This window comes from Solibacillus silvestris (assembly GCF_051967575.1).
GTDB lineage: Bacteria > Bacillota > Bacilli > Bacillales_A > Planococcaceae > Solibacillus > Solibacillus silvestris_B.
Genome location: NZ_JBQCJW010000008.1, coordinates 115,343 through 164,359, shown reverse-complemented (window position 1 = coordinate 164,359; position 49,017 = coordinate 115,343). Strand labels below are relative to the sequence as shown.

Genomic DNA, 49,017 nt, shown 5'->3' with positions numbered 1-49,017 from the left:
AAAAGCTGAAATCTATTGTTTGCTTCATTTAAGAAGCTTGTTTCATTAACGTTGCTTGTTCAGTTTTCAAGGTTCATAGCGTTGTCCAAGTGACAACTTTTATATCTTATCACCATTCGATATGCTTTGTCAACACTTTTACCGAAAAGTTTTTTGTAGTGAAGCACTTATTCGTGCGACAACTTTTAAAATTATAATACATCCTCTTAATAAAGTCAACTATTTTTAAACATGTTACTGTTTTAAATTGTTATCTCGTAAGGACTCTTAATATAATATCATCTATAATTAACAACGTCAACAGTTTATTTCAAAAATATCTCCGCTGAAAATTACCCATATTATAAAAACATTAAAAGAGAGCTGCATCATCATAATATGAATAACAGCTCCCTAGAAAATATTCAAACTAATAGTCCTTTGTAATAACACGTGAAATATAGAAGCTTCTTTTTGTTGAAAGATCAATTATCTCTTCTGTTCGTGTCAATTTTATAAAAGGACGTGTAGGTGAGTACTTATTAATAAACATTACTTCGCCTAACTCTAAATTCGATAGTTCAATTTTCGTGCCAATCGGTAAATCCGCTACAATATCAACTAAAGCTTGAACTACTTTAATATCGAATTTGCCAAACTCCTCTTCCTTGATCATTTCGATTACTTTAAAAGGCGATTGCTTAGAACGGTATAAGCGCTCACTTGTCATCGCATGGAAAACATCTGCTACTGCAATGATTTGAGCGAAATTCGAAATGGATCCAATACGATCGCCTTTTGGATAGCCGCTTCCGTCCAATCGCTCATGATGCTGATAAATGGCAACCTTCATAATATCTTTAATGGCAGGAACATTTTTGATTAACATATAGCTATAGTAAGGATGTTTGCGCACTTCCATAAACTCTGCTTCTGTTAATGCATTTTTCTTTTCGCGAATGCGTGTCGGGATGCGTGACATGCCACTATCCGCTAATGTACCTGCAATCGCTAATTGAATAGTATCACCACGTTCAAAGCCTAATTTTTTTGCCATTACCGCGGCGATTAATCCTGTTGCGATGCAGTGATGGTATAAATAATCTTTTGGATTGGAATAGCTGTTTAAATCAAATATATACGAACGATCCTCTAAAACCTTCTCCATTAACGGAATAATCATCCCGCGGACTTTTGTAAGGTCAATTTTCCCGCCGGCTTCCCAATTCACAAATTCCTTTTTCAATTGTGCGATGGCATCATTATAATATTTTTCAAAACCTGTATATTTAGGCAACAAAATCGGCGATGCAGGAGTTTCAGCATTTTCTTCATTTGTTTTTAATTCTTCCATTTCAACATCGTTGTATACTAATATTGTTTTTAAATTAAATAATTCAAATACGCGCAGATGCTCAGGCTTTACTTTTGTATTTTTGTAAATAATCGGATATTGTGTATTGGCATATATATCTTCTGCGATTATCTTGCCTAATCGCAATTCCTCGACTCTCATAAATATTGCTTCCAACTTCACAACCCCTTACACTCATTATTTCATACTTTTTTTAATAAGTTATTAGTGTATATAAATATAAAATTCAATTTTTCAACTTTGATCATACACAATTTATTATAACGAATGGAAAATAAATTACAAACAAAAAAAGTAATCTAGATAGTAAAAACTGTCTAGATTACTTTTAAAATTTTACTCTTCTGCAGCGGAACTTGACTCTTCTTCAGAATCGGACTCTATATCTTCCTCGTCTGGAGCATCATCATCTTTCTTCACACGAGCTACTGTCGCTACTAATTCATCTTCGGCAAGTCGTATTAAACGAACGCCTTGTGTGCTACGGCCGATTATAGAAATATCATTCACATCCATGCGAATTAACATACCGTTAATTGTGATCAACATAATGTCTTCTGTGCCATCCACCGCTTTTACTGCACACATTTTACCGTTCTTATCTGTAATTTGCATCGTTTTCAGACCAAGACCGCCGCGGCTTTGCAGACGGTATTCTGATTCAGGTGTGCGTTTGCCGTAACCTTTTTCTGTAACGACTAAAATTTCCTGACCCGGTTCGATAATTTCCATTCCTACTACATAATCGCTTTCGCGCAGTTTAATACCGCGCACACCGGCTGCGGAACGTCCCATTGAACGAATATCTTCTTCTTTGAAACGAACGAGCATCCCTTCACGTGTTCCAATAATAATTTCCTTCGTCCCATCTGTTAAATGCACCGAAATTAAATCATCGTCTTCACGTAATGTGATCGCAATCAAACCATTTGTACGAATGTTTGCAAACTGATCAACAGGGGTACGTTTCGTTACACCTGTTTTTGTTGTGAAAATGAAGTATGCATCTTCTTTGAATTCAGAAACCCGGATCATCGCTGTTACATGCTCGCCTTTATCGATATTTAATAGGTTCACGATCGGCAAACCCTTTGCTTGGCGGCCGAATTCAGGGATTTCGTACCCTTTCGCGCGGAATACTTTACCTTTTGATGTGAAGAAAAGGATTGTATCATGTGTTGACGTGAATAATAAATGCTCTACGAAGTCATCCTCATTTGTTCCCATACCTTGCACACCGCGGCCTCCGCGCTTTTGCGAGCGATATGTGTTCGCAGCTAAACGTTTAATATAGCCATTATGCGTTAATGTAAGAACTGAGTTTTCGCGAGGAATCAAATCTTCATCTTCAATCATTTCCAGACCGCCAGCTGTAATTTCTGTACGGCGTGTATCATTGAAGCGCTCTTTAATTTCTGTCATTTCATTACGGATAATTTCAATGACCTTTGCCTCATCTGCCAAAATCGCTTTCAATTCTTCGATAAGTCGCAGCAGCTCTTGATACTCGGCTTCAATTTTTTCGCGCTCCAATCCACTTAAACGAACAAGGCGCATATCTAAAATTGCCTGTGCTTGGCGTTCGGATAAATTAAAGCGCTCCATTAATTGGGGTCTTGCTTCTTCTCCGCTGCGAGACGCTCGGATAATAGAAATAATTTCATCAATATGATCAAGCGCTATACGTAAACCTTCTAAAATATGTGCACGTTCCTCAGCTTTTCGAAGTTCGAATGCAGTACGACGTTTAATAACTACTTTCTGATGTTCTAAGTAATGATATAGCACTTCTTTTAGACCTAAAACTTTCGGCTGTCCATCCACTAACGCTAGCATATTTACACCAAAGCTTGATTGCATCGCTGTTTGCTTAAATAAGTTGTTCAGCACGACGTTTGCATTTGCGTCACGTCGCACTTCTATAACGATACGCATACCATTGCGGTCCGATTCATCGCGTAAGTGTGTAATGCCATCAATTTTTTTGTCGCGCACCAATTCAGCAATTTTCTCGATTAATTTTGCTTTATTTACTTGGTAAGGTAATTCATGCACCAAAATCGTTTCTTTGCCGTTTGAAGCTTGCTCAATTTCTACTTTTGCGCGGATTGTTAAGGAACCTCGCCCTGTTTCATATGCGCGGCGAATACCTGAGCGGCCTAGAATAATTCCCCCTGTCGGGAAGTCCGGTCCAGGAATGATTTCCATTAGCTCTTCTGTCGTGATGCTTGGATTATCCGCTACTGCCAATACTCCATCAATCGTTTCACCGAGCTGATGCGGCGGAATATTTGTCGCCATACCTACCGCGATTCCTGATGCACCGTTCACTAAAAGGTTCGGATAGCGTGCCGGCAAAACTTTCGGCTCGTTTTCGCTGCCATCATAGTTTGGCTCATAATCAATCGTGTCTTTGTTAATATCACGCAACATTTCCATTGCGATTTTTGACATGCGCGATTCGGTATAACGCATTGCTGCGGCGCCATCGCCATCAATCGATCCAAAGTTGCCGTGCCCATCAACAAGCATGTAGCGATAGCTGAAATCCTGCGCCATACGCACCATTGCTTCATAAATGGAAGAGTCACCGTGCGGGTGGTATTTACCCATTACATCACCGACAATACGCGCACTCTTTTTATATGGTTTATCCGAAGTATTCCCAAGCTCCTGCATGCCATATAAAATACGGCGATGTACAGGTTTCAGCCCATCTCGCACGTCTGGCAAAGCACGCGATACGATAACGCTCATCGCATAACTTAAGAAAGATGATTTAATTTCGGTTGTAATATTTTTTGACTCTATATGTCCATGTTGAATGTCAGACAAAATAAGAACCTCCTTCCAATTGCACTAATTAAACATCCAAGTCCTGCACGTATACTGCGTTTTCTTCGATAAAGTCACGACGCGGACCTACTTCATCCCCCATTAATGCATCGAAAATTCTATCGGCTTCAATTGCATCATCCAATTCCACGCGGATTAACGTACGGTGCTCTGGATCCATTGTTGTATCCCATAATTGTGCTGCGTTCATTTCCCCTAAGCCTTTATAACGCTGTACGTTTGGCTTCGGCAATTTTGGCAGACGTTCCAATATTTCCTCTAATTCCTGGTCCGAGTAGCAATACTCCAAATGTTTGCCTTGTTTCACTTGATATAGTGGGGGCTTTGCCGCATATACATAACCAGCCTCGATCAATGGACGCATGAAACGGAAGAAGAATGTCAATAATAATACGCGAATATGCGCACCATCGACATCGGCATCCGTCATGATAATAATTTTATGATAGCGGGCTTTTTCCAAATTGAACTCTTCTCCAATACCCGTACCGAAAGCAGTAATCATCGCACGGATTTCGGCATTCGATAAAATGCGGTCCAAACGCGCTTTTTCCACATTCAAAATTTTACCGCGCAAAGGCAAAATGGCTTGGAAATGGCGGTCACGGCCTGATTTTGCCGATCCGCCGGCAGAGTCGCCCTCAACGATGTAAATTTCCGATTCAGCAGGATTCGTTGATGAACAATCCGCTAATTTACCAGGCAGGCTTGAAACTTCCAATGCGGATTTACGGCGTGTAAATTCACGCGCTTTCTTTGCGGCAACACGTGCACGGGCTGCCATCGTACCTTTTTCAACGATTTGACGTGCAACAGATGGATTTTCCAGCAGGAAACGTTCAAAGCCTTCTGAAAACAATGAGTTTGTAATTTGGCTTACTTCAGAGTTTCCGAGTTTTGTTTTTGTTTGCCCTTCAAATTGAGGGTCCGGGTGCTTAATCGATACGATCGCTGTTAAACCTTCGCGGACATCTTCACCTGTAAGATTAGCATCCGCTTCTTTAATCAAACTTCCCTTTCGCGCATAGTCATTAATAACACGCGTTAAAGCAGTTTTAAAACCTGATTCGTGTGTACCGCCTTCATACGTATTAATATTATTGGCAAATGACATAATTGTTGAGTTAAAGCCTGCATTATACTGCATGGCGATTTCAACAGAGATGCCTTCCTTTTCGCCAAATACATCAATCGGCATATGAATCGGTTCTTTGTTTTCATTAATATGCTCTACATATTCGCGAATACCGCCTTCAAAGTGGAATGTTTCCGAACGTTCTTGCCCTGTACGCTCATCAGCTATCGTTAAGCTGATTCCACGATTCAAATAAGCTAACTCACGGATGCGTGTCGCTAAAATATCGTATTCATATGATGTTGTTTCTTTGAAAATTTCGCTGTCCGCCTTAAAACGAGTCGTTGTGCCTGTATGGTCTGTTTCACCAATTACAGTTAATTTTTGCACAGTATGGCCGCGCTCAAAGATTATTTCATGGATTTTGCCATCGCGGTGTACTTGAACGATCGTCTGGCTCGATAAAGCGTTTACTACAGATGCGCCTACACCGTGAAGACCACCTGATACTTTGTAGCCCCCACCGCCGAATTTACCGCCGGCATGAAGCACTGTCATAATTACTTCAACAGCAGGCATACCCATTTTTTCTTGAATATCCACTGGGATACCACGGCCATTATCTTCCACGCGAATCCAATTTTCCTGTTCGATCGTTACCGTTATGCCTGTACAATAACCTGCCAATGCTTCATCAATACTATTATCAACAATTTCCCATACTAAATGGTGCAATCCTTTTGAACTTGTCGAACCAATATACATCCCTGGACGTTTTCGAACAGCCTCTAATCCTTCTAATACTTGTATTTGATCCGCATCATAAGATTGCTGGACTTTATTATCTTCTAAAGTCACTATTGTTCACCTACTCTTTCATAACTATCAGTATGCTTCTTTTTTATCTATTTTCATGCATTTCCCCATGTATTTATGATTGTTCAATTGTCCCTTGTTTTACATGGAACAATTTTGCGTGCTGTATTGTTTCATGATGAATGCCTTCCACACTTGTTGTAGTAACAAAGGTTTGGACCTCCCCTTGGATTGTGTTCAATAAATGGGATTGGCGATAATCGTCTAATTCGGACAATACATCATCCAGCAATAAAATCGGCGTTTCTTTCGTCTCTTGTTTAATGAGTTCGATTTCGGCAAGCTTTAATGATAGTGCCGTCGTACGCTGCTGTCCCTGTGAACCGTAAATTTGCACGTCATATTCATTGACGAAAAACTGCAAATCATCCCGGTGAGGACCTATTAGCGTAACCCCCCGCTCAATTTCGCGCTGTTTTACTTCTTCCAGCTTTCTTGTTAAGTAGTCCGCCATTTCTTCCGCCGACCAGCTTGCCTCCATCCCCGAGACCGGGCGGTATTTTATGACAAGCTTTTCCAGTCCCCGTGAAATGCCGAAATGAATTGGTTCTGCCCAGGCTTGCAGGAGTTCCATGAATTGGAATCTTTTACGGATAATTTGTATGGCTGCTTGCACATATTGCTCTGTATAAATATCAAACATCACATCTGCTGCGAGAGATGGTTTGCCTTGGTTCTTTTTTAATAAATGATTACGTTGTTTTAAAACTTTTTGAAATGTTAGTAAATCATGTAAGTAGACAGGCGAAATTTGCCCTATTTCCATATCGATGAATCGTCGGCGAATTTGTGGGCTGCCTTTTACGATATTCAAATCTTCCGGTGCAAACATAACAACATTCATCTGTCCGATATAATTGCTTAATTTAGTTTGTTCAAGATGATTGATTTTACCTTTTTTACCTTTTTTTGAAATCGTTAATTCGATAGGAACACCACCGTAACGCTTATTTACCACACCTTCTATTTTACCATAATCCGCATCCCAACGTATTAATTCTTTATCGTTCGCGGTACGATGAGATTTGGCCATCGCCAGTACATAGATTGATTCCATTACATTTGTTTTTCCTTGAGCATTTTCCCCAATAAAAACATTGATTTTATTTGAAAAATCCAGTGTCAGCGATTCATAGTTACGATAATCTGTTAGCTGCAAGCGCTCGATGTTCATGAATTAATTTTCTCCGTTTTCAATGAATGCATCGACAATTTTAAAGCGACCAACGCCTGGAATATTAATAACATCCCCATGGCGCAGTTTTTTCCCTCGGCGATCTTCTACTTCCCCATTCACAAACACTTCATGTTCACTTAAAAACCACTTTGCCATACCACCGGAGCTAATCGCATCCGTCATTTTCAAGGCCTGGCCAAGCGTAATAAATTCTGTATCAATTACTAATTCATTCAACGTAATTCATCCTCCACATAAATAAAGTCTTATCATTCTATCATACCTAAAAATCGCCCATAAGTAAAAAAGGAGTGTCAGAAAAAACAAATTTCCGGACACTCCTCAGCTATTTTATAAATTTTAATACGTACGTACTGGCAATATTAATTGCAAAATTGCATCATCTGCAACAGAGCGCAGAATGAATGGACGCATTGCACCTGTGAATTCAATGACTACATCTTGGCCATCAATCGCTTTTAAAGCTTCCATCATGTATTTCGCGCTAAATGAAATTTTTAGAGCTTCCCCATCAAGACCTTCCACTTGAATTTGCTCTTCAACTTTACCAATTTCAGGGGAGTTTGACGAAATTTCGACCATTTGATTTTCAAGTATTTCAAAACGAACGACATTATTGCGGTCTTCACGCGCCAAAAGTGATGCACGATCGATTGCTTGCAATAAAGATTTCCCGTTAATTGTAATCGTCGTTTTAAACTCCTCAGGAATTAAACGAGAAGTATCTGGGTAGTTCCCTTCCAGAAGACGTGAGAAAAATAGTACATCATCTGTTTTGAACAATACATGTTGGCTTGTTAAGACGATCTGGACAGGATTATTTGTATCTTCCAAAATTTTGTTTAATTCATTCAGGCTTTTCCCTGGAATTACGACAGAAGTAATATCTACTGGTAAATTTTCAAGATTCACTTTACGACGCGCTAAACGGTGGCTATCCGTTGCGACGCATATTAATTCATCCCCATCAACTTTCCAGTTTACACCTGTCAATACCGGACGGCTTTCAGATGTGGCAACAGCAAATACAGTTTCACGAATAATCGATTTTAATAAATCAGCCGGAATTGCAAATTGGCGATTTGCCGCAATTTCAGGTAATTGAGGATACTCTGTCGCATCGCTGCCAATAAGGTGGAATTCCGATTTGCCTGAGCGAATAATTGTCGCAAAGTTATTCGTAATTTCAATTTCGACTTCATTTGTAGGCAATTTACGGATGATTTCGTTGAACATGCGCGCTTGTAGGACAATAGAGCCTGTTTGCGTGATATTCATAATTTGTTCGCCATTTTCTTCCACTGGAATGAATGTTTGGATTGTAATATCCGCGTCACTGCCAGTTAATGTTATACCTTCATTTGTTACATCAATTTTAATCCCGGTTAAAATAGGAATCGTCGTTTTGGAGCTAACCGCTTTCATAACATCATTTAAGCCAGCTAAAAGACGATCACGTAAAATATCAAATTTCATAAGTTTACCTCTCTTATATAATTAATTATTTATAAAAAGATATTAATAGATATAGTAATAGGGCCTGTGGATTTGTGGATAACTACTGTTTTACACGATGATGAAAAGCTATCCACATGTTGATAAGCTGTGAATATAAGTGTGCAAAAAAGAAGAAGTTATACACAAGTATTACTTGCCTAGCATACTGCGAATTTGTTTAATATCTTGCTGTAGTTGCTGATCCGTTTTAATTAATGATGAGATTTTTTCGTGTGCATGGATAACTGTCGTATGATCACGCCCGCCAAATTCCTCGCCAATTTTAGGCAATGAAAAATCTGTTAGTTCGCGGGATAAATACATTGCAACTTGACGCGGGAAAGCGATTGATTTTGTACGTCGCTTTGCCGAAAAGTCTTCTAATCGAATATTGTAATGTTCTCCTGTCGCTGTTTGGATATCCAAAATCGAAATCATGCGCGGTTTTGAGTTTGGCATAATATCCTTTAAAGCCTCTGCAGCAAGCTCAGGTGAAATATCGGTGTTCACCAAAGAAGAATAGGCAACTACACGAATTAATGCCCCCTCCAATTCACGAATATTCGTATCTACTTGATTTGCAATATAAAGCATCACTTCATTCGGAATATCGAGCCCGTCCGCTTTTGCTTTTTTTCGTAAAATTGCAATACGCGTCTCTAAATCAGGCGGTGCAATATCAGTAATTAATCCCCATTCAAAGCGGGAACGTAAACGATCCTCCAATGTTGGAATTTCCTTTGGTGGCCGGTCACTTGAAATGACAATTTGTTTCGATTCTTCATGCAATGTATTGAATGTATGGAAAAATTCCTCTTGTGTTGATTCTTTACCAGCTAAAAATTGAATATCGTCAATTAATAAAACATCAACATTGCGGTATTTATTGCGGAAATCGATAGTTTTATTATCGCGGATGGAGTTGATGAACTCATTCGTGAATTTTTCGGACGACAAATATACGACATTCGCTGTTGGATTATGTTCCTTTACGTAGTGGCCAATTGCATGCATTAAGTGTGTTTTGCCTAAACCTACCCCCCCGTATATAAAGAATGGGTTATATGCTTTTGCCGGCGCCTCTGCTACAGCCAAGCTCGCTGCATGGGCAAAACGGTTGCCGGAACCGATGACGAACGTATCAAATGTATATTTTGGATTAAGCATACCTGGTGTTATGTCATGCTGGTCATTTGATTTTGCTTGGGTAATCGGCGGTGGTAGTTCAAAGTCGTCTGCAACTTGATCCTTCTGAACGACAAATTTTATAACGAGATCTTCTCCAGTTAACTCATTTAATATTCCTGTAATCATATGAATATAGTATTGTTCAAGCCAATCACGGGCAAAAGAGTTAGGAGCTGAAATTGTTACTTTCATGCCGCTATGGGCAAGGAGTTTTGTCGATTTCAGCCATGTATCAAAGCTCGGTTTTGAAATTTTTTGTTCAGCTTGGGCAAGTACTGCATTCCATAGGTTTTCTAAATGTTCCAAGCTCGTTCTCCCTTTCATTAAGTCATTTCACATTTTGTTTCGTATATTAGAAAGATGCATCTCATTCAAAATAAAAGAGATAATGGTCTTTTTTTATGTGAATTTTCTTAGAAACTTATACTTTCTATTTGTCGAAAAAAGAAAAACTCTGTTAAAGGAAATAGAAAAAACAGAGCTATTATATAGACATTTTACAAATAAAAAACGCTTCATACACATAACCACAAGTTGTGGATAAATGTTATTCAATTGCACGAGAAATCTTTGTCCACAGATTATCAACAATTGTGGATAATATATTTCCCAGAAAAGAATTCCACAAAGTAAAACACAATTATCGTATCAAATAAAGTAAGCTATTTCAATACTTAAACGATCTTATCCACATAATCATAAGATATACACGTGACAGTTGTCCACAGGGGTGTTGTATGTGAAAAAGCTGTAGATAACGGCTGTGGATAATTTTTAAAGCGCAAAAAGCTATTCACAGGCATATATTCAATTTATTTTAAGTATTGTGGATAACTCTGAAATCGCTTGAATGATAGGATTGTGTGGCTGGTAGACGGAAAATGAGAAAAAATTAATTGAAGGATTGACAAAGCGGTATTATTATTTATATAATATCATGGTCTGTATGTAGAAATAGATATAGTAACACTCGAATTCAGGAGGTGTATATAAATGAAACGCACGTATCAACCTAAAAAACGTAAGCATTCTAAAGTTCACGGCTTCCGCGCTCGCATGAGCACAAAAAACGGCCGTAACGTATTAGCTCGCCGTCGTAAAAAAGGAAGAAAAGTATTATCAGCATAAGTCCACTGAGCCACATCAGTGGTCTTTTTTTTCTTTTAATTGTTTCAATGAAGCAAAAAAAGTACCAATGATTAGATGGAGCAGGTGAATGGATCATGAATAAACGCCAACGTATAAAGAAAAATGAAGATTTTCAAAAGGTGTTTAAAAAAGGTAAGTCCTTTGCGAACCGCCAATTTGTTGTATATTGCTTGAAAAAGGAAGAGCAACAGGCGTTTCGTATTGGCTTATCGGTAAGCAAAAAAGTAGGAAATGCGGTCACTCGGGTTCAAGTGAAGCGCTATATTCGCCAAGCTTTTCTAGAATTGAAAGATGAAGTTAGACAAGATATGGATTATGTTATTATCGCCAGAACACAGGCGGCCACATTGGATTTTCACGAAACAAAAAAAAGCTTGCAGCATGTTTTAAAAGTTGCAAGAGTATATAAAGGGTAGTTTTACCCATAAAAGGTTTACTATAAAATTGTTCAAGAGTTTGAAATAAAATAGAAGTAAAATTGAAATTATCAGAACAATTAGTAGTGTACAAAGTATGCACATGGTAAACTGTTGTCATAAAAATTGAATAGGTTTGCTTTAGGAGGAAGAAGGTTGAAGAAAAATCTTTGGATAATGCTGTCGCTTGTATCGGTAGTGTTATTACTTTCAGGCTGTACAGAATTTGAACAACCCATTTCATCTGAAAGTGAAGGCTTTTGGAATGAATATATTGTTTGGCCATTAGTATCATTCATCAAGCTTTTTGCTGATATGTTCGAGGGCAATGCCGCGAATTATGCATTTGCAATCATTATTGTAACAATCATTATTCGTTTAATCATTTTACCTTTAACGATCAAGCAGGTTAAAAGCTCTAAGAAAATGCAGGAAATTCAACCGAAGCTAAAAGAGCTGCAAGCAAAATACAGCTCTAAAGATGCGGTTACCCAACAAAAATACCAGCAAGAAATGATGCAGTTAATGCAAGGCTCAGGTGTTAACCCATTGGCTGGCTGTTTACCGATCTTTATTCAAATGCCGATTTTAATCGGTTTCTATCATGCGATTAGCCGTATGAATAATACACCGGCATTTGAATTAGGCACATTTTTATCATTCCCATTGGCGGAACCAAGTATCGTATTTGCAGTTATAGCAGGTCTTATCCAATATGTTGTATTAATGACCGGGCCGGCAGTAGACAACCCGCAAATGAAAATCATGATGTACATCATGCCATTGATGATTGTAGGTTTCGGTATTATTTTACCGGCCGCATTATCATTATACTGGGTAGTCGGGAACATAGTTGCTGTATGTCAAAACCTTTTGATTTATAAACCTTGGAATAAAAATAAACCGGATGCTACCGATGCAGGAGGAGCGAAATAAGTGAAACAAACTACGCAAATAGGCGCAACAGTAGAAGAAGCGATCTCATTAGCGTTACAAAAGCTTGGCCATACCCGTGAACAAGTTGATGTGGAAGTTTTACAAGAAGGTAAAAAAGGATTTTTAGGTTTTGGTGCACGCGATGCTGAAGTCCGTGTAACCGTAAAAGAAATAGTTCAGCAGCAAGTGAATAAAGAAATTTCTTCACAACCTACACCTGTAGTAGAAGAAAAATCAGTTGTCGAAGAAACTTTCGGGGATGAATCGGCTATAGTTAATGAAGATCAACCAATTCATCATGAACAGCAAGCACAGGTTGACCCTATCGAAGAAGCAAAAAAATATTTGACGAATATCGCTTTAGGAATGGGAATTACAGATTTAGCAATCGAACATGAATCAGATGGCAAATATGTATCGTTTAAGCTATCAAGCGAGAAAGCTGCATTGTTGATTGGCAAGCGGGGGCTTACATTGAATGCGCTCCAGCATTTAACACAGCTTATTCTTAATAAAACAGCAAAAACGTTTATGGTTTTACAAATGGATGTGGAAGACTATCGCGAACGACGTCAAGTTGCGCTTGAACAGCTAGCTTCGCGCATGGCGGACAAGGCAATTCGTACACGAAAGCCTGTAGCATTCGAACCAATGGCTTCTTATGAGCGGAAAATCATTCATAATGCATTGGCAAATCGTTTGGATATTGAAACATATTCAGAAGGCATTGAGCCAAATCGCTATTTAGTTATAGAGCCAGTAAAATAATAGACAGATAAGGACGGCCTATTCGCGTGGATAGGCCGTTTTTTTGTTCATATACTAAGCTTGTAAAAACAACATTGCTTTAGATTTTATTTAAAATATGTTAGTCTAAATTGTTAGAAAGAATAGCACGGTTGTGATTTATCCACATGTGGATAACGCATAAATAGGAGGATCTTAATGGAATTCGATACAATTGCTGCGATTTCCACACCGATGGGAGAAGGCGCCATTGCCATTGTTCGTTTAAGTGGGGACGAGGCAATAGCGATTGCAGATAAAATATTCAAATCACCAAACGATAAACGTTTAGCCGAAGTAGCGACACATACGATTCATTATGGGCATTTATTCGATCCAAAGACAGGGGAAGTAGTAGAGGAAGTAATGGTGTCTTTAATGCGCGGACCGAAAACATTTACACGTGAGGATGTAATAGAAATTAACTGTCATGGAGGTATTGTGTCGGTTAATCGCGTATTGCAGCTCGTATTGCGCTATGGTGCTCGTTTGGCGGAGCCAGGCGAATTTACAAAGCGTGCGTTTTTAAATGGGCGTATTGACCTTTCACAGGCCGAGGCTGTCATGGATTTGATCCGTGCGAAGACAGATCGTGCGATGAATGTTGCGCTCGGTCAAATGGACGGAAAGCTTTCACGTCTTATTGCATCTTTACGCCAAGCATTATTGGAGACTTTGGCACAAGTAGAAGTTAATATTGATTACCCGGAGTACGATGATGTAGAAGAAATGACGATTCCTGTGCTCCTTGAAAAATGTGGCTGGGTTCGGGAGGAAATTATCAAATTGCTTCGAACATCTTCACAAGGGAAAATTTTGCGTGAAGGTTTGTCGACTGTTATTTTAGGGCGTCCAAACGTAGGGAAATCTTCACTTTTAAATAGTTTAGTTCAAGAAAATAAAGCAATTGTTACCGATATTGCAGGTACAACGCGTGATATTATCGAAGAATATGTAAATGTGCGAGGTGTTCCATTGCGTTTAGTCGATACTGCGGGCATTCGCGAAACGGAAGATATTGTGGAACGCATCGGTGTAGAACGTTCACGGGAAGCGTTGAAAGACGCGGATTTGATTTTGCTCGTATTAAATTATGGCGAAGAAATGACGTTGGAGGATGAGCGCTTATTTGAAACAATTAAGACGATGGATTATATCGTCGTTGTGAATAAAACAGATCTGGAACGTAAAGTCGATTTGAATCGTGTCCATGAACTGGCGGGAAATCATCGTGTTGTAACGACGTCGCTATTACAGGAAGAGGGCGTTATTGAACTGGAAGAAGCGATTGCCGCATTGTTTTTTGAAGGGCAAGTAGAGGCAAATGATTTAACATATGTTTCAAATGCACGCCATATTGCTTTATTGCATCAAGCGCAAAATGTTATTGAAGATGCATTGGATGCCGCTGAATCAGGTGTGCCTGTCGATATGATTCAAATCGATGTAACACGCACTTGGGAGATTCTTGGGGAAATTATTGGAGATACTGTGCAGGAAAGCTTGATCAATCAGCTATTCTCACAATTCTGTCTAGGGAAATAAATCGAAGTAAAAGAGAGGAAGAACAGCATGTCATTACAGTATGAAGCAGGTAATTTTGACGTAATCGTTGTCGGTGCAGGACATGCCGGTGTTGAATCTGCATATGCGGCCGCAAAAATGGGCGCCAAAACGCTTATGCTTACAATCAACTTGGATATGATTGCATTTATGCCATGTAATCCATCAATTGGCGGGCCCGCAAAAGGAATCGTTGTGCGTGAAATCGATGCGCTTGGTGGTTTAATGGGGCGTGTCATCGATAAAACACATATCCAAATGCGTATGTTAAACACGGGGAAAGGTCCAGCAGTTCGTGCATTACGCGCACAAGCGGATAAATTCCAATATCAGCATGAGATGAAACGCGTATTAGAAGAAGAGCCGAATTTGCAAATTCATCAGGCAATGGTTGACGAATTGATTATAGAAGATGAGGAAGTAAAAGGTGTTATTACCCAAGTTGGAGCGATTTACCGCGCCCCGGCTGTCATCATTACGACAGGCACGTTTTTACGCGGGGAAATCATTTTAGGAAACTTAAAGTATTCTTCGGGTCCAAACAACCAACAACCATCGATTAAGTTAGCGGATAATCTGAAAGAATTGGGCTTTGATTTAATCCGCTTTAAAACAGGGACACCACCGCGAGTGAACAACCGTACAATTGACTATTCAAAAACGGAAATCCAGCCGGGGGATGATGTACCGCGAGCATTCAGTTTTGAAACGACAGAATATATTATGGATCAGCTACCATGCTGGTTAACTTATACGACTGAAGAGACACATCGCACGATTGAGGAGAATCTGCATTTGTCCCCGATGTTTTCAGGGATGATTAAAGGGACTGGTCCACGTTACTGCCCATCGATTGAAGATAAAGTGACACGCTTTAGCGATAAGCCGCGTCACCAGATTTTCTTGGAACCTGAAGGACGCAATACACGCGAAGTATATGTACAAGGTTTGTCTACAAGCTTGCCTGAGCATGTGCAAAAGAAATTAATCGCCTCCGTTCCAGGTTTGGAAAATGCGGAGATGATGCGTGCTGGCTATGCGATTGAGTACGATTCAGTAATCCCTACCCAATTATGGCCAACACTTGAAACAAAAAAAATTAAAGGTCTTTATACGGCAGGCCAAATTAACGGTACTTCAGGCTATGAAGAAGCAGCAGGTCAAGGCTTAATTGCGGGCATGAATGCAGCAGCGAAAGTTTTGGGACGCGAAGAAATTATTTTAGACCGTTCTGATGCATATATCGGTGTATTAATCGATGACTTAGTAACAAAAGGCACAAATGAGCCATACCGTTTATTAACTTCCCGCGCAGAGTACCGTTTACTTTTACGCCATGACAATGCAGATTTGCGTCTGACGGCAGTTGGTTATAAAGCCGGATTAATTTCGGAGGAGCGTTATGCGAAGTTCCAAACGAAGAAAGCGCAGATTGAAGAAGAGATCGCCCGTCTTCGCGACATCATTATTAAACCGAATGCGACAACACAAGAGGTGATCCGTACAGCTGGCGGTGCGGAGCTAAAAGACGGTATACGCGGAGCAGACCTTTTAAAACGCACGGAAATGACGTATGATTTAGTTGCTTCATTGACACCATCGGAAATCGAGCTGTCAGACGATGTGAAGGAGCAAATTGAAATCCAGCTGAAATATGAAGGCTATATCCAAAAAGCGCTTCAGCAAGTGGAAAAAATGAAGAAGCTAGAGGATAAGAAAATCCCTGAAAATATCGATTACGATGCGATTCCGAGCTTGGCGACAGAAGCCCGTCTGAAGCTGAAAAGTGTTCAACCGCTTTCAATTGCGCAAGCATCGCGCATTTCAGGTGTAAACCCTGCAGATATTTCGATTTTACTTGTCTATATTGAACAAGGCAAAATTGCGAAAGTAAGTACGAACTAAATGATATGAGCGTCTTTTATTTGGAAAGGCGCTCGTTCTTTTGAATAAAAAGGAGTGTTTTTATGAACGAAAAGCAGTTTATTGAAGCATTGAAGGAAAAGGGCATCGAGCTTTCAGAGCAGCAAATTGCACAGTTTAAAAAGTATTTTGAGCTATTAGTTGAGTGGAATGAAAAAATGAACTTAACAGCCATTACTGATTTCGAAGGAGTTTATTTAAAACACTTCTATGATTCAATTAGTGCGTCGTTTTATTTTGATTTTACTAAAGTGACATCGGTATGTGATGTAGGTGCAGGTGCAGGCTTCCCAAGCATTCCGATTAAAATTTGTTTCCCGCATTTGCAAATTACGATTGTCGATTCACTCAATAAACGAATTACATTTTTAAATCATTTAACAAATGAGCTGAACTTGGAAAATATGTCATTTGTCCATGCCCGTGCAGAGGAGTTTGGTCAAAATGCGGCATACCGCGAAAAGTTTGATGTCGTGACAGCACGCGCGGTAGCACGTCTTTCTGTGCTATCTGAATTATGTATTCCATTGGCAAAAGAAGGCGGTTATTTTGTAGCATTAAAAGCCGCAGCTGGTGCAGAGGAATTAAAGGATGCAACAAAAGCGATATCTACGTTGGGAGCGAAGTTAAAAGAGGAGTTTTCATTCCATTTACCTGTGGAAGAAAGTGAACGTTCGCTCTATGTATTTGATAAAGTAAAGTCGACACCAAAAAAGTACCCGCGTAAGCCAGGTGTTCCGAACAAAACACCAATTAAATAAAATAAAAACATAAAATATGAAATGTTTTCGTCATTTGATGCATATATATTTATATTTATGTTTTTTTTATAAATAACTATACATTGAACACTGTACATTTTCGAATGAATCAGAAATAATATTGTATATGAGGTAGATAGTTTCTTAAAGGTGGTGCCACACGGATGAAAAGTACTTTTTCACGTTTTTTCGGAGGTGGGAGTAAAGAGCCAGAAGTAAAAAGTGAAGTAGAAGTAATGGAGAATATCTCGATGGCTTCAGAAGAAGTAGTTAAAATTCCAATAGATAAAATCATTCCGAACCGTTATCAGCCACGTACAGTTTTTGATGATGAGAAGATTGAAGAATTAGCAAGAACAATCCATACACATGGTGTGATTCAACCGATAGTTATCAGACCGATAATAGATGACCCGGATAACTATGAAATAATTGCCGGCGAACGACGCTATCGAGCAATGAAATCGCTGCAATGGACAGAAGTGCCTGCTATTGTACGTCATTTAAATGATCGTGAAACGGCTTCGATTGCACTTATTGAAAACCTTCAGCGCGAGGAATTGACAGCGATTGAGGAGGCTCTTGCCTATCAGCAGCTGTTAGGTTTGCATTCGCTTACACAAGAAGCGCTTGCACAGCGTCTCGGCAAAGGCCAATCAACGGTTGCCAATAAATTGCGCTTATTAAAATTGCCTCAATTTGTCCAAGATGCCATTTTGAATCGTGAAATTTCGGAACGTCATGCCCGGGCTTTAATCGCGATAAAAGATGAGCAACTGCAAATGCAGCTCATTGCAGCGACGAAAGAGTTCGATTGGAATGTAAGACAGCTTGAAGAACAAATTCAAAAAATCCTCCATCCAGAAGAGCCTGAGGTAAAAAAACGCAAACCGAGCCGAAAAGCAATTAGTAAAGACGTACGGATTGCGCTTAACACGATTAAGCAATCCTTGTCGATGGTGACGAAAAGTGGAATCAGTTTAAAAACGGAGGAAGAAGATACAGATGATTATTATCAAATCACTGTAAAAATTCCGAAGAAAAAATAAATTATTTAGCTGCCCGAAAGATCGTAACTTTCTAGGCAGTTTTTTTAGTGGATGGAAATTATGAAGCTTGTTCAATAATCCGTATAAGAAAGTCGCATTTTTCACGCTATATAAATATAAGATGCATTTTTCTGATTTTTTAAAATAAATTTATTTTCATAGCATCGTTTTCCGGGATTTTTTGTTAAGATAAAAGTAGATGTGCCGTAATGGAAAATTATTTAGTCATCCAAGATTTTTATACTTTAAAAAGATACCTAAATTGAAGTGATGAAAGCAGGTGCGTATATGGGACGTATTATTGCGATTGCCAATCAAAAGGGCGGCGTTGGGAAAACGACAACCTCTGTAAACTTGAGTGCATGTTTAGCTTTTTTAGGAAAGAAAGTGTTATTAATCGATATCGACCCACAAGGAAACGCTTCAAGCGGACTAGGTGTTCGAAAAGGTGATTTGGAAAGCTGTATTTATGATGTATTAATCAATGATGAAGATATAAAAGAAGTCATTCAACAGACAGATGTGGAAAATTTATATATTGTTCCTGCAACAATATCATTGGCAGGTGCGGAAATTGAGCTTGTATCAACAATTTCACGTGAAGTAAGATTGAAAAAAGCGGTACAGGAGATTAAAAATAATTTTGATTTTATCATTATCGACTGCCCGCCTTCGTTGGGCTTATTAACAATCAATGCATTAACCGCTTCGGATGCACTTATTATTCCTGTGCAATGCGAATATTATGCTTTAGAAGGGCTAAGCCAATTACTTTCAACTGTTCGCCTCGTGCAAAAGCATTTAAACAAAGAGTTAATGATTGATGGGGTGCTGTTGACGATGCTGGATGCCCGTACGAATTTAGGGCTTCAAGTAATAGATGAAGTAAAACGCTATTTCCAAGATAGAGTATATCGTTCTATTATTCCGCGCAATGTGCGATTAAGCGAGGCGCCAAGCCATGGAAAACCTGTTATTTTATATGATGCAAAATCGCGCGGAGCAGAAATATATTTAGAGTTTGCAAGGGAAGTGATTAAAAATGGTTAAAGGTTTAGGTAAAGGAATCGATGCACTTTTTAGGGAAGAGGCCGTACATAAAGAAGACCAAGTACAGCAAGTTGCGGTTGCCAAAATTTTGGCGAATCCATTCCAGCCACGTAAAATTTTCGATGAAACGACTATTGAGGAATTGGCTGCCTCAATTCGCGAACATGGGATTATCCAGCCTATTATCGTTCGTAAAAGCGGGAAAAAATATGAAATTGTTGCGGGTGAACGTCGATACCGCGCTGCTAAAAATGCTGGATTAACAGAAGTCCCGGTCATTGTGAAGGATTTTAATGAACAGCAGATGATGGAAGTCGCTATTTTGGAAAACCTGCAGCGCGAAGATTTGACACCGATTGAAGAAGCGGAGGCGTACAACAGCTTAATAGTGAAGTTGAATTTCACTCAAGAGGATTTAGCGAAGCGATTAGGGAAAAGCCGTCCGCATATTGCTAACTTGATTCGTTTACTACAATTGCCTGAGGATGTGCGTGAACTTGTCAATGAAGGAAAGCTTACGATGGGGCATGGTCGTGCATTACTAGGATTAAAAAATAAGCGCCGTATTCCCGAAGTCGCCAATAAAGTGATCAAAGACCATTTAAATGTCCGCCAGTTGGAAAAATACATTCAAGATGCGAATGAGGCTGTTTCACGTGAAACAAAATCAACTAAAAAAGATGTTCATACACAAGCAACAGAGTCACAATTACGTGAATATTTCGGAACACAAGTGCAAATAAAAAAAGCGAAAAATAAAGGGAAAATCGAAATCGAATTTTATTCAGAAGACGATTTGCACCGTATCCTCGAAATTTTAAATATTGAAGAAGAATAAAAAAATGTGCTGAGCATGAAGTTTCAGCACATTTTTTATGAAGAGCCATTTGCAGCAATGAGGGAAAATTATAGGGAGTAGAAAGAGGAAAATTTCATGGTATTATTAGGCTCATTTTTGAACGCATTATTAATTATTATCGGTGCGTTGTTTGGCCGGTTATTTAAGAATATTCCAGAATCAATGCAGCAAACGGTTATGTCGATTATCGGTTTAGTTGTTGCAGTATTAGGTATTCAAATGGGGTTGGAAAGTAATAACTTTATTATCATTGTCATTAGTTTAATAATTGGTACGGTTATCGGCGAATGGCTTGACCTTGATGGTAAATTTAATCGCTTCGGTATATTTATAGAATCCCTTTTTGGAAAACGTGCACAAAAGGGAACGATTGCGGAAGGGTTTGTGACTGCATCGCTCATTTTTGTCATCGGATCAATGGGAATTATCGGCGCTCTTGATAGCGGATTACGCAATGATCATAATGTATTAATAACTAAAGGAATCATTGACGGTTTCATGTCGATTATTTTAGGCTCGACATTAGGGATTGGCGTACTATTATCAGCTATACCTGTATTTATATATCAGGGCACCATCGCGCTGTTTGCCGGTGTCATTAGTACATATATTCCAAGTGATGCTCTAGACTTATTTATAAAAGAAATGACGGCAACGGGCGGTATTATGATTTTAGCAATCGGGCTGAATATTGCGGGATTAACGAAAATCCGTATAGCCAATTTGCTGCCAGCGATTTTGATGGTCGGCATACTCGTAGCGATTGTTTTTCCTTTTCAATAAATGCCGCTGCCATGCTAAAACAAGTGCGCGTACAATTTTGTCACTCATAGAATACGTAACATGCAGTCTCGTATTTTGCAGCACTTTCGCTTCCATAAAGCCTCCTACGTTAACAATTCCTTTAACTGAAATGTCGCCGATTGGGGGCAATTGCTTTTTTACAGCCTTCCCCGGATAAAGGGGGCCGTGTTGGATTAAAATAGAACCAATCGCCGTAGATTCACCTAAACATGCATCAATCGCGATAATAAATGGCCTTTCACTTTCCTTCATGAGCTGTTCGTAACGCTCGACAATATTCAGTGCATGAAGAGGGGCTTGCAATGTTCCGACGATCGGAAATGGAAAGGAAAATGTTTGGTGCAGCTGGCTACCGATAATGGGACCTAACGCATCTCCTGTAGAGCGGTCCGTGCCGATACAGCAAAAAATAAGTTTTTCATGGTCAAACGGAATCATTTTTAAAAAGATTTCACTTAGCTCCCAAACAGCGCTTGTCTGTTCATAATGGACGCTATAATTTTGTGGACAGGCTTGTGTCATTTAGTCACTCCTTTGAATTTAAGTAGATTATTCGAGAAATAATATGAAATGCGATATATTTATGCACAGTATATTCAATTTGAAAGTTTGTTATACAAGAGGTGGAAAAAATGGAAGAAGATTTAAGTGTAGATTTAGCAAAAACTGATTTAAAAGGGCTTGCACGTTATACGACAAAGCTTTGGGATTACATCACAAGCCAGGATTTTTGGGATATGATCATGTTGGCTTGCATGAAGATTGTGGCAATTACCGTGATTTCCTATATCGTCGTGTTTGTCGGCAAGAAAGTCATTCATCGTGTATTTATGCTGCGTGTCAGAAATAATGAGCGCCGCCAAATCACGATTGTTAAGCTACTGCAAAGCGTACTTAGCTATTTAGTGTACTTCTCCGCCATTATGGGGATTTTATCTGCCGTGAATATTCAAGTAGCAGGTTTGCTTGCCGGTGCCGGTATTGCTTCAGTGGCGATTGCTTTTGGTGCACAAAACTTAGTGAAAGATGTTATTACAGGCTTCTTCATAATTTTGGAGGATCAATTCGGAGTTGGAGATTATGTAAAAATCAATACTGCGGAAGGGACCGTAATAGAGATTGGTCTCCGCACGACGAAAATTAAAGGAATAACAGGGGAACAATTCATTATTCCTAATGGCAGTATTACCGATGTCATCAACTATTCCATTAATAACTCAAAAGCTTCGATCGATATGCAAGTTGCGCTTGATGCCGATATTATAAAAGTGCAAATGATTATTCAGGATTATTTAAATACATTACCTGACAAGTACGAAGAGCTTATAGCGGCTCCTGTATTTATAGGTGTGACAAATACGACGAGCACAGAAGCGACAATTCGCATCACACTTGAAACATTGCCGCTGCAGCAGCATGGGGTTTCCCGCATTATTCGAAAAGATGTAATCGATATTTTGACGCGTAATGGAATTCCGTTGGCTGTGCCGAAAATGATGTTTTATGAGCGAAATCAAGGAGGAGAATAAAGAATGGAAGCAAAACAGTACAGTCTAAACGATGTTGTGGAAATGAAAAAACAGCATCCTTGTGGTACGAACGAATGGAAGGTGATTCGTCTAGGTGCCGATATCCGCATAAAATGTGAGGGCTGCGGCCATAGTGTTATGATTCCGCGCCGTGAATTCGAGAAAAAAATGAAGAAAATTTTGCGTCATGCAGAACAAGCATAAAAGCAAAATAGACTTTTATGTATGTAATCAATATAATAGACAAGGTTATAGAAATTTAAAAAAATGAACTGAACATAGAAAGGTTGTGTCACAATGGCATTAACAGCAGGTATCGTTGGTTTACCGAACGTAGGGAAATCGACTTTATTCAACGCAATTACAAAAGCAGGTGCGCTTGCCGCTAACTATCCATTCGCAACGATTGAACCAAATGTAGGTAGTGTAACGGTTCCTGATGAGCGACTTGAAAAATTGACGGAATTAGTCACACCAAAGAAAACTGTCCCGACAACATTTGAATTTACAGATATTGCAGGCATCGTAAAAGGCGCCTCCACTGGTGAAGGTCTCGGGAATAAATTTTTATCCCATATTCGTGAAGTAGACGCGATTTGCCAAGTTGTGCGTTGCTTTGAAGATGAAAATATTACACATGTTGCCGGAACAGTAAATCCGATTGACGACATCGAAGTTATTAATTTAGAGCTCATTTTAGCAGATATGGAATCAGTGGAAAAACGCATTCAGCGAGTAGCGAAAATGGCGAAGCAAAAAGATAAAGAGGCTATGGTGGAAGAGCCTATTCTATTAAAAATCAAAGAAGCATTAGAGGCTGAAAAACCTGCACGTTCTGTAGAATTATCGGATGACGAGAAAAAGGTCATTAAAGGGCTTCACTTACTTACAATTAAACCTATGCTTTATGTGGCGAACGTTTCAGAAGAAGAGGTGGCGGATCCATCTGAAAACAAATATTTACAGATGGTACAGGAATATGCTGCTAAAGAGGGCGCGGAAGTTATTACAATTTGCGCAAAAATTGAAGAAGAAATTTCCGAATTGGAAGATGACGAAAAGAAGGAATTTTTAAATGAGCTAGGTATTCCTGAGTCAGGATTGGACCAACTGATTAAAGCATCATATAGCTTATTAGGTTTGGCTACTTACTTCACGGCCGGTGTGCAGGAAGTTCGCGCTTGGACTTTCCGTAAAGGAATGAAGGCTCCACAATGTGCAGGCATTATCCATACTGATTTTGAGCGTGGTTTCATTCGTGCGGAAACTGTTTCATTTTCCGATTTAGTGCAATATGGTTCGAAACCGGCTGCTAAAGAAGCAGGTCGCTTGCGTCTTGAAGGGAAAGAATATGAAGTGCAAGACGGCGATGTAATGGAATTCCTGTTTAACGTATAAAAGTAGCATTGCTGAGATGCTTACTTCTGGCTGTAAAATCAATTATGATATCTATAAATCAACAAAAAAGCTGATTTGCCCATGTATTCAACATGCCGGAAAATCGGCTTTTTTAATGTCGAATGCTCATTCTTATGTAAGATTTCTTGAAAAGCTATTTATGCTGCGTTCAGTTTTTGTAAGGAGGGCGTGGGCATGGAAGAAAGGGGATAACTTCATTCATTTAATCCTCAACTTCAGCACCATAATCGTCAATCGACAAAATATAATCCTAAAATTTCGCATAATATTCCCCCTCATATTTAGTTGCACAATCAATTATTCAGGAATGGATATAACTATTCGATTTTACACAATTATATATACATAATCTGATTTAATGAAAATAACAAAAATTGAATAAACATTAAGAGGTATATTAGGTTGCGCCTAAAAGGCAACTATGATACAATTCATTGATGTGAGTAATAGAATTTACTTACTCCTTGCTCCCTATTTAATAGGAGAGCCCAAGTCCATAAGGAGGTGCAAACACAAATGAGAAAGTACGAATTAATGTACATCATCCGCCCAAACATTGAAGAAGAAGCGAAGAAAGCTTTAGTAGAGCGTTTCAACGACATCTTAACTTCAAATGGCGCAGAAATCACAGAAGCAAAAGATTGGGGTAAGCGTCGTTTAGCTTACGAAATCAATGACTTCCGCGAAGGTTTCTACCAAATCGTGAAAGTTAACGCTGGTAATGAAGCAATCAACGAATACACTCGTTTAGCGAACATCAGCGAAGACATCATCCGTCATATCGCAGTACGCGAAGAGGAAAAATAATTTTTAAACTTAAATGCTGAAAAAAGGAGGGTGCATTGATGATTAACCGTGTTGTATTAGTCGGAAGGCTTACAAAGGATCCAGAGCTTCGTTACACACCGAGTGGAGTTCCAATGGCACGTTTTACGATTGCCGTAAACCGTACATTTTCGAGCCAGTCAGGTGAACGCGAAGCAGATTTCATAGGCTGTATTGCTTGGAGAAAGCAAGCTGAAAACTTAGCAAACTTCATGAGAAAAGGAAGCTTGATTGGTGTAGAAGGTCGTATTCAAACAGGTAGCTTTGAAGGACAAGATGGAAAGCGTGTATACACGACAGATGTAGTTGCTGATTCGGTGCAGTTCTTGGAGCCGCGCGGAGGAGCTAATGCATCTCAAGGTACACAAGGTCAACAATATAGCGGTGGGCAAAACTATGGTGGCCAGCCATCATATAACCAGCCAAACCAGCAATTTGGAGGCGCGCAACCACAGGATTCTTACGGTTCTTATCAACAGCCACCTCAAAATCAGCAAAATTATACACGTGTAGATGAAGATCCTTTTGCGAACAGTAAAGGACCAATCGAAGTTTCCGAAGACGATTTACCGTTCTAAGAGCTTCACATCTGCAATTAAAAATTAAAAGGAGGAACACGATAATGGCACCACGTCGCGGAGGCCGCAAACGCCGTAAAGTTTGCTACTTCACTTCAAACAACATTACGCACATCGACTACAAAGATGTAGATCTTTTAAAGAAATTCATCTCTGAGCGCGGTAAAATTTTACCACGTCGCGTAACTGGTACTTCTGCTAAATACCAACGTAAACTTACATCTGCAATCAAAGTTTCACGTATTATGGCATTATTACCATTCGTTGCTGAAGATAAATAATATCTTTTAAAAGTACAGCATAGGCTTAATTTGCCTTGGCTGTACTTTTTCTGTTTTAAAAAGATTAAGGGGATGGGGCTTCTTTGCTTAGTTCTAAACATTTTAGGCATTGTATTGAGCAAATTGTATTTCAAGCCGTACTTATGAATGGTTAAGTTATTTCGAAAATAAAAACTGCCACAATAATAAACCTCTTGTTGTGGCAGCCTATAAAGACGAAAGAGCATTATTATATGCTGTTTCATGCTTTATTATTTTGTAATTAATTCAAGATTGACCGGAATAACTTCTTCAACAGTTTCCCCATTTAAATAAGCAACCGCCGTTTCCATCGCGATTTTTCCGATCTCATCTGGTTTTTGCGCAACCGTTGCAGCTAGACGTCCTGCTTTTACAGCAGCTACCGCATCGTCGGTTGCATCAAAGCCGACTACTACAATCTTCTTACCTGAAGCCGAAATTGCTTCTTGTGCACCTAATGCCATTTCGTCATTGTGTGCAAATACGGCAGTAACATCTGGGTTGGATTGCAGGATATTCTCCATTACTGTTAAGCCTTCTGAACGGTTAAAGTTCGCTGTTTGCTTTGTAACGACGTCCAATATACCTGTGACAGCTTCATTGAACCCTTGTCCACGGTCACGCGCAGCAGACGACCCTGCGACACCTTCTAATTCAACAACTTTGGCACCTTCACCAACCAGCTTTGTAATATAGTCTCCGGCAAGCACCCCGCCCGCCACGTTATCAGAGGCGATATGTGATACAACTTCGCCACCTTCAGATGAACGGTCTACCGTGATGACAGGAATATTTAAAGCATTTGCAGATTCAACAGCAGTTGCAACAGCAATAGAATCTACCGGATTAATGATGATCAAATCAACGTTTTGCTGGATCAGATCTTCAATATCGGAAGCTTGTTTAGACGCATTATCCTGCGCATCGACAATCGTTGTTTTCGCACCGAGCTCTTTTGCCTTTGCTTCTGCATTTTCGCTTAGCGTTACGAAGAACGGATTATTTAAAGTTGAAATAGATAAACCGATTGTCAATATCTCATTGCTGCTCTCTGTAGATGCAGCGGATGTTCCGAAAGAAGGCTCCAAAGAGAAGCCTGGTTTTACCGAACAAGCCGATAATATTACTGCGGCCAAAAGTGCCATTAAAAATATTACTTGTTTTTTCACGCTAATGACCTCCTTCTACGCTGTTTTTTTACGGTCAATTAACACCGCGATTAAAATAACAATTCCTTTTACTACTTGCTGGAAGAATGAAGAAACACCGATTAAGTTTAAACCGTTATTCAGCACACCGATAATTAAGGCACCGACTAATGTACCGAAAATCCAGCCTTTACCGCCTGTTAAACTTGTTCCTCCTAAAACGACTGCTGCGATTGCATCCAATTCATAAGATGTCCCTGCTGTTGGCTGTGCAGAGTTTAGACGAGATGTTAAAATCAGAGCGGACAAAGCAGCTAACATACCTGTTAACGAATATACTGCAATTTTTACACGATCCACATTGATTCCCGATAATTTAGAAGCCGCTTCATTGCCACCTACAGCATAAACACGGCGGCCGAATGTTGTTTTATGCATAATTACATATAACGCAATGAAAGCTAGAATCATTGTACATACCGGAACAGGGATACCGAAGAAATATCCTTTTCCTAACATTTGGAATGTAATTTCATTTCCTAAGTTTGAAACAGGGCGACCATCCGTATACACTAACGTTAATCCACGGTAAATCGTCATTGTTGCCAATGTTGCGATGAATGGTGCGACTTTCCCTTTTGCAATAATGATCCCATTTACAGCACCAAGAATTGCCCCTAACAATAATGCTGTGAAAATCGTCAACACAGGGTCCATCCCTGAAGCAAGCATTGTGGCACCAACTGCACCAGTAAGGGCCAATGTCGAGCCGACCGATAAATCAATGCCGCCCGTTAAAATAACAAAAGTCATACCAAATGCAATGAGCGCGCTGATCGATACTTGGCGTAGAATATTTAAAATATTATCTGTTGTCATAAAGCTTGGATTTAAAATCGTAATGACAATTACAATTAAAAATAATCCTAAAAGAGGACCTAGCTTTCCCAACATTTCTTTTGAGCTAGTTTTGAACAACTTCTTCTCCTCCTGTTGCATAATGCATAATTGTTTCCTGTGTTAAATCAACATTGTCTAAAATAGCTGTTTGACGTCCTTCTTGCATGACCATTACACGATCCGCCATTCCTAAAACTTCCGGAAGCTCTGACGAAATCATTAAAATGGCTACACCTTCCTCAGCTAATTTATTTATAATGGAGTAGATTTCCTTTTTCGCGCCAATATCAACGCCGCGGGTAGGTTCATCTAAAATTAAAATATCCGGTCTTGTATTCAACCATTTTGCGATGACTACTTTTTGCTGATTCCCGCCACTTAAGGAGCCAACAGTCTGTGTTGCGCCACTGCAGCGAATATTTAGCTGCTCAATATATTTTGCAGCCTGTAATTGCTCGTGTTGTGCTTGTATAAAGCCACCCTTTGCAATCGTTGTTAAATCCGTCAAAAACATATTTTGTTTAATTGAAAAATCTAACAAAAGACCTTCTGTTTTACGGTCCTCCGTCACAAAACCGATGCCGTATTTCATCGCTTGGATCGGATTTTTAATCGTCGCTTTTTTTCCATGGATGAAAATTTCACCCTTTGACTTTTTACGGCTTCCGAAAATTGCTTGTGCCACTTCTGTACGGCCTGCCCCCATTAAACCGGCAAATGCCAGGATTTCCCCTTTACGAATCTGAAAGTTAATATCTTTGCATACCGCAGGACATGTTAACCCTTTTACTTCCAAAGCAACGTCCCCGATTTTCGCATCACGGCTTGGGAAGCGTTCACCTAGCTCGCGTCCGACCATCATTTGGACAATTTCATCAAAGGTTGTGTTTGGAATTTCACGAACGCCGACATATTCACCGTCTCGCAAAATGGTAATGCGATCACAAATCGCAAAAATTTCCTCCATACGATGTGAAATATAAACAAATGAAATTCCTTTTGCTTTCAGTTCGCGGATCGTTTCGAAAAGCGTTTCAATTTCACGGTCTGTTAACGCAGCTGTCGGTTCATCCATTACGATATATTTTGCTTCTGAATTGATCGCCTTGGCAATTTCAATTATTTGTTGTTTCCCGACTGATAAGGAACCGGCAGGCTGGCGCACATCAATGTGTAAACCGAGCTTTGCTAATAGTGTCTGTGCTTCTTTGTTCATTTCACGAGTACGCAGGAAGCCCGTGCGTCCGACTGTTTTTTCTTTTCCTAAAAACAGGTTTTCCGCAACAGATAGATGCGGGAGAATATTCAATTCTTGGTGAATCACGTGAATGCCTAAACTTTCTGCGTCCTTTGCAGAAGTAAATGTATATGACTGTCCGTCTACTAGCACATCACCATGATCACGTGAGTAGATGCCGGCTAAAATTTTCATCATTGTTGATTTACCGGCCCCATTTTCCCCCATTAGCGCGTGGATTTCACCATTTAATAACGTGAATTCAACATTGTTTAATACGACATTGCCACTGAATGCTTTTCTTATGCCCTTCATTTCAATCATTTTCCGACACCTGCCTTAAAAAATTACGCCACTTTGTAGCATGATGTTTGCGTATGGTGTTATTTCACCTGTACGAATAATGACTTTTGCTTCGCTCGACATTTTTTTGAATTGCTCATGGGATATATATGTAACCGGTCCCACATTTTGCAAAACAGAAGAATGAATTATTTCGTTAGCAGTTTTTATTTCTTCAGCTAAGTAACTATGTTCTACTTTTAAATCCTCCAAAACGACTTCTAAAATCGTCATAAATCCTGGTTCCCCCAGTTTATATGCTAGATCAATACATGCAATACCATCTGGAATCGGTAAGCCGCAATCGGCAATGACGATTTTATCTGTATGACCTAAACGTGCAAATATACCGGCCAATTCACGATTTAAAATGCCCTGTTTTTTCATTTTGCGCCTTCCTTTCGGGCAATCACTTCCGCTAATCTTGGCATACCACCTTGTGCACCGAATTTTTCAACGGATAATGAGGCCGCGATATTCGCAAAAGATACTGCTTCCTCAATCGATTGACCGTTTGTGATCGCATGCGCGAATGCACCGTTAAATGTATCGCCGGCACCTGTTGTATCGACAGCTGTCGTAGTATACCCTTTTACATGTACATGTTTTTCGCCATCAAAGTAGCGTGCACCATCATCACCTAATGTCACAATTAACTGATTTGGATATTTCTCTAATGCTGCTTCCACATCGTCTCCAAATAGTAATGCACATTCGGTTTCGTTTGGCGTTAAGTAATCAATATACGGCATCCAATTAATGTTGAAGTTTGCTGCTGGAGCCGGGTTAAATAGCACTGGAACTTGGAGCTCCTTGCATAATTTCAAGCTATACGCAATCGTTTCTACCGGAATTTCAAGCTGCATCACAACTAATTGGCTTTTTCCAATAACATCTTTTGCTTTGGCAACCACTTCTGGTGTTATTTTAGAGTTGGCACCTGGTACAACGACGATACGATTGTCTGATTCATGGAGTAAAATATTAGCAATGCCTGTTGCACCATCTGTATTCATAACTAAGCTAGTATCTATATTTGCTTTATTCAAATTTGCACGAAGCTCCACACCGAAGCTATCCGAGCCTACTGCGCCTAACATTTTAACTTGGCTGCCTAAATGTGCGGCGGCTACTGCCTGATTTGCGCCTTTACCGCCTGGGGCCGTTGTAAATAAACTTCCTAAAACGGTCTCCCCTTGTGTTGGAAAAACCTCCATTTGTACAACTAAGTCCATATTAATACTTCCTATTACCGTAATCATTTTGCAGCTTCCTTTCTTGTTGTACCCCGCACAATTAACTGTGCATCTATATTCAATACCGTTTGTTTTATTTCTTTTCCTTCAATCTGCTCGATCAACATTGCAGCAGCAGCAGCACCCATTTTATATAAGTCCTGACCGACTGTTGTTAACGGCGGTGACACCATCTCACCGAGCTCAATTCCATCAAAGCCTACGATTTGCAGTTCTTCCGGTACGCGTTTTCCAAGCTTATGTGCAATATGAAGTGCAGCAATGGCTAATGTATCGCTGCTTGCAAAAATCCCATCAATATACGGGTGTATTGCCAGCGTCTGTTCAATCACTTCGGCAGCAGCTTTAAAATCAAATGATGTTGTTACAACAATTGAATCTGCCCCATGCTCATCAGTTGCTTCTAGAAATCCTATAAATCGGTCATCCGCAGTTTTTATGCCTTTTGGTCCACGTATGCATAATAAATTTCCCGCGCCATTTGTGAGCAAATATTCCGTCCCAAGCTTGGCCCCTTTCCGGTTATCAGTTGCCACGGTTGGCACAGCGGCATCAATCATTCGGTCCAGTGCAACGATTGGCGTATTATTTGCCATGTAAACGGAAGGATCCATCAGGCTTGTTGTCACAATTAACCCTGCAACATATGTTTGTGATAAGCGCTCTATATATAATAATTCTTTTTCCATTTGCTCGTCTGAGTTGCAAAGAACAACTGTATAGCCATAAGACCAGGCCATATCTTCCACTGCCCGAGCCAATTCCGGGAAGTATGGATTTTTTATATCCGGCACAATCAGACCGATGATATTGGATTGTTTTTTACTCAATGAACGTGCAACACTGCTAGGCTTATAATCCAGCTCCTGGATTGCCTGTTTAATACGTTTTGATGATTTTTCACTTACATAACCGTTTTGATTTAGGTAGCGCGATACTGTCGCCACAGAAAGATTCGCAATCTTTGCCACATCTTTAATGTTAACCATCTATTCGCCCCCTAAAATAAAATGTGTTACCGGTTACATAATATATGCTATACAATACAAATTGTCAACGAAATAAAGGACATAAAAGACGGGAAAATAGCTTTTTAAACTTAAGATCTATGTATTCAAACGAAAAATATCCCATATTAAGCTATACTGAAATATCGAAAATGACATACTAATATTTTGATTTACGTGTCTCTGTCTTTGCATGGATACAAAGCCGGGGCTGATGCAATAATGTAAAGGTTTAATTCGCCGTCTTGTCATAACCGTTAGTTTGTTTGGTCTTCTAAAAATGGTACAATAGGATGGAGAGAAAAGTTGAAAGTCGACTTGTGGAAATATAAACACAAGGTGGAAGAAAGGCATTCGATGTTCACAGTAATATAATGTCTTTCGAACAAAAGATAAGGAAGGTTCTCCATGCAAAATAATCAAACAAGGAAGCTGGCACATGGTGCGATGATGGTTGCTCTATTTACTGTGTTAATGGCAATCGTATTTTATATGCCTGTGGTGAAAATTATAGCAGCGATAATCGCGCCGTTACCGATTATTTGGTATAGTGCAAATTACGAACGAAAATACTCGTTTTTAGTTGCCGGCATTGCGGTAATTGTTACTTTTTTTATTGGTGGATTGCTACTTATTCCCGCTTCATTAATTTTTGCAGCAGCAGGATTGACGATAGGGGATGCCATTTATCATAAAAAAAGCAAAGTATTTATGTTTATATCTACGAGCATCAGCCTACTCATTACATTTGCCATTCAATATGTAATTGCGGTGCGTCTATTTGAATTTGATTTTATTCGAAATTCGCTGGATCTTATGAAAACAGGCTATTTAGAATCGATTAAAATGACGGAAAAACTGACTGGGCAAGCGACGCCTAAAGAAGCGCTGGATAATTTGAATAATATGTTAAACACATTGGAAATGACGATTCCGGCCGCTGTTACGCTTGCTATGCTGACATCTGCGCTTGTGCTCATCTCGGTGAACCTGCCAATTTTAAAGCGTTTAAAAGTAGATGTGCCAAAATTTTCGAAGTTTAGTGAATTGCGGTTGCCGCGTTCGGTCTTATGGTATTACTTAATCGTTTTATCGATTAATATATTCATTCGTCCAGATCCGGATTCTTCATTAGCAATCATTATGTTAAATATATCAATGATTTTATGGGTATTGCTGACGATCCAAGGAATCTCGTTTATCCATTATGCTCTTGATGCATTTGGCTATCCGAAATTTATAAAAGTATTAAGTACATTTATAGCGATACCTCTTTATTCATTCGTTATTTTAGTAGGTATTATTGATTTAGGCTTTAATGCAAGAGATTACATTCAAGAAAAGAGTCAAAAATGAGGAGCTGATTGAAATGGGGATTTTTCGCAAAAGACCAATTCGATATCCACTTTTAGTATTAGTCTTACTAGGTGCAGTAGCAGCTATCCTTATTATGATGTGGAATGTATGGATTGGGGTCGCCTTTATATTAGTGTATGCGGTTGCTGCCTATTATACGTTAAAGATTGAACTATTGACGTATATAGAAACAGAAAAGCATATTGAATCACTTTCGTATCGTATGGAAGATGTAGGAAAAGAAGCGTTTTTAGAAATGCCGTTCGGGATATTATTAATGAATGATGAAATGACGGTGGAATGGGCAAATCCGTTTATGCTTCGTGTTTTACAGCAAGAATCTTTAATCGGATATGAATTGGACACGATTTCAGAGGAGCTGCCGGCACTTGTGAATCAAGATCAAAAAAATGAAACGGTAATCGCCATACATGATCGAAAATATCATATTTTTTATAAAAATGAAGAAAAGCTGTTTTATTTCTTCGATGTAACGAAACAAGTGCAAATAGAGAAGCAATATTTAGCGGAACGTACAGTACTCGCAATTCTATTTATCGACAACTATGATGAGCTTACATCAGGCATGGATGACCAAGCACGAAGCGTAACAAATACGATGGTCACCTCTATTGTGAATGAATGGGCGGCGCATTATGATATTTTTGTAAAAAGAATTGCATCTGACCGCTTTATGGCTGTATTAAATGAATCGATTTTGACTGAACTTGAGCAAAAACGTTTTTCGATTTTGGATGTAATACGCGAGCGTACGATGATGCAGAAAAATTTATCATTAACTTTAAGCATTGGAATCGGCGCAGGCTCTCAATCATTGGTGGAGCTTGGACAGTTGGCCCAGTCGGGACTCGATTTAGTATTAGGACGCGGCGGCGACCAAGTGGCGATTAAGCAATCGAACGGTAAAATCCGCTTCTATGGCGGGAAAACGAATCCTGTCGAAAAGCGCACGAGGGTACGTGCCCGTGTTATATCACATGCACTCAGTGATTTGATTCAAGATAGTGATCGCGTATTTGTAATGGGGCATAAAAACCCGGACATGGACTCGATCGGTGCATGTGTAGGCGTTCGTAAAATGGTCGCAATGAATGGGATTGAAGGTTTCGTTATTGTAAATTTCGATGAAGTTCATGGAAGTGTGGACAGATTAATGACCGAGTTGGAGCAAAAAACTGATTTTTACGGAAGCTTTATTGCACCTGACGAGGCTTTATCGAAAATGACGCCAAAATCCCTTGTTGTAATTGTTGATACACATAAACCTAGCATGGTTATTGATAGCCGCTTATTAAGTAAATCGGATAAAGTGGTTGTCATTGACCATCATCGTCGCGGCGAGGAATTTATTAATAATCCGACATTAGTCTATATGGAGCCATATGCTTCCTCTACAGCGGAATTAGTAACAGAGCTTTTGGAATACCAGCCGCAAAATGAAAAATTGCTGCCGCTTGAAGCAACAGCATTATTATCTGGTATTATAGTGGATACGAAAAGCTTCACCCTTAGAACAGGCGCACGGACATTTGAAGCCGCATCTTATTTGCGGACATTTGGAGCAGACACGGTGTTAATACAGCGATTATTAAAAGAAGATGTGGAAACTTATGTCACGCGTTCGAAAATTATCCAAACTGTTCAATTCCCGTTTAAAGGAATTGCGGTTGCATATGGTGAAGATTCAAAAATATATGATTCAGTATTAATCGCACAAACAGCGGATATTTTATTGACGATGAAAGATGTCGGTGCGTCATTTGTCATTGCACATCGCAGTGACGGGCTGATCGGCATTAGTGCACGGTCATTGGGAGAGGTAAATGTCCAGCTTGTCATGGAGAAGCTTGGCGGTGGCGGCCACCTTACAAATGCCGCTACTCAAATGGAGGCAAGTTCCATTGACGAAGTAAAAAAATATTTATATGAAGCCATTGGTGAAATAGTCGAAGGGAGCAAGGAATCATGAAAGTAGTATTTTTAAAAGATGTAAAAGGTAAAGGCAAAAAAGGCGAAATTAAAGAAGTGGCAGAAGGCTATGCACGCAACTTTTTAATAAAGAACGGCTATGCAAAAGAAGCAAATAACCAAGCGATGAGTGAATTGCAAGGTCAAAAGCGCCTAGAAGAGAAAAATGCAGCAGCAGAACTGCAGGCTGCAAAAGATTTAAAAGAACAATTGGAAGCAATTACAGTAGAGGTGAAAGCAAAATCAGGTGAAGGCGGCCGCTTGTTTGGTTCTGTTTCCACAAAGCAAATTGCTGACGCATTACAAAAAAAGCATGGTTTTAAAGTAGACAAACGTAAAATGGATTGCAATGAAGGTATTCGTTCATTAGGCTTTACTAACGTTCCTGTTAAATTACATCAAGATGTAAAGGCCACTTTAAAAGTACATGTAATTGAAGAATAAGGAGCCACAACAATGAACGAATCCATGATGGACCGCGTTCCGCCGCATAATAATGAAGCCGAACAATCGGTTATTGGCGCCGTTTTCCTTGAGCCGCAAGCACTTATAACAGCATCCGAAATTGTAATTGCCGATGATTTTTATCATATTGCACATCAAAAAATCTTCCAAACGATGCTGAACTTAAGCGACCAAGGAAAAGCGATTGATGTTGTTACTGTTACAGAAGAATTATCGGCAAAAAAAGAGCTTGAGGATATCGGCGGTTTAAGCTATATTACGGAACTTGCAAATGCGGTTCCGACAGCCGCCAATATTGCCCATTATGCAAAGATTGTAGAGGAAAAGGCGATTTTGCGCCGACTTATTAGGGTTGCCTCGAAAATTGCGGATGATGGATATACGCGAGAAGACGAAGTAGAAGTTTTATTGGCAGAAGCCGAGAAGAAAATGCTGGAAGTCTCAAACCGCAAAAATGCGGGCGATTTTAAGCATGTAAAGGATGTACTAGTCCAAACATTTGATAATATTGAGCAGCTTCAATCACGTGACGGGGACGTGACAGGTATTCCGACGGGCTTCCGTGACTTGGATAAAATGACTGCCGGTTTCCAGCGCAATGATTTAATTATCGTTGCAGCTCGTCCGTCGGTAGGTAAGACAGCTTTTGCCCTGAATGTTGCCCAAAGCGTTGCCGTTAAAGCACGTGAAAATGTCGCGATCTTTTCTTTGGAGATGGGTGCAGACCAGCTTGTCATGCGTATGCTTTGCGCGGAAGGGAATATAGATGCACAACGCTTGCGTACTGGCGCTTTAGAGGCGGAGGATTGGAGCAAGCTGACGATGGCAATGGGAAGCTTATCGAATTCCGGGATTTACATTGATGATTCTCCAGGCGTACGGATGACTGATATTCGCGCCAAGTGCCGCCGATTAGCAAAAGAAAGCGGATTAGGCATGATTTTAATTGATTACTTGCAGCTGATTTTAGGCAGCGGGAAGCCTGGCGAAAACCGTCAGCAGGAAGTATCGGAAATTTCACGTTCGTTAAAAGGTTTGGCGCGCGAATTAAAAGTGCCGGTAATCGCACTGTCACAGCTATCCCGTGGTGTAGAGCAGCGTCAGGACAAGCGCCCGATGATGAGTGACTTGCGTGAGTCGGGTTCGATTGAGCAAGATGCCGATATCGTTGCGTTTTTATATCGTGATGATTATTATGATAAAGAATCGGAAAGCAAAGATATTATCGAAATTATTATTGCAAAGCAGCGTAATGGTCCAACAGGTACGGTAAGTTTGGCATTCCGTAAAGAGTACAATAAATTCTTGAATTTGGAATTTACCCCGCCACCACGCGAGGAATAATAGTTAAACACGAACACTCTATGGAAGTTATATAGATGTTCGTGTTTTTTAATGTGAAAAAACTATAGATTTTCGCATATCTTCTTTCACTAGAGTAAATGGGTAGCGTAAATTCTATCACTACATTTCTAAAGCGAAACTTCAATTACACCATCCACTCATTATTCGCCTTTAACGGCATTAATTTTTTAAGGTTTCGTGCGGGATGAAAGGCTACATAAAAATACTTTCCTTCTACTAATAAGTAAATGGAAGCTATGTTTTGCTAATGAAAAGAATAAAAAAAGTAGCAAGTGAATATAAAGATAGAGAGTCGTCCATTCTATTAATGAGAATGTAACAACTTTTTAGAAAATAATACAATTTCATTACAAAAGTAGCGAATTAGTTCATTTGAATTGTGAAATATGGTACATTATCAAAGTGTGTTTAAACTTCCCTAAATAGAAGTTCTTATTTTTATGTAAGGATGAATGCCGGCTGCTGACTTTTTAAGTATGCAAAACATAGTTAAAAGAAGTGAATCAGCTGTAGAGAAGTATCACAGAATTTTTATAGGAAGCTTTTCGGATGAACTCGAAAAAATCCGAGCAATTGCGCAATGACGTAATTGATTAAGGGGTATACTACATTTTTTATAGATCAGACATTGTTGGAAGGAGCTTTATCATGAGTTCAAAAGGAAACAAGTTAGACTTAAACAATTTAAAGCTAAGTCTAATGAATCGTCACAATGGAAAACTGAAAATGGCTGCAATTTTTGCATTACTCGTTTCTACAGTGACATTCAATCTAGGTTTCGCGAATGAAACAGATAAAGAAAAATTCGCTAAAATTTACCATGTGTATGTAGCAAATACATACGTTGGGGCTGTTGCCGATGAAGCAACAATTAATGAAGTCGTACAACAAAAAGAACTAGAGGCAAGCGAACAATACGAAAATTTAGCTATTGATGCAAGTGCCGACCTTACGATTATTCCGGAACAAGTATTCAAAGTGGAAGCAAATGAAGAGCAAACGTTAAGAGACCTTCAAGAAGCATTGACAGTCCAAGCACAGGCCTACTCTCTACAAGTAGGGGAAACAGTCGTTGCTTCATTGAAGGACAAAGCAGAGTTTGAAGCTGTAATTGACGGATTAAAGCTTCAATATGTTACACAAAAACAGTTAAATGAATTGGAAAACAATTCAACTAATGAATCTTTACCCGAATTGAAAAAAGATGAAACACGTCTTATCGATGTCGATTTATCGGCACCGATTACAGGGCAGGAAATGTTGGCAAAGCCGGCTGAAATCGTTTCTGTACAACAGGCGGTCCAATTATTGCAAACCGGTTCCCAACAGCAAGAAACGTATACGGTAAAAGCAGGGGATGTGCTAGGCTCGATCGCCAAGGCACATCATTTAACGACAGCCCAATTACTGTCATTGAATCCTTCGCTTACAGCAGATTCGGTACTGCAAATCGACCAGCAATTAAATGTTACAGTGGAAAAGCCTTTTGTTACTGTAAAGGCGATTTATGAAAAGAAAAAAGATGAAGAAATCGATTTCGCCAAAATTGTTGAAGAAGATGAAACAATGCTAAAAGGCGAAAAAGTAGTGAAGCAAGAAGGCTCAAAAGGGAAAAAAGAAGTTTCCTACTTGATTACTGAAGAAAACGGTGTACGGACAGAGCGAGTCCAATCTGCCGAAAATGTGCTAGTAGAGCCCGAAAATCGCGTTGTCGTTGTAGGGACAAAGGTAATCCCATCGATTGGGACGGGCACATTTGCTTGGCCAGCCTTTGGAGGATATATTTCAAGTAATATGGGACATCGCTGGGGACGCTATCATTATGGAATCGACATTGCACGACCATCAAACTATACGATAAAAGCATCGGATAATGGTGTTGTCAAAACCGCGGGCACACATTCAACATATGGAAACTATGTTGTGATTGACCATAACAACGGTTTTGAAACGTTATATGCCCACTTATCACGAATTGATGTATCTGTTGGACAAGTGCTGGAACAAGGATCTGCTCTTGGGCAAATGGGTTCGACAGGCCGCTCAACCGGAACACATCTGCATTTTGAAATCCACAAAGACGGTGCTGAAGTAAACCCGTTGTCATATTTAAATTAAATTTTAGCAGTCCAAGCAAAAGCTGGGCTGCTTTTTCTTTCATATAGCGATCAAGGAGATGTGAAAAAAAATTATAAAATATTGTTAAATATAAGGAATATTTCCCGGAAAATAATTTGGGAAAAATATCTGTATAATGCACCAAACGGCAAACCGTGATAGAGTAGGAATAGTAAAAATAAAGATATCCTTTCATTTATATAGAATTTCATAGGAAAAGAGGAATACATGATGGATAAAACAATTTTAGTTGTAGACGATGAAAAGCCGATTGCAGATATTCTGCAATTTAATTTAATTAAAGAAGGTTACCGTGTGATATGTGCATACGATGGAGACGAGGCATTGCAAAAGGTAGAAGAAGAACAGCCAGATTTAATGTTGTTGGATATTATGCTGCCAAAACGCGATGGCATGGAAGTATGCCGTGAAGTACGAAAAAAATACGATTTCCCGATTATTATGCTAACCGCAAAAGGCTCGGAGATTGATAAAGTTTTAGGTCTTGAGATGGGCGCGGATGATTATGTGACGAAGCCATTTAGCACGCGTGAGCTCATTGCACGTGTGAAGGCAAATATGCGCAGATTAAATGTGCCGGCTCAAGTAGAGGAAGCAACAGCCGAAACAAATGATATCGTTGTTGGCTCATTGACGATCCAACCTGACGCTTATTTAGTATTGAAGCGCGATGAGGCAATTGAATTAACACACCGCGAATTCGAGCTATTGCATTATTTAGCGAAACATATCGGCCAAGTAATGACGCGCGAGCACCTGCTGCAAACGGTATGGGGCTACGATTATTTCGGTGATGTGCGCACAGTGGATGTGACAATTCGGCGTTTACGCGAAAAAATTGAGGATAATCCAAGCCATCCATTATGGATTGTGACAAGACGAGGGGTCGGCTATTACTTAAGAAATCCTGAGCAGGAGTAAATTACATGCAAAAAGTGAGCTTTTTTAAGTCCATCCATGTAAAGCTTGTATTAATTTATGTGCTATTAATCATTATTGCACTTCAAATTATTGGCATCTATTTTTCCAAGCAGCTTGAGACGAATTTAAAAACGAATTTCCAGGATTCGATTAGACAAAGAATCGAGCTTGTGCATTATAGTATCCGGGAAGAAATGATTAAAGAGAGAAATGATGAGTCGCCTTCATTGGAAGAGAGCTTAAATGCGATTTTACAGGAGTTTTCCACGGAAGATATCAATAAAATCCATGTCGTGAACAATCGCTATAAAGTGTTGGCCACTTCTGACACCACCAATCAAACCGTAGTAGGGCAGCGGGCAAATGAAGATCTCATACGGCAGGCGATCTCTGCTGAAACATTGTTGGACAGCATTTCCCTTGACCGGGATACTGGGCAGAGGGTATGGATATTAGCATTGCCTATTACCGACACAGTAGGATCGAATGGAGAAGTTAGAGGGGCAATCTATGTACAGTCGGATATCGAAAAGGTATATGAGCAGCTAAGTGAAATTAATCGTATTTTTGCAGCGGGCATTGCGATGTCGCTCGCGATTACGATAATTTTGGGAGTATTGGTCGCACGGACGATTACCCGCCCGATATCGGATATGCGAAAACAAGCGCAAGCGATGTCAAAAGGGAATTATTCGCGTAAAGTGCGGGTATACGGCACGGATGAAATCGGTCAGCTGGCGATTGCATTCAATCACTTAACAAATCGCTTGCAGGAGGCACAGTCCACAACAGAAGCAGAACGACGCAAATTGGCGAGTGTGCTTAGCAATATGACGGATGGCGTTATTGCGACCGATCGCAAAGGGAAAATCATATTAATTAATGAACCTGCTTTAGATTTGCTTCATGATACGCGTGAGTCAACACTGAACCGCCCTATAGCTTCTGTATTAAGATTGGACCAGGAGTATAGCTTTGAAGATTTGATCCATATGAAAGAGCCGGTGAATCTGGATTTCAGCATGTACGAAGCACCGTATGTTCTGCGTGCGAACTTTTCAGTAATCCAAAAAGAGACCGGATTTGTGAACGGTTTGATTACCGTGTTGCACGACATTACCGAGCAGGAGAAAATCGATATGGAGCGTCGTGAATTCGTTGCGAACGTATCACATGAGCTGCGTACACCGCTTACAACAATGCGCAGTTATTTAGAAGCATTGGCGGACGGGGCTTGGCAAGATGAACATATTGCGCCTACATTTTTAAACGTAACCCAAACAGAAACAGAGCGCATGATTCGTCTTGTGAATGATCTGCTGCAGCTATCGAAAATGGATAGTCAGGAATATGAGCTGAATTTAGAAGTTGTGGAATTTAATAAGTTCTTTACCCGTATCATTGATCGCTTTGAAATGTCGAAGTCACGGAATGTAGAGTTTATTCGCCTGCTTCCTGACAAAAGTTACTTTGTTGAAATCGATACGGATAAGTTGACACAAGTAATCGATAATATTATTTCAAATGCGCTGAAGTATTCTCCAGATGGCGGGAATATTCGTTTTGGCTTTACAGTGCATGATAATATGCTGCGCGTTATGATATCGGATGACGGTATGGGAATTCCGAAAGAAAATGTGGCGCGGATTTTTGATCGTTTCTATCGTGTAGACCGTGCGCGTGCAAGATCGATGGGCGGAACAGGCTTAGGTCTTGCGATTGCACGTGAAATGATTGAAGCGCATGGCGGAAAAATCTGGGCGGAAAGTGAGGAAGGCCAAGGTACTACGATATTCTTCACCTTGCCGTATGAATTGGATGAAGCGGGGGATTGGGAATGAAATATATCGAGCAAATAAAGTCACTTTTATTAGCATTCCTCGTTTTACTGAGTATCGTCTTTACCCTTCTTATTTGGAATTACAAGCCGGACTATGAATTGATAGGGGAATCGCAGATCGATGAAGTTTTAATCGGAAAGCCAAAGGAATTACAGGATGTGCTCAAGCCATATCGACTGCTGTACCGCCAAAATGACCAATTTTCCGGTACCGTGTCTCCGAATGTTCTGAACGATTTCTACAGTTATTTACGAACATGGCAAACGTATGAGCTTGATTTGATCGACAGCAATCTTTCCAATCAGAAAATGAATGGAATTTTAAGAAAGAACAATCGTGTAACAATGTTTTTCAATGATGAAGTACCGTTGCAAGTCTTTTCAAACGTATTATCATTCGATGATAACGATGTACTGGATGCAAGCTTTACACATCTCATTGTAGACTGGTCAAATGTAAGCGCGAATAATCAATTGCAGCTGCTCTTTTTAAATACAGAAAAGCGATTATTATTTAGAGCATATGCAGATTTGCTGGATACAGACCAATTTTTGGCGGAAGTGATTGAGCCATCAGGCAATTATAGTCCATACATTGAGATAGAGCGCGAAGCTTCACGTTCCTTATACGTAGATCAAAACCCGATACTGTCGACGCGCTATAAATATTTGGTCGATGAGATTTCGCCGGATGTATTTAAATCGGTCGTCTTCAGCAATCCGAAAATTGTTCAGCGCAGCGAAGAAAATGAACAGTCTGAAAAGTATACAGATGATATATCGTTTATGACGGTAGATAAAAAGAATCGCATTTTCAATTATGTGTACCCGCTTGCAGAAAGCATTGCACCGATCCCCTCATCAAAATTATTGGTGGACAGCTTTGATTATGTAAATGACCATGGCGGCTTTACGCTGGATTACCGCTTCTCCACGATGAACATCGGAAAGCATATGACCGAATACCAGCTGTTTTTGCAGGGGTATCCAATATACAGCAAAACGACGACAACCCGGATCTTGACGACATGGGGAGAAAACCGGATTTTCCGCTACCGGCGTCCCTATTATTCAATCGAATCGGATATTCCCACAGAACGGGCACAGAAAAAATTAGTATCCGGTGAACAGGCAATAGAGTATATTCTTACAATGGAGGATTATCCATTCAAAGAGGTGGATGAAGTCGTTGTCGGCTATTATTTAATGCAGGACAAGGAAGATGAAAAAGTATTTATTTTAGAGCCGAGCTGGTTTGCCATTTCGAACAATGAGTCGACACACATTTCACCTGAGCTTGCAGGGGGGATCACAGATGGATTGGAATAGAACGAAATCTATTTTTATATGGGTGTTTCTCATACTGAATCTCTTTTTGTATACCCAGTATTTAGAGAGTTATAACGAAGGGCGGAAAATCGAGGTATTAGGGGAAACTACAAAAATTGAGGCACATTTGAAAGAGGACAATATTACGTATATTGCACTTCCGAATAATAATGAAAGCGCAGCGTATTATTCGGGGCAGATTAAAAATTTTTCCCCATCTGAAGTTCCGTACTTTGCAAATCAGATCACAACAATCGAAAATGACAATAAGCTCGTTGTGGCGATGGAAAAGCCTGTAAAGCTTCAGGAAAATGCGGCACGTGACCCCTATACCGAATTTCTTCACAGCTATGTGCATGAAGGGGATTCTTATGTTTTATGGAATGTAGATGAGGAAAAAAAAGAGGCGACATTTTTCCAGAAGGTAAATAACTTAACGCTCTATTACAATGTGCGCGGCTATGTGAAAATTTATTGGAATGATGATAATCGCATCATTGCATATGAGCAGACTATGCTGGAAAAGCATGAGAAATTGGACAAGCAGCAAAATTTATTAACATCGAAACAAGTGTTGCAAATTTTGTATGGCAGGAATTTATTGAAACCGGATTCTCAAATTTTGAATATGAATCTTGGCTATTCAACAATTGTTCAACTAACACAAACACAGGTTTTCGCTCCGACATGGGAAGTGCGTGTGAAGTTAGCAGACGGCACAGAGGAAATACATTTCGTGAATGCCGTTCAGGGGAAGATTGTGGAAATCCAAAATGATTTATCCGAAATTGTCGAGCAGACAGAGGATTTGGAAGAGTAAGGAGTTTTAATAATGCGATTTAGTGTTTTAGCAAGCGGCAGTACTGGCAATGCTGTCTACGTGGAAAATGATGAGCATTCATTTTTAGTCGATGTAGGATTAAGCGGGAAAAAGATGGAGCAACTGTTTGCTAATATTGATCGTGATATGAAAAATTTATCAGGCATTTTAGTAACGCATGAGCATAGTGACCATATTAAAGGGCTTGGTGTTATTGCACGCAAATATAATATCCCTGTCTTTGCAAACGCGAAAACATGGACAGCAATGGACGGGTTGGTCGGGACAATTCCAACAGATTTGTGCTTCGATTTTGATATGGAAACAGTGAAGACTTTCGGGGGGCTCGATATCCAGTCATTTGCCGTATCCCACGATGCAGCAGACCCGATGTTTTATACATTCAACGAAGATGGACGAAAGCTTGTCGTTATTACAGATACAGGCTATGTAAGCGATCGTATGAAGGGATATATTGCTGCAGCGGATGCCTATGTATTTGAAAGCAATCATGATGTAAGCATGCTTCAAATGGGTAAGTACCCTTGGAATATTAAGCGCCGCATATTATCGGATGTCGGCCATGTCTCGAATGAGGATGCAGCAGTGGCGATGGCGGATGTCGTAGCCGAAAAGCCGACGCAAATATATTTGGCGCACTTAAGCAAAGACAATAATATGAAAGACTTGGCGCGCATGAGCGTTGAGCAAACATTGCAATCATGCGGAATTATTGCGGGCGAATATTTGCATTTGCACGATACGGACGCAGTTGAACCGACAAAGCTTGTAACAGTGTAAAAAAGGGTAAGAATAAGGTGTGTTGAAAGTGTATACTTTCAGCACGCCTTTTTTGGCTGGATTTTCAGTGATTTTTTAAGTAGGTTTTATGCAATTTTCATCTAATTTTAATGTTAGATGTGTATGCTAACAGTATGAAAAGTAACGAAAGGATGATGGATATGGGTTATTTTCCTGAGGATGAAAAAAAGGAAATTCAATATGACCGTGCCACAGAGCTTGAGGCTCGTTTAAAAAGAGAAGAGGAAGAAAGACAGCAGCGCCAAAACAAAAAAAATAGAAAAGGCGGCAATAAATTCGGCTACTTTTTATCAGGCTTGAGCGGTGTTGTAGTCGGTGCATTATTACTATGGCTATTATTGCCGTCGCTTGCCAATCAGCTGCCGGGTGCTAATGGGACAAACTCTGTTTCGAACGGATCATCAGGCACAACGATTAGCCAAACTGCTACAGAAGTAACGACAGATGTGACAAATGCGGTAGAAAAAGTATCAAGCGCAGTTGTAGGGATAACAAATATCCAAAAAGCGGCACCGAACTTCTGGAACCAAAGCTCAGGCGAAACCCAAGCTGTCGGAAGCGGTTCGGGTGTTGTTTATAAAGTAGAAAAAGACCATGCCTTCATTATAACGAATTATCATGTTGTGGAAGGTGCGGAACAAATAGAAGTAACATTGGACGATGGGTCAAAAGTGGAAGCACAGCTTGTCGGTGAAGATATGTGGACAGACTTGGCGGTGATTTCGATTCCAAGTGAAGGTATTGAAACAGTGGCGCAATTCGGCGATTCGGACGTATTAAAGCAAGGTGAAACGGTGATCGCCATCGGGAACCCGCTAGGCTTGGATTTTTATGGTTCGGTTACGACAGGCGTTATTTCAGGTAAAGATCGCTCCGTACCAGTCGATTTAAACGAAGATGGAGTGGAAGACTGGTCCACGGAAGTATTGCAAACAGATGCGGCGATTAACCAAGGGAATTCCGGCGGTGCATTGATTAATATAGCAGGTGATTTGGTCGGTATTAACTCAATGAAAATTGCGCAATCATCTGTTGAAGGTTTAGGCTTTGCGATTCCGATCAATTCAGCGATTCCGGTCATTGAGCAATTGGAGAAGCATGGGGAAGTCCAACGTCCAACGATGGGGATCTCCTTAGTGGATTTAACAGAAGTGCCGGCATATTATCAGCAGCAAACATTGCAGTTGCCTGAAGAAGTAACAAACGGTGTCGTTATTTCACAAATTGTGCGCGGCTCGGCTGCAGAGAAAGCTGGCTTGCAGCAATATGATGTCATTGTGGAAATGGATGGCCAAAAAATTGAAAATGCAATCGAGCTTCGTAAACATTTATATAATGAAAAATCGATTGGCGATACATTGCAAATAAAAGTGTACCGACAAGGCAAGCTTATCGAGGCACAATTGGAATTAGTGGAAAATGCGCAATTATAAATTGTGGATAACTGAATAGAACGATAATTTTATACACAACAGGCAGAGAAGAAAAAGGCTTTTCTTTTCTACCTGTTTTTTGTTTGTTACAATGGATTGTGGATAACATCTTGTGAATTGTGTATAAGTTTGTGGAAATTTCAGAAAAGAAAGAAGGATTAAAAATGAAAAATTTTAGCTGTGAAACCCATATAGATCATGCTTTAGATATGCATGTCGCAGAGACGGAACAATTCCCGATGATGGATTTTTTAACAGAAGACGAAAAGTTATCAACAACTTGTTCTTATTGTGAAGAACAGGCAACATATATTGTATCAAGTAAATAACTTTACACAATATATAGTTTTAACTTGTGGATATGTGTATAACTTTTGTGGATAACTTGTTTGTAAATGGAATGTAAAGGTGGATAAGTTGTGAATATTACAATCATCTCAGTCGGCAAACTTAAGGAAAAATATTTGAAGATGGGCATTGAGGAATATGTGAAGCGTTTAGGCGGCTATGCAAAAATCGATTTAGTCGAAGTGCCCGATGAAAAGGCGCCGGAGCAATTGAGTGAAGCGGATATGGAAATCGTGAAACGGAAAGAAGGCGAACGCATCCTTGCAAAAATTAACGAAGGCACATATGTTATCGCACTCGCTTTAGACGGGAAAATGAAAACGAGCGAAGAAATGGCTGCCGATTTGGATGCACTTATGACATATGGCAAGAGCAAGGTCGCTTTTGTTATCGGCGGTTCGCTCGGTTTACATGAAGATGTATTAAAGCGTGCAGATGAAAAGCTGTGTTTCGGCAAGATGACATTGCCGCACCAGCTCATGAAGCTGGTGCTCGTGGAACAGATTTACCGCAGTTTTCGGATTATTAAGGGAGAACCGTACCATAAATGATGGTAAAGCAGAGAAGTGAATTTGTAATAGATAGAAATACATTAGATAGAGTATTACAAATAGAATTGTAAGAATGTAACATAAGTTTTCGCTTATTAAAATAGGGGGATATGCAATGCAAAATAAAACCGATATTTTAATTTATCAAACAGAAGACGGCAATACAAAGATAGATGTACGCTTAGAAAATGAAACAGTATGGATGACGCAAAAGGCAATTGCTGAACTTTACCAAAAAAGTGTAAATACGATAAATGAACATATAAAGAATATTTATATAGAAGGAGAATTACAAGAGTCGGCAACTATTCGGAAAAACCGAATAGTTCAAACTGAGGGTAATCGTAATGTTGAACGTGAGGTATCTTTTTATAACCTCGAAATGATTCTCGCGGTTGGTTACCGTGTTCGCTCTCACCGAGGTACACAGTTTCGACAGTGGGCTACTGAACGATTAACGGAATACTTGGTTAAAGGATTTACAATGGATGATGATCGTTTAAAAGAGATGCGTAATTTTGGACAAGATTATTTTGATGAATTACTTGAACGAATTCGTGATATTCGTGCTTCTGAAAAAAGATTTTATCAAAAAATTACAGATATTTATGCAACGTCTATTGATTATGAACCTAAAGCAGAAATTACACAGGAATTTTTCGCTACTGTGCAAAATAAGTTACATTTTGCGATTCATGGGCAAACAGCAGCGGAGTTAATAGCGTCTAGATCAGATGCTGAAAAAGAGAATATGGGCCTTACTTCTTGGAAAGGTGACAAAGTACGAAAAGGTGATGTAACAGTTGCCAAAAATTATTTATCTGAAAAAGAACTGAAGTCGATGAATCGTATTGTAACAATGTACTTGGATTATGCTGAGGATCAAGCAGAAAGACAACAGCCAATGTATATGAAAGATTGGACAGAAAAACTGAATGCTTTTCTTCAATTTAATGGTCGAGAGATTCTTGAAAATGCAGGGAAAGTTTCGAAAGCAGTGGCTGACCGATTAGCCGTTCAAGAATATGAAAAATATAATCAAAACCGAATTGCTAACAAATCAAAAGATGATTTCGAACACTTTATTGAAAATAACAATCTTAGAAAGTAAATTTATATGGTAGATAGTTTTACCAACAACAGCGGAGAACCGTACCATAAGTAAGTGCGGTTTCTAGTAAATCATCAATTACAGTCGTTTTATTGTAGTTGATGGTTTATTTTTTGTTATCTTAAGATTAATAATTTGTAGCTAGATTGGGAGGAGGCACAACATAATATCCTAAGAGGAAAGTTAAAAAGGTCAAGATTGGTAAATGTAGCGTTTAATTAAGATTATTTAATAAGTATGTGGAGAATTAACAGATAAATTTGCTAATCTCTTTGTTTTTTGGGAAATAAATTTATAAATGGGGAGATATTTATTTTGAAATTTTTCAAGAAGGATAGAAAATCTGATTATAAGACACATAAAAACTTTAATATTAATGAATTTATATTTGATAATGAAGTAAAAATAAGTGTAGAAAATCTGCTTTTAGAATATCGAGATGAATTTCGTCCGAAATTATTAAAAAAAGAAACTACTACAGATTTTGGTATGGTTATGATTTGTAGTCCATTAATCGAAGAAATAAAGTATTATTTTAATAATGATTTATGTTTATCTGTAGCAACAAGTATTTCTATAAGTAGAAATACAGATTTTAATTTAAGGACACATGCTTATTACGTAGAGAATGCTATAATTAGAATT

At 39.5% G+C, this 49,017-nt stretch carries 46 protein-coding genes (1 of these 46 running past the window's edge); 32 read left to right on the top strand and 14 right to left on the bottom strand.

The features are described from left to right. Window positions 1–409 precede the first annotated feature (409 nt). The 7 genes from ACTHOQ_RS07855 to dnaA all read right to left on the bottom strand — a co-directional run bounded on the left by ACTHOQ_RS07855 (window position 410) and on the right by dnaA (window position 10,350). Complete coding sequence (locus tag ACTHOQ_RS07855; RefSeq protein WP_440495279.1) at window positions 410–1,510, bottom strand: HD-GYP domain-containing protein; 1,101 nt, start codon at window positions 1,508–1,510, stop codon at window positions 410–412. Between the two features lie 180 nt (window positions 1,511–1,690). Then, a complete protein-coding gene (gyrA, locus tag ACTHOQ_RS07850; RefSeq protein WP_440495278.1) occupies window positions 1,691–4,189 on the bottom strand; it encodes a DNA gyrase subunit A in 2,499 nt (832 codons plus the stop codon). A gap of 28 nt (window positions 4,190–4,217) precedes the next feature. Continuing rightward, window positions 4,218–6,143, bottom strand: a complete 1,926-nt coding sequence (gene gyrB / locus ACTHOQ_RS07845) for a DNA topoisomerase (ATP-hydrolyzing) subunit B (RefSeq protein WP_440495277.1) — start codon at window positions 6,141–6,143, stop codon at window positions 4,218–4,220. A gap of 73 nt (window positions 6,144–6,216) precedes the next feature. Continuing rightward, window positions 6,217–7,335, bottom strand: coding sequence for a DNA replication/repair protein RecF (recF, locus tag ACTHOQ_RS07840; protein WP_440495276.1), 1,119 nt, complete (start codon window positions 7,333–7,335; stop codon window positions 6,217–6,219). Between the two features lie 3 nt (window positions 7,336–7,338). Further along, window positions 7,339–7,575, bottom strand: a complete 237-nt coding sequence (yaaA, locus tag ACTHOQ_RS07835; RefSeq protein ID WP_440495275.1) for a S4 domain-containing protein YaaA — start codon at window positions 7,573–7,575, stop codon at window positions 7,339–7,341. Window positions 7,576–7,698: 123 nt separating this feature from the next. Further along, on the bottom strand, window positions 7,699–8,835 hold the full coding sequence (gene dnaN / locus ACTHOQ_RS07830; protein ID WP_440495274.1) for a DNA polymerase III subunit beta: 1,137 nt from the start codon (window positions 8,833–8,835) through the stop codon (window positions 7,699–7,701). 171 nt (window positions 8,836–9,006) lie between these two features. Beyond that, on the bottom strand, window positions 9,007–10,350 hold the full coding sequence (gene dnaA / locus ACTHOQ_RS07825) for a chromosomal replication initiator protein DnaA (protein ID WP_440495273.1): 1,344 nt from the start codon (window positions 10,348–10,350) through the stop codon (window positions 9,007–9,009). A gap of 687 nt (window positions 10,351–11,037) precedes the next feature. Here dnaA and rpmH point away from each other — a divergent pair. From rpmH to ACTHOQ_RS07770, 11 genes are all read left to right on the top strand, one after another. Further along, window positions 11,038–11,172, top strand: a complete 135-nt coding sequence (gene rpmH / locus ACTHOQ_RS07820) for a 50S ribosomal protein L34 (protein WP_008408389.1) — start codon at window positions 11,038–11,040, stop codon at window positions 11,170–11,172. A gap of 95 nt (window positions 11,173–11,267) precedes the next feature. Next, window positions 11,268–11,609, top strand: coding sequence for a ribonuclease P protein component (gene rnpA, locus ACTHOQ_RS07815; protein ID WP_339174583.1), 342 nt, complete (start codon window positions 11,268–11,270; stop codon window positions 11,607–11,609). Between the two features lie 156 nt (window positions 11,610–11,765). Beyond that, window positions 11,766–12,545, top strand: coding sequence for a membrane protein insertase YidC (gene yidC / locus ACTHOQ_RS07810; RefSeq protein ID WP_440495272.1), 780 nt, complete (start codon window positions 11,766–11,768; stop codon window positions 12,543–12,545). Further along, window positions 12,546–13,313, top strand: coding sequence for an RNA-binding cell elongation regulator Jag/EloR (gene jag / locus ACTHOQ_RS07805; RefSeq protein ID WP_440495271.1), 768 nt, complete (start codon window positions 12,546–12,548; stop codon window positions 13,311–13,313). It begins immediately after the preceding gene. A 177-nt stretch (window positions 13,314–13,490) separates the two neighbouring features. Next, on the top strand, window positions 13,491–14,876 hold the full coding sequence (gene mnmE / locus ACTHOQ_RS07800) for a tRNA uridine-5-carboxymethylaminomethyl(34) synthesis GTPase MnmE (protein WP_440495269.1): 1,386 nt from the start codon (window positions 13,491–13,493) through the stop codon (window positions 14,874–14,876). Between the two features lie 27 nt (window positions 14,877–14,903). Further along, window positions 14,904–16,799 carry a tRNA uridine-5-carboxymethylaminomethyl(34) synthesis enzyme MnmG gene (mnmG, locus tag ACTHOQ_RS07795; RefSeq protein WP_440495267.1) on the top strand — a complete coding sequence of 632 codons (1,896 nt, stop codon included), beginning with the start codon at window positions 14,904–14,906 and terminating at the stop codon, window positions 16,797–16,799. Window positions 16,800–16,861: 62 nt separating this feature from the next. After that, a complete protein-coding gene (rsmG, locus tag ACTHOQ_RS07790) occupies window positions 16,862–17,578 on the top strand; it encodes a 16S rRNA (guanine(527)-N(7))-methyltransferase RsmG (RefSeq protein WP_440495266.1) in 717 nt (238 codons plus the stop codon). Between the two features lie 164 nt (window positions 17,579–17,742). Next, the gene (gene noc / locus ACTHOQ_RS07785; RefSeq protein ID WP_440495264.1) at window positions 17,743–18,627 is read left to right on the top strand and encodes a nucleoid occlusion protein; all 885 of its coding nucleotides are present in this window, start codon (window positions 17,743–17,745) and stop codon (window positions 18,625–18,627) included. A 288-nt stretch (window positions 18,628–18,915) separates the two neighbouring features. After that, complete coding sequence (locus ACTHOQ_RS07780; RefSeq protein WP_440495263.1) at window positions 18,916–19,677, top strand: ParA family protein; 762 nt, start codon at window positions 18,916–18,918, stop codon at window positions 19,675–19,677. After that, window positions 19,670–20,515, top strand: coding sequence for a ParB/RepB/Spo0J family partition protein (locus ACTHOQ_RS07775; RefSeq protein ID WP_440495261.1), 846 nt, complete (start codon window positions 19,670–19,672; stop codon window positions 20,513–20,515). Before ACTHOQ_RS07780 ends, ACTHOQ_RS07775 begins: the two co-directional genes overlap by 8 nt. A gap of 96 nt (window positions 20,516–20,611) precedes the next feature. Then, complete coding sequence (locus ACTHOQ_RS07770) at window positions 20,612–21,319, top strand: DUF554 domain-containing protein (protein ID WP_440495260.1); 708 nt, start codon at window positions 20,612–20,614, stop codon at window positions 21,317–21,319. Here ACTHOQ_RS07770 and yyaC read toward each other — a convergent pair. After that, window positions 21,236–21,862 (bottom strand): spore protease YyaC, encoded by a 627-nt coding sequence (gene yyaC / locus ACTHOQ_RS07765; RefSeq protein WP_440495259.1) that lies wholly within the window; start codon window positions 21,860–21,862, stop codon window positions 21,236–21,238. The genes ACTHOQ_RS07770 and yyaC overlap by 84 nt on opposite strands. Window positions 21,863–21,972: 110 nt before the next feature. Between yyaC and ACTHOQ_RS07760 the strand changes: the two genes are divergently transcribed. The 6 genes from ACTHOQ_RS07760 to rpsR all read left to right on the top strand — a co-directional run bounded on the left by ACTHOQ_RS07760 (window position 21,973) and on the right by rpsR (window position 25,972). Then, window positions 21,973–22,869: a mechanosensitive ion channel family protein gene (locus ACTHOQ_RS07760; RefSeq protein ID WP_440495258.1), complete on the top strand. Its 897-nt coding sequence runs from the start codon at window positions 21,973–21,975 to the stop codon at window positions 22,867–22,869. Window positions 22,870–22,872: 3 nt separating this feature from the next. After that, window positions 22,873–23,073: a DUF951 domain-containing protein gene (locus ACTHOQ_RS07755; RefSeq protein WP_440495256.1), complete on the top strand. Its 201-nt coding sequence runs from the start codon at window positions 22,873–22,875 to the stop codon at window positions 23,071–23,073. 93 nt (window positions 23,074–23,166) lie between these two features. Further along, window positions 23,167–24,267 carry a redox-regulated ATPase YchF gene (gene ychF, locus ACTHOQ_RS07750; protein WP_440495255.1) on the top strand — a complete coding sequence of 367 codons (1,101 nt, stop codon included), beginning with the start codon at window positions 23,167–23,169 and terminating at the stop codon, window positions 24,265–24,267. Between the two features lie 537 nt (window positions 24,268–24,804). Further along, window positions 24,805–25,095 (top strand): 30S ribosomal protein S6, encoded by a 291-nt coding sequence (gene rpsF / locus ACTHOQ_RS07745; protein ID WP_440495254.1) that lies wholly within the window; start codon window positions 24,805–24,807, stop codon window positions 25,093–25,095. A 38-nt stretch (window positions 25,096–25,133) separates the two neighbouring features. Further along, window positions 25,134–25,691 (top strand): single-stranded DNA-binding protein, encoded by a 558-nt coding sequence (gene ssb, locus ACTHOQ_RS07740; RefSeq protein WP_440495252.1) that lies wholly within the window; start codon window positions 25,134–25,136, stop codon window positions 25,689–25,691. A gap of 41 nt (window positions 25,692–25,732) precedes the next feature. Next, the gene (rpsR, locus tag ACTHOQ_RS07735; RefSeq protein ID WP_188227411.1) at window positions 25,733–25,972 is read left to right on the top strand and encodes a 30S ribosomal protein S18; all 240 of its coding nucleotides are present in this window, start codon (window positions 25,733–25,735) and stop codon (window positions 25,970–25,972) included. A gap of 251 nt (window positions 25,973–26,223) precedes the next feature. Here rpsR and rbsB read toward each other — a convergent pair whose 3' ends face one another. The 6 genes from rbsB to ACTHOQ_RS07705 are packed head-to-tail and all read right to left on the bottom strand — an operon-like array spanning window position 26,224 to window position 31,865. Beyond that, window positions 26,224–27,162 (bottom strand): ribose ABC transporter substrate-binding protein RbsB, encoded by a 939-nt coding sequence (rbsB, locus tag ACTHOQ_RS07730; protein WP_440495251.1) that lies wholly within the window; start codon window positions 27,160–27,162, stop codon window positions 26,224–26,226. A gap of 15 nt (window positions 27,163–27,177) precedes the next feature. Continuing rightward, entirely contained in the window at window positions 27,178–28,119 is a 942-nt protein-coding gene (gene rbsC / locus ACTHOQ_RS07725) for a ribose ABC transporter permease (protein WP_440495249.1), read from the bottom strand. Further along, a complete protein-coding gene (locus ACTHOQ_RS07720) occupies window positions 28,106–29,602 on the bottom strand; it encodes a sugar ABC transporter ATP-binding protein (protein ID WP_440495247.1) in 1,497 nt (498 codons plus the stop codon). Before ACTHOQ_RS07720 ends, rbsC begins: the two co-directional genes overlap by 14 nt. A 15-nt stretch (window positions 29,603–29,617) precedes the next feature. Next, on the bottom strand, window positions 29,618–30,007 hold the full coding sequence (gene rbsD / locus ACTHOQ_RS07715) for a D-ribose pyranase (protein ID WP_440495246.1): 390 nt from the start codon (window positions 30,005–30,007) through the stop codon (window positions 29,618–29,620). Then, entirely contained in the window at window positions 30,004–30,882 is an 879-nt protein-coding gene (gene rbsK / locus ACTHOQ_RS07710) for a ribokinase (RefSeq protein WP_440495245.1), read from the bottom strand. The genes rbsD and rbsK overlap by 4 nt, the downstream gene beginning before the upstream one ends. Then, window positions 30,879–31,865, bottom strand: a complete 987-nt coding sequence (locus ACTHOQ_RS07705; RefSeq protein ID WP_440495244.1) for a LacI family DNA-binding transcriptional regulator — start codon at window positions 31,863–31,865, stop codon at window positions 30,879–30,881. The genes rbsK and ACTHOQ_RS07705 overlap by 4 nt, the downstream gene beginning before the upstream one ends. Before the next feature lie 426 nt (window positions 31,866–32,291). Between ACTHOQ_RS07705 and ACTHOQ_RS07700 the strand changes: the two genes are divergently transcribed. The 15 genes from ACTHOQ_RS07700 to ACTHOQ_RS07630 form a co-directional block, all read left to right on the top strand. Further along, window positions 32,292–33,239, top strand: coding sequence for a YybS family protein (locus tag ACTHOQ_RS07700; protein WP_440495243.1), 948 nt, complete (start codon window positions 32,292–32,294; stop codon window positions 33,237–33,239). 13 nt (window positions 33,240–33,252) lie between these two features. Further along, the gene (locus ACTHOQ_RS07695) at window positions 33,253–35,229 is read left to right on the top strand and encodes a DHH family phosphoesterase (protein ID WP_440495242.1); all 1,977 of its coding nucleotides are present in this window, start codon (window positions 33,253–33,255) and stop codon (window positions 35,227–35,229) included. After that, on the top strand, window positions 35,226–35,672 hold the full coding sequence (gene rplI, locus ACTHOQ_RS07690) for a 50S ribosomal protein L9 (protein ID WP_440495240.1): 447 nt from the start codon (window positions 35,226–35,228) through the stop codon (window positions 35,670–35,672). Before ACTHOQ_RS07695 ends, rplI begins: the two co-directional genes overlap by 4 nt. A gap of 12 nt (window positions 35,673–35,684) precedes the next feature. Further along, on the top strand, window positions 35,685–37,037 hold the full coding sequence (gene dnaB / locus ACTHOQ_RS07685; RefSeq protein WP_440495239.1) for a replicative DNA helicase: 1,353 nt from the start codon (window positions 35,685–35,687) through the stop codon (window positions 37,035–37,037). A gap of 669 nt (window positions 37,038–37,706) precedes the next feature. Continuing rightward, window positions 37,707–39,176, top strand: a complete 1,470-nt coding sequence (locus tag ACTHOQ_RS07680; RefSeq protein WP_440495237.1) for a peptidoglycan DD-metalloendopeptidase family protein — start codon at window positions 37,707–37,709, stop codon at window positions 39,174–39,176. Between the two features lie 231 nt (window positions 39,177–39,407). After that, window positions 39,408–40,118 (top strand): response regulator YycF, encoded by a 711-nt coding sequence (gene yycF, locus ACTHOQ_RS07675; RefSeq protein WP_440495236.1) that lies wholly within the window; start codon window positions 39,408–39,410, stop codon window positions 40,116–40,118. A gap of 5 nt (window positions 40,119–40,123) precedes the next feature. Then, the gene (walK, locus tag ACTHOQ_RS07670; RefSeq protein WP_440495235.1) at window positions 40,124–41,959 is read left to right on the top strand and encodes a cell wall metabolism sensor histidine kinase WalK; all 1,836 of its coding nucleotides are present in this window, start codon (window positions 40,124–40,126) and stop codon (window positions 41,957–41,959) included. After that, window positions 41,956–43,287, top strand: coding sequence for a YycH family regulatory protein (locus tag ACTHOQ_RS07665; protein WP_440495234.1), 1,332 nt, complete (start codon window positions 41,956–41,958; stop codon window positions 43,285–43,287). Before walK ends, ACTHOQ_RS07665 begins: the two co-directional genes overlap by 4 nt. Continuing rightward, on the top strand, window positions 43,274–44,107 hold the full coding sequence (locus ACTHOQ_RS07660; protein WP_440495233.1) for a two-component system regulatory protein YycI: 834 nt from the start codon (window positions 43,274–43,276) through the stop codon (window positions 44,105–44,107). Before ACTHOQ_RS07665 ends, ACTHOQ_RS07660 begins: the two co-directional genes overlap by 14 nt. Before the next feature lie 12 nt (window positions 44,108–44,119). After that, entirely contained in the window at window positions 44,120–44,908 is a 789-nt protein-coding gene (locus tag ACTHOQ_RS07655; RefSeq protein ID WP_440495231.1) for an MBL fold metallo-hydrolase, read from the top strand. Between the two features lie 161 nt (window positions 44,909–45,069). Continuing rightward, window positions 45,070–46,362, top strand: a complete 1,293-nt coding sequence (locus ACTHOQ_RS07650; protein ID WP_440495230.1) for a S1C family serine protease — start codon at window positions 45,070–45,072, stop codon at window positions 46,360–46,362. A gap of 131 nt (window positions 46,363–46,493) precedes the next feature. Beyond that, complete coding sequence (locus ACTHOQ_RS07645) at window positions 46,494–46,691, top strand: CxxH/CxxC protein (RefSeq protein WP_440495229.1); 198 nt, start codon at window positions 46,494–46,496, stop codon at window positions 46,689–46,691. Between the two features lie 90 nt (window positions 46,692–46,781). Next, complete coding sequence (rlmH, locus tag ACTHOQ_RS07640) at window positions 46,782–47,261, top strand: 23S rRNA (pseudouridine(1915)-N(3))-methyltransferase RlmH (RefSeq protein WP_440495228.1); 480 nt, start codon at window positions 46,782–46,784, stop codon at window positions 47,259–47,261. Window positions 47,262–47,376: 115 nt separating this feature from the next. Next, on the top strand, window positions 47,377–48,372 hold the full coding sequence (locus ACTHOQ_RS07635; RefSeq protein WP_440495227.1) for a virulence RhuM family protein: 996 nt from the start codon (window positions 47,377–47,379) through the stop codon (window positions 48,370–48,372). 315 nt (window positions 48,373–48,687) lie between these two features. Continuing rightward, window positions 48,688–49,017 carry the 5' end (the start) of a hypothetical protein gene (locus ACTHOQ_RS07630; protein WP_440495226.1) on the top strand. Its footprint extends 801 nt past the window's final position, so 330 of the gene's 1,131 nt are visible here — the first part of the coding sequence; it begins with the start codon at window positions 48,688–48,690; its stop codon lies beyond the right edge, outside the window.

Coding starts and splice junctions, on each gene's coding strand:
- recF (WP_440495276.1), bottom strand. CDS start 7,335: ATGAACATCGAGCGCTTGCAGCTAACAGATTATCGTAACTATGAATCG.
- dnaN (WP_440495274.1), bottom strand. CDS start 8,835: ATGAAATTTGATATTTTACGTGATCGTCTTTTAGCTGGCTTAAATGAT.
- rpmH (WP_008408389.1), top strand. CDS start 11,038: ATGAAACGCACGTATCAACCTAAAAAACGTAAGCATTCTAAAGTTCAC.
- rnpA (WP_339174583.1), top strand. CDS start 11,268: ATGAATAAACGCCAACGTATAAAGAAAAATGAAGATTTTCAAAAGGTG.
- mnmE (WP_440495269.1), top strand. CDS start 13,491: ATGGAATTCGATACAATTGCTGCGATTTCCACACCGATGGGAGAAGGC.
- mnmG (WP_440495267.1), top strand. CDS start 14,904: ATGTCATTACAGTATGAAGCAGGTAATTTTGACGTAATCGTTGTCGGT.
- rsmG (WP_440495266.1), top strand. CDS start 16,862: ATGAACGAAAAGCAGTTTATTGAAGCATTGAAGGAAAAGGGCATCGAG.
- noc (WP_440495264.1), top strand. CDS start 17,743: ATGAAAAGTACTTTTTCACGTTTTTTCGGAGGTGGGAGTAAAGAGCCA.
- ACTHOQ_RS07780 (WP_440495263.1), top strand. CDS start 18,916: ATGGGACGTATTATTGCGATTGCCAATCAAAAGGGCGGCGTTGGGAAA.
- ACTHOQ_RS07775 (WP_440495261.1), top strand. CDS start 19,670: ATGGTTAAAGGTTTAGGTAAAGGAATCGATGCACTTTTTAGGGAAGAG.
- ACTHOQ_RS07770 (WP_440495260.1), top strand. CDS start 20,612: ATGGTATTATTAGGCTCATTTTTGAACGCATTATTAATTATTATCGGT.
- yyaC (WP_440495259.1), bottom strand. CDS start 21,862: ATGACACAAGCCTGTCCACAAAATTATAGCGTCCATTATGAACAGACA.
- ACTHOQ_RS07760 (WP_440495258.1), top strand. CDS start 21,973: ATGGAAGAAGATTTAAGTGTAGATTTAGCAAAAACTGATTTAAAAGGG.
- ACTHOQ_RS07755 (WP_440495256.1), top strand. CDS start 22,873: ATGGAAGCAAAACAGTACAGTCTAAACGATGTTGTGGAAATGAAAAAA.
- ychF (WP_440495255.1), top strand. CDS start 23,167: ATGGCATTAACAGCAGGTATCGTTGGTTTACCGAACGTAGGGAAATCG.
- rpsF (WP_440495254.1), top strand. CDS start 24,805: ATGAGAAAGTACGAATTAATGTACATCATCCGCCCAAACATTGAAGAA.
- ssb (WP_440495252.1), top strand. CDS start 25,134: ATGATTAACCGTGTTGTATTAGTCGGAAGGCTTACAAAGGATCCAGAG.
- ACTHOQ_RS07720 (WP_440495247.1), bottom strand. CDS start 29,602: ATGATTGAAATGAAGGGCATAAGAAAAGCATTCAGTGGCAATGTCGTA.
- rbsD (WP_440495246.1), bottom strand. CDS start 30,007: ATGAAAAAACAGGGCATTTTAAATCGTGAATTGGCCGGTATATTTGCA.
- rbsK (WP_440495245.1), bottom strand. CDS start 30,882: ATGATTACGGTAATAGGAAGTATTAATATGGACTTAGTTGTACAAATG.
- ACTHOQ_RS07705 (WP_440495244.1), bottom strand. CDS start 31,865: ATGGTTAACATTAAAGATGTGGCAAAGATTGCGAATCTTTCTGTGGCG.
- ACTHOQ_RS07700 (WP_440495243.1), top strand. CDS start 32,292: ATGCAAAATAATCAAACAAGGAAGCTGGCACATGGTGCGATGATGGTT.
- ACTHOQ_RS07695 (WP_440495242.1), top strand. CDS start 33,253: ATGGGGATTTTTCGCAAAAGACCAATTCGATATCCACTTTTAGTATTA.
- rplI (WP_440495240.1), top strand. CDS start 35,226: ATGAAAGTAGTATTTTTAAAAGATGTAAAAGGTAAAGGCAAAAAAGGC.
- dnaB (WP_440495239.1), top strand. CDS start 35,685: ATGAACGAATCCATGATGGACCGCGTTCCGCCGCATAATAATGAAGCC.
- ACTHOQ_RS07680 (WP_440495237.1), top strand. CDS start 37,707: ATGAGTTCAAAAGGAAACAAGTTAGACTTAAACAATTTAAAGCTAAGT.
- yycF (WP_440495236.1), top strand. CDS start 39,408: ATGGATAAAACAATTTTAGTTGTAGACGATGAAAAGCCGATTGCAGAT.
- walK (WP_440495235.1), top strand. CDS start 40,124: ATGCAAAAAGTGAGCTTTTTTAAGTCCATCCATGTAAAGCTTGTATTA.
- ACTHOQ_RS07665 (WP_440495234.1), top strand. CDS start 41,956: ATGAAATATATCGAGCAAATAAAGTCACTTTTATTAGCATTCCTCGTT.
- ACTHOQ_RS07660 (WP_440495233.1), top strand. CDS start 43,274: ATGGATTGGAATAGAACGAAATCTATTTTTATATGGGTGTTTCTCATA.
- ACTHOQ_RS07655 (WP_440495231.1), top strand. CDS start 44,120: ATGCGATTTAGTGTTTTAGCAAGCGGCAGTACTGGCAATGCTGTCTAC.
- ACTHOQ_RS07650 (WP_440495230.1), top strand. CDS start 45,070: ATGGGTTATTTTCCTGAGGATGAAAAAAAGGAAATTCAATATGACCGT.
- ACTHOQ_RS07635 (WP_440495227.1), top strand. CDS start 47,377: ATGCAAAATAAAACCGATATTTTAATTTATCAAACAGAAGACGGCAAT.